Raw genomic sequence first — 57,232 nt, forward strand, 5'->3', positions numbered from 1 at the left:
CTGTGCGGCCTTGCCAGCACAGGCTGCTTGCTTGCCGTTGCAGGTGAGGTCTCATGTACCTGACCCACTTCGGCCTGCAGGAGGCACCGTTCAGCCTCACTCCCAATACCGGCTTCTACTACGGCTTGCCGCCTCACGAAGAGGCGCTGCAGGTGCTTAACTGGGCGCTGGCGCAGGGGGAGGGCTTTATCAAGGTGACCGGCGAGGTGGGTACCGGCAAGACCCTGCTCTGCCGCAAGTTGCTCAGCGAGCTGGGCTCGGAAGCGCGTCCGGTGCGGCTTGCCTGGTTACCCAATCCCCATCTCACTCCGGCCGAACTGCGCATCGCGCTGGCGCTGGAGCTGGGGTTGGCGGTACGGGATCAGAGCGAGCTGGATCTGACCGATCGTATCCATCGTCACCTGATCAGCCTGCACCAGCAGGGCAGCCGGGTGGTGGTGCTGCTCGACGAGGCGCAAGCGCTGCCGGACGAGACCCTTGAGGCGATCCGCCTGTTCGGCAATCTTGAGACCGAATCGAGCAAGCTGCTGCAGATCGTGCTGTTCGGCCAGCCGGAGCTGGATGCCAGACTGGCCAAGCCGCATCTGCGCCAACTGCGCCAGCGGATTGGCTTCTCCTACTGCCTGCGGCCGCTGCGTTTTGACGAGACTCGCGCCTATCTGGAGCACAGATTGCAGGTCTCCGGTTACCGCGGGGCACCGTTGTTTGCAGGTCGAGCCATGCGCCTGTTGTGGCGCGCATCGCGAGGGATCCCGAGACTTATCAATATCCTGGCGCAGAAGTGCCTGATGCTGGCCTATGGTCAGGGTGTGCGCCAGATCGATAGCCGTCTGGTACGGCTCGCCATTCGCGATACCGACGATGCCAGCCGCTTTGCGCCACGGCGCTGGTGGCCCCTGTTACTGTTGCTGGGGTGCGCCCTGGCTTATGGAGTCTGGCCATGAGTGTCATCAACCAGATGCTGAAAGATCTGGACCGGCGCCAGCAAGGATCCGAAGGTGCTGCCGTCTATATTGCCCCTGCGCGCCAGCAGGGATGGTGGATGTTGCTGCTGACCCTGATCTGCGGTCTGGCACTGGGGATCCTTGGTTGGCGAACCTGGATCTACTGGCAGCAGACCCATATCGTCTCGGCGGCCAGCGAAGTGCTAGCTCCCGATGCGGTAACTCCCGATGTGGTGGCAAGGGCCGCCGCGCCAGTCAGCCAGCCCGAGCCGGTCGAGGTGGCGGCCGCGCTGCCGCTGCCAAGTCAGGACGAGGTGAATGATGAGGTTGGGGAATATGACTCTGGCGACACGACCGACGGTGCGCCCTTTGATGCCTCCAGCGATGTTGACGAGACGGAGCCGACCGATGAAGAGCTGCAGCCCGAGCTTTACGCCGAACTGGCGGCAGAGCAACAGGCCGTCGCCAGCGCACCGCGCAAGCCGAGCGTATTGAAGATCGAGACGGTCGAGCTGTCGGCCAAGGAGCTGGCGGCGCTGGCTGAGCGCAAGGCGACCACCGCCATGGCCAAGGGAAGCCTGCGGGATGCGCAGGACAACTACTATCAGGTGCTGACCCACGATCCCTATAACCAGGGGGCGCGCGAGCAGCTGGCGGGGCTGCTCTACGGCGAGGGCCGCCTGACCGAGGCGCGTCAGTTGCTGGAAGAGGGGATCCGGCTCGATCCCCAACAGGCCGATTTTCGTTTGCTGCTGGCCCGCCTTGCCATCAGCGAGGGGCAGCAGCAGCAAGCGCTTGGCTGGCTGTCCGGCTATCAGCCGGATCTCGCCAGCAACATGGACTATTACGCGACCTGGGCCGGGCTGACTCAGGAGCTGGGCCAGAATGCCGATGCGGCGGCGCTCTATGTGAAGCTACTGCGTCAGCAGCCGGATCAGGGCCGCTGGTGGCTTGGCCTCGGCGTGGCCGAAGATGGTCAGGGGCATAGCCAGCGGGCGCTCGATGCCTATCGCAACGCCCTGCTGCACGGCAACCTCGGCGAGGCGTCGACCAACTGGTTGGAACAACGAATTGGCCAACTAACCCCTTGATAAACCGCAAGTTCGATTAGCGAAGCCTGATCGAATGCGGCAACGGGTGTGAAGCAACAGACATCGGAGCAAACATGGCACAACCCAGACTGAAAATGCGCCTCGGCGACCTGCTGGTACAAGAGCAGATCATCTCTGATGATCAGTTGCAGCTTGCCCTGCAGCAGCAGCGTCAGACCGGCCGCAAGCTGGGCACCACCCTGATCGACCTCGGCTTTATCAGCGAGGTACAACTGCTGCAGTTCCTCGCCCGCCAGCTGGATGTGCCCTTCTTCGATCTCAACAACCTCACCATCGACGCCGCCGCGGTGCCGCTGCTGCCCGAAGTGCAGGCGCGCCGATACCGCGCGCTGGCGGTCAACCTCACCGACAACAAGGTGACGGTGGCGATGTCGGATCCTGCGGATCTGAGCGCACTGGATGCCATCGCCGCCCTGCTCAGCCCGCGCATCATGGTGCTGGCGGTGGCGCGGGAAGGGCAACTGCTGGAGTATTTCGACCGCCTCTATCGCCGTACTCGCGAGATCGAGAGCTTCGCCGAACAGCTGCAGGAGGAGTATCAGGACTCCGGCTTCGAGCTGGGCTCCAGCAATCTGGGGGCCAATGACGAGGGGGAGGCAACGGTGGCCAAGCTGCTGCGCTCCCTGTTCGAGGATGCGGTGCAGGTGGGGGCATCGGATATCCACATCGAGCCGGACGAAAAGGTGCTGCGCATTCGTCAGCGGATCGACGGCATCCTGCACGAAAATATCCTGAACGAGGTGCGCATCGCCCAGGCGCTGGTACTGCGCCTCAAGCTGGTGGCTGGGCTCGATATCTCCGAGAAGCGCTTGCCGCAGGATGGTCGCTTCAATATGAAGGTGCGCGGCCGCGATGTGGATGTGCGGATGTCCACCATGCCGGTGCAATATGGCGAGTCGGTGGTGATGCGTCTGCTGGATCAATCCTCCGGCATCCTGTCACTGACCGAGACCGGCATGCCGCCGGAGATCCTGACCCGTTTCCGCCGTCAGCTCAAGCGCCCGCACGGCATGATCCTGGTGACCGGCCCGACCGGTAGCGGCAAGACCACCACCCTCTATGGCGCGCTTTCCGAGCTCAACCAGTCCAGCCACAAGATCATCACGGTAGAAGACCCGGTGGAGTATCGCTTGCCCCGCGTCAATCAGGTGCAGGTCAACCCCAAGATTGGTCTCACGTTTTCTCACGTGCTGCGTTCCACCCTGCGTCAGGATCCGGACATCCTGCTGGTGGGTGAGATGCGGGACAACGAGACGGTAGAGATCGGCCTGCGTGGCGCCATCACCGGTCACCTGGTGCTGACCACCCTGCACACCAACGATGCAGTGACCAGTGCCCTGCGTCTGATCGACATGGGGGCGCCCGGCTATCTGGTGGCGAGCGCCCTGCGGGCGGTGGTCGCCCAGCGGCTGGTGCGGCGGGTATGCGAGCACTGCGTCGAGGAGAAGGCGCCTGACGAAGGGCAGGCCACCTGGCTTACCGTGCTCTCCGGCGAGGCGCCCGGTCAGCACACTTATCACAAGGGACGGGGTTGCCAGAGCTGCAACTTTACCGGTTATTCCGGCCGGATCGGGGTTTACGAGCTGCTGGAGCTGGATCAGCCGATGATGGATGCCCTGCGCCGCAACGATGCGGAAGGGTTCGCCAAGGCGGCCCGTCAACACGAACACTACCGGCCGCTGGCCCTCACTGCCCTCGACTATGCCCGACAGGGGATCACCTCGGTGGACGAGGTGCTGAGACTGGCCGAGGATTTGGGGTAAGCGATGGCTAACTTTGCCTACAAGGGGCGTGACAGCCAGGGCAACGCCACCAGTGGCGTGGTCGAAGCGGCCAACGAGATGGCCGCCGCCGAGCAGCTGATGCGCCGCGGTGTGATGCCGACCGAGCTCAAACCGGGCAAGGCCAAATCCGCCGCCATCGACTGGTCGCTGTTGCTGGAAGGGGGCGTCAAGCTGGACGAGCTGGTGATCTTCAGCCGCCAGATGTATGCCCTGACCCGGGCCGGGATCCCGATCCTGCGCGCTATCGCCGGGTTGGAGGAGAGCACCCACAGCAAGCCGCTCAAACGGGCGCTTCATTCGCTGGGGGAAGATCTCGGCAACGGTCGCCCGCTCTCCAGCTCGATGCAGGCGCACCCCAAGGTATTCAGCAGCCTGTTTGTCGCCATTATCCATGTGGGTGAGAACACCGGTCAGCTGGAAGAGGCCTTTTTGCAGCTCGCCACCTATTTCGAGCTGGAGCTGGAGACCCGCAAGCGGATCAAGACCGCGATGCGCTACCCCAGCTTCGTGATGATCGCCATCGGTATCGCCATGGTGATCCTCAATATCATGGTGATCCCGGTGTTTGCCGGCATGTTCGCCAAATTCGGGGTGGAGTTGCCGCTGGCGACCCGCATTCTGCTCGCCACCTCGCACTTTTTCGTCCACTACTGGTGGCTGCTGCTCGCCATTCTGGCGGGGATGGTATTTGGCTGGCGTCGCTGGGTCGCTACACCCAAGGGCAAGCTGATCTGGCATCGTTGGCAACTCAAATTGCCGATCGTCGGCACCATCATAGAGCGCTCCCTGCTGGCCCGTTTTGCTCGCAGTTTTTCCATGATGCTCAAGGCGGGGGTGCCGCTCAATACGGCGCTGACCCTGGTGGCCGATGCGGTGGATAACGCCTATATGGCGGGGCGAGTGCGGGATATGCGCGCCGGTATCGAGCGCGGCGAGAGCCTGCTGCGCACCGCTGGCAGCAGCGGCCTGTTTACCCCGCTGGTGATGCAGATGATCGCCGTGGGGGAGGAGACCGGTCAGGTCGATGACCTCCTGCACGAAGCGGCCGAGTATTACGAGCGGGAGGTGGATTATGACCTCAAGAGTCTTACCGCCCGTATCGAGCCGATCCTGATCGGGATCGTGGCGGTGATGGTACTGATCCTGGCGCTCGGCATCTTCACGCCGATGTGGGACATGATGCGAGCCGTAAGAGGCAAGTAATCTTGCTGGAACTGGATATCTTCACGTCTGAGTGGTGGGACATGATGGGAGCCGTAAGAGGCAAGTAACCGCCTGATTGGCGGGGCACTATGAGCATCGTAAGAGGCAAGAGAGCGGTGGAGTCGAGGACGGGATGAGCAGACAGACGCAGCAGGATGATCGCTGGCTGACCGGATATCGGCGGATCGCTGTGATGATCCTGCTGATGGTGATCGTCGCCACCCTGGTGCGCAGCTATCAGGTCCATCGGGAAGAGGCGCAGCAACTGGCGCTCACTCTGCTGGGAGAGCAATTTGCCGAGCGGGCACAGCGTTTGCACGGCCTCTGGCTCGACGAGCGACGTCCCGACACCTTGCATAGTGCGGGTCAGGGTTGGCAATTTGATGAGCGTGGTTGGCCACTCGGGCTGGTGCCGCTGCAATCCCCTTCGGAAAATTGCCGCCAGTTGTGGCTGACACTGGTGGGTGAGACAGACGGCGGTATGCCTCCCCTGCAGGTTCTGGCTCGTCCCGATGGCAGTGGTTGCGAGATGGGGTGGGATGGTTATTGGCTGATTTATCAGTTTTCTGACGGGCGGGTGATGAAAAAGCCTTGAATGAAGCTAATCATACGACCCAACTACATGATTTTTTTGGGCCTGCATGAAATAATGCGGGGCATTACGGAGGGAGCATGACAATGAAACCAATAGCACCAACAATGCCGGAAAACGGGATGATGAGACGGGCCGCTGGCTTCTCCCTCATTGAGCTGGTGATCGTGATCGTGATCCTGGGGATCCTGGCGGTGACTGCGCTGCCACGCTTTCTCGATGTGACTGACGAAGCGAAAAAGGCCAGCGTGGAAGGGGTCTCTGGCGGTTTTGCTACCGGCGTGTCGCTGGTACGGGCGCAATGGGAGGCGGAAGGTCGCGCCAAACAGGACAGTCTCAATACCGTGCTCTATGACGGCAGCCGCTTCTATCTGACTACTCCGACTGACAGCCAGATCAGCAACGGCGAGCTGTCGCCCGGCTATCCCATGGATACCACTGCCAGCGGCAATCCTAATGTGGATCCGGCCAGTCTGACAGCCGAGCGTTGTCTCAATATTTGGGAGGGGCTGCTGCAAAACCCGCCCAAGGCTACGGCCACCTTCAATGAAGTGCGTGGTAGCGGGAATGACCTGAAATACTATGCCACCGTGAGCGGTAGCGGGCTTGATTCGGTCTGCCGCTACTATCTGGTCAATAGTTTGAGTAAGGGCAGTGATGGCAAGTATCAGGATCCGCAAGGCAAGACTGATGCATTTATGAGTTTCAGTTACCGTCCGGCATCCGGTCAGGTGACCACCAATATTAATTAACAGAGGAAAGTGAAATGAAAAAACAGGCGGGTTTTACCCTGATCGAACTGGTTATCGTGATCATCATTCTGGGTATTCTTGCGGTCACCGCTGCACCCAAGTTCCTGAATCTGCAGGATGATGCTAAGGCGGCTGCAGCACAGGGTGTACAAGCGGCTCTGCAAAGTGCATCAGGCTTGGTTTATAGCAAAGCAGCACTGGAAGGTGTTGAGGCATCAAGCACTGTGAAAAGCGTCTCTGTTGCTGGCGGTACAGTCACAACTCTGTTCGGTTATCCGACTGCAGACGCTAATGGTATTGTGAAAGCTGTTAACTTGGATGGCTGGGCGATCAGTGGTTCAGGTTCGACAACTGCTGGTGGTACAGCAAGTTTTTATCCTGCGAATGCAAAAGGTGATAGCTGCTTTGTCGTTTACACTTCAGCAACATCGACTGCAACTGCAACTGCTGTAGTTTCTGGCGCTTTGGCAACCTGTAAGTAATTTATGAATGAACGGGGCATTTAGAGATAGCCCCGTTCATTTTATAGGACACAAAATGCACAAGGGCTTCACCCTGATTGAGCTGATTATTGTGATCCTGTTACTCGGGATTCTGGCCGCCTTTGCCGTGCCCAAATGGCTGGGCAAAGGCGGCTTTGAAACTCAAACCGTGCGTGATGAGCTGCTGACCCGGCTGCGGTTGGTGCAGACCGTCAATATGCACGAACCGGCCAATCGTTGTACCTCACTGCGAGTTGACGCGGGCAAGTTTGGCCACAGCACGCTCTCCCCTTGTGGTGATCCTGCGGCCATATCGAGCTGGAACGCTAATCAGCTCACACGTGGTCGTCCGGTGATCCTGTCTGCCGGGATCACCCTCTCCTCGAACAAGGGGACACCTCCTTTTGTGATCCGCTTTGATCAGATGGGCCGCCCGCTCGGTAGCTGCGCCGGTGGCTGTGAGCTGCAAGTCACCGATGGCCGCGAGAGTGGCCGCATCAAGATTGAGTCAGAGGGGTTTATCCATGAGAGCCCCTGATCGCGGTTTTACCCTGATTGAGCTGATCGTTGGCATCGTGCTGCTGGCGGTGGCCTTGACCGGCATGTTGGGGTTACTCATCAATCAGGCGCCACAGGCGGTGGATCCGGTGCAGCAGGTGCGTGCCGCCCAGCTGGCCCAGCGGCTGGCCGGCGAGATCTTGCAAAAGTCGTTTGATGAAAACTCCGATCATAACGGTGGCCGTTATCGCTGTGGCGAGCAGGTGGCGGGGGTGACCATCTCCCCTTGTTCCAGCAGCTATGGTCCTGATGGCACCGGCGAGTCAGAGCCCTACACCTATAACGATGTGGATGATTTTGATACTGCGGGCAGTTGGCAGCAGGCCAGCCGGTTTACGCAAACCAGCTGGGTTGCGAATAATGATGATGAATATCGCAACTATCAGGTCAGGATTGCAGTAAGCGCCGCAGATTTTAGCGATGGCAGCTTCAAGAGTTGTGCCGCGCCCTGCTCTGTGGGCAAACGCATCGATCTGCAGATCAAGCTGCCAGATGAGAGCGTGCTCGACTTCTCCTTCTACCGGGGGAACTACTGATGGCTCGGCGCTGCGAGCGTCTCCGATTACGCCGACTGGCTAATCGAACCTACCGCCAACCTCGTGGTAACAGTGGTTTTACCTTGGTCGAGCTGGTGATGGTCATCCTGCTGCTCGGAATTATGGCGACTTTTACCAGCCAGTTTATTGGTATCGGCAGCCAGATCTATGGCGATGCCAGCAGTCGTGAGCAGCTGATGAGTGATGCCCGCTTCGCCATGGAGCGGCTTAACCGCGAGCTGCGCGATGCCGTGCCAGGATCGGAGCGGATAGAGACCACTGGCGGTGCATGGGTCGACTCGGGCGCCTGTTTGCGGTTCTGGCCTATCAGCACCTCCAGCCGCTATCTGGCGCTTAACCGCGCCATGTCGGGGAGCACGGCCACCCTTGAACTGGTGATGGCCACCCCGGCCTCTGCGGCCAATCCACTGGATGTGGATGCCACCGCCGTTAAAAAGGATGATCAGCTGATCGTCTTCCCCGTGCCGGACAAAAATGCCGGTTCGCTCACGGCAGGCTGCGATTATGGCCGTTGTGTGGCCAGGATTACCGATGTGCTGACTCCCGTTTCCGGGGCGCAAACCATCCGCTATACCAGCACCGAGAGTCTGGCTGGCCTCTCTCCAGGCAGCCGTGTCTACTTTGCCAACCAGCAGGTACGTTACTGTGTGGAAGGAAACACGCTGACCCGTGCCAGCGCGGCCATTGGTGCACCTTTACCCGCGCAAGGCGTGTTGATGGCCGATTCCCTTCGTATTGGCACCTTCTATCGGGAAGCCTCGGCGTTTAACGCCGAAGGGGAGTTTGGCATGCGCTTTGTCTTCGAGCGCAAGGGGGAGTCGGTCACCTTCAACCACAAGATAGAGGTGTTCAATGTGCCCTGATCCACATGCTTTCGGTCGGATGCGAGGCAGCGCCTTGATGATCGCCCTGTTTGTGATTGTGGTGATGGCGCTGCTGGCGGCTGCCATGGGCCGTTTTCTGGTCGACAGTGGCGAGAAAAATACGGTTGAGGTGCGCAGCGTGCGTGCCCTGCTGGCGGCCCAAAGCGGGCTTGAAGTAGCGTTGTACCAGCTTTTTCCCAACCGACCGACTCAGACCGCCCCTCTGGATCGCTGTGACTGGGTGCGCTCACCGCCCTCGTTTGCCGGAGTTGCCGGTTTGGCGCAGTGTCAGGTGGTCGTTCAGTGTTTTCAGATACCCGTGACCTACAATGGTGGCCAAGCTAATGGCTATCGTCTCGAGAGTGTCGGAACCTGTGGTAACTCGGACCCCAACAGTGCCAACCCCAACAGTGCCAACCCTGATTTTGTTGTAAGCAGAACCCTGATGGCTGAAGCTTATGATGGAGGAACTCCCTGATGCGCAAATTATTTTTTGTTATTTTCTTATGCATCATGGCTTCACCAGTTTGGGCTGCAATTGATTGCAACCGCATTTTCCCCGGACCAATTCAAAGCTATTCGAATACCGGTGAGCTTTATATGCAAAACAATGCAAAGGTCGAAAATTATAACAGTCTTGATGTGTGCTTTAAATCAGTAAGAGGATATGAGTGGGAAATGAATCCTCAGGCCTGTGGTACTGGTAAATGTGAAATAACAAAAACCCAAAGTTTATCAAGAGCACAACCGACCTTTCTTGTAAGCTCTGATGCAAAAACATATAAGGTAGCTCCTGAAACTGTGCCTGATGTAGTACTTGGGAATACTGTTGGCTATGGAAAGTCGGCAGGGTCAGGTCGGTGGGATCTAGGTAGTGTCACTCTTAATAAAGGTTCCATGAGTGTTTCAGATACATATTCAACCTATGTTATTAAAGGTATGACTTTATATGAGAACTCAACGGTAACATTAAAAGCTGGCAAGTCATACATTATAGACGGCGACCTCTATATAAATTCTGGCTCTGTTTTTATCGCTGGTGTAGAGGCAACTACGTTATACATTAATGGTAGTTTGACTATTGAAAATGCATCAATGTTGTCTGGGCTAACCTCTCTTGATGTATATGTAAAAAATGATATAACATTGAAGGGCGATGCCCAAGCACAAGGGAGCTATTATTCTGCAGGCAATGCTAAATTGCAAACTAATGCAATATTAACTGGTCGCGTAAGCGCCCAGAAAGTAGAAATGCAAAGTAGTAGCAAAGTTATATATGATGATGGCCAGCCAAAACTTGAATGCTTTAATGACGACTTCTCTAGAAGCGTTTTGGGAGAGAATTGGGTTGTCGCTCAGCGCAATAATAGTGAGTTACCATCTATTCAGAGCGGTCGTTTGCGGATGACCCGCAATATTGGTAATCAGGCCACCTCTGCTACTTATCAGCGTTTGTTTCCGGCCGCAAACAATTTGGTTGAAGTGACTTTTCGTTATTATGCATGGTCACCTACTTGGTTGAATACCGGGGGGGATGGATTAGCGGTTATTCTTTCTGATGCGACAGTAACTCCGCAGCCTGGAAGTTTTGGCGGAGCACTCGGTTATGCCCAGCGTGATAACGGAACTCCCGGTTTTGCCGGTGGTTGGCTTGGCGTCGGGCTTGATGAGTATGGCAACTTTTCCAATGGTAATGAGGGAAAGGTTGGTGGCCCGGGATTCCGTACGCAAGCGATTGCGATTCGGGGGGGCGTCGGTTCAAGCTACCGCTATTTGGCAGGTACGACAGCCAATCTTAATCCCAAGATTGATGTGAGTGGCACCAGTTCTGCCCAGCCCGGCCATCTCTATCGGTTAAGGATTGATTCACGTGTGGCTGGCCGATCCATGGTCTCGCTGGATAGAAACACCGGCTCTGGGTTTAGTACCTTGGTTGCGCCATTCGATGCGATGGCGACCGCTGGGCAGGAGCAGGTTCCTGCAGATTTTTTGCTGTCGCTTACAGGGTCAACCGGAGGCGCCAACAATAACCATGAGTTGGATGATATCCAGATCTGTGCTCTGCGCTCCAACCCGATCGGGGTGCAGATTGACCATTTCCAACTTGATTACTCCGGTCAGCCACTGACCTGCAATCCCGAAACAGTGACGGTCAATGCATGCGCCAATCCAGCTTGTAGCACACTTATCAAAGACCCGGTTACTGCGACCTTGAGTCTTACCCCTACTTCTGCCAGCAATGGTTGGATTGGTGGCAATACGGTGACCTTTAGCGGCGGTTCGACCACGGTGCAGTTGCGCAACAATACGCCGACCGCGGTAACCATCGGCGTTTCCGGCTCGACTCCGACGACCAAGCCATTCAGTTCCACATTGTGCAAGGCCGGCGCCGGTACGCCCAGTGCGGCAGCTTGCACCCTCAACTTTGCCGATAGCGGTTTCTTCTTCGATGTGCTGGATACCTATTCCAACCAGCCTCAGGATGTGACGATCAGTGCGGTTAAAAAAGACGACATTACCAAACAGTGTGTGCCCGGATTTACCGGGGTGAGGTCGGTTGGTTTTTGGGGAACCTATGCCAGTCCAAATACCAATAACTTTGGTAGTAAGATCTCCATTGATGGCAATGCCATTGCTACTTATGCCGCCAGTGTTGCTTCACCAACGCCAACCACCCTTAACCTGACTTTCGATAATCAGGGTAAGGCGACCTTGAAAAAAGTGACCTACCCGGATGCGGGTCAGATGCAGCTTTCAGCCAGTCATAATGGCAGTGGCGAGACGGCGGGTCTGGTGATGACGGGGTCCGACAAGTTTGTGGCGCGTCCGGTCGGTCTGTGCATTACGCCCCCGCAAGGGGTCTGTGCAGCAGGTGATAGCAGTTGCCCGGTATTCAAAAAAGCGGGGGAGACGTTTCAGGTAGATATCAAGGCGATGGCCTGGGAATCGGCCAATGATGGGGATATCTGCGTAGGGAATCAGACTACGCCCAACTTTGTGCTGAGTGGCATTGGTTTGGGGAGCACCTTGGTGGCACCAAGCCCGGGCACCAATGCCGCGCTGGGTATTACCACCTATAACCACGGTGCAGCGACCAACAGTGTCAATACCATTAGCCAGACGGTGAGCGAGGTGGGGGTGTTCCGGATGACGGCAACGCCACCGGAGGCAAAGTCGCCAGAAGGAAGCACTATATCTACGGGCTATTTCGGCTATACCATCCCTCCCGCCAGCAGCCTGCCGGTGGGACGTTTTGTCCCTTGGGATTTCAATTTGCTGAGCGGGGTGCTTACTCCTGCTTGCGGGCAGTTCAGCTATATGAGTCAGCCATTCGGGGTCAAGATGACGGTACAGGCTCGTAACAAGAGTGCCGGGGTGACCACAAACTATGGTGGCGAGTTCGCGAAGGGGCGGCTCTATCTGGTGGCAGGCAATAATCATGATGGGATTGATCGCACGGATCGAGTGGGGAGCATGATGGCCAGCTGGGCATCAGGCGAAGCCAATATTGACAGCCAGAGCCGCTTTGCCCGGCTTTCTGAGCGCGATCCCGGCCTGACTACTCCCGAAGAGCCCTTTAAGTTACTGCGTTTTGGCCTGCAAGTGCTTGATGAGGAGTCACCCTCAGTCACTTTCATGGCTGACGCTGACCTGAATCCTGGCATCAAGAATGGTTGTACCAAAGGGGTCAACTGCAATGCCAAGCAGTTGACGATTCCTACGCGGGTGAATAACACCATGACGGCTTATTATGGCCGCCTGCTGGCTGGCACGGCGGCGGGTCTTGCCTCTGCGCCGCTGGCCATTCCACTGCAGATGCAATATTACGAAGGGGGCAACTGGCTGCAAAACAAGGAAGATAAATGTACCCAGCTCTCTTTGGCCAATCAGGGGTTCACTTTCCTCAATCCGAGTCACACCTTTGATGCGGCGACTCGCGAGCTGAATCTGGGGGCGGGTCGCAAGATCAAGCTGGGGTTGGGCAGTTCTGCACCGGGTGGGGATGCTGCACTGGCGAAAGACGGGGAGATCCTGTTCCACTTTGCCAGGCCGGACATCTCGGTGCGCATTCCCTACAAGGTCGATTTGGCAAAACAGCCATTATCGCCGTTCTGGCTCTCTGACCCAGCCAGTGCCAATGATGGCAACCTGCAAGGTGAGGCCATTTTCGGCTCCAGCCGGGGTAATGACAGAATTATTTATCGGCGCGAAGTATTGCAGTAAATGATGTGTAAGGGGGGATGGCGCAACGGCATCCCCCTAAATCCTTGTTTATTAGCGTTTGCAAGCGTGTGCGAGTGAGTGATGACTCGCATTTTTGTCGCGCCTGATTGATTGGCGACAGTTTGAGCGCTTGCCCATTGGGGTGGGCATTGGTAAAGTTAGCCGGTTTTCTGCACCTCCAAATTCTTAGGATTTCCCGTAGCCATGTTCAAAAAGCTCAGAGGCGTCTTTTCCAACGATCTGTCGATCGATTTGGGAACTGCCAACACCCTGATCTATGTAAAAGATCAAGGGATTGTCCTTAACGAACCCTCAGTTGTCGCCATTCGCCAAGAGCGCGGGAACGCCAAATCGGTCGCTGCTGTCGGTCATGCCGCCAAGCAGATGCTGGGCCGTACCCCGGGCAACATCTCCGCGATCCGCCCGATGAAAGACGGCGTGATCGCCGATTTCTACGTGACCGAGAAGATGCTGCAGCACTTCATCAAGCAGGTTCACGACAACAACTATTTCCGCCCCAGCCCGCGTGTGCTGGTGTGTGTGCCGTGCGGCTCCACCCAGGTTGAGCGCCGCGCCATCAAGGAGTCCGCACTGGGCGCCGGTGCCCGTGAGGTCTACCTGATCGACGAGCCGATGGCTGCTGCCATCGGTGCCGGTCTGCCGGTTTCAGAAGCGACCGGTTCCATGGTTGTCGATATCGGTGGTGGTACCACCGAAGTGGCCATCATCTCCCTGAACGGTGTGGTCTACTCCCAGTCCGTCCGTATCGGTGGCGACAAGTTTGACGAAGCGATCATCAGCTACGTCCGTCGCAACTACGGCAGCCTGATCGGTGAAGCCACTGCCGAGCGCATCAAGCACGAGATCGGCTCCGCCTATCCGGGTGAAGAGGTGCGCGAGATTGAAGTGCGTGGCCGTAACCTGGCTGAAGGTGTACCGCGCAGCTTCACCCTCAACTCCAACGAGATCCTGGAAGCGCTGCAAGAGCCGCTGTCCGGTATCGTTGCGGCTGTCATGGTGGCGCTGGAGCAGTCTCCGCCGGAACTGGCTTCCGACATCTCCGAGCGCGGCATGGTGCTGACCGGTGGTGGCGCACTGCTGAAAGATATCGACCGTCTGCTGATGGAAGAGACCGGCATTCCTGTCGTCGTGGCCGAAGATCCCCTCACCTGTGTGGCCCGTGGCGGCGGCAAGGCGCTGGAGCTGATCGATATGCACGGTGGCGATCTGTTCCACTACGAATAAGACCCAAAGCCGGCCAGCGTGCCGGCTCTTTTTTGACGACCCATGAAACCCATTTTTGGTAGAGGCCCTTCGCTTCAGTTACGGTTGTTTCTCGCCGTCATCATCTCCATCGCTGCCATCGTCGCGGATTCCCGCTTCGGTGTGTTTACCCATGTCCGCGTCTACCTCAGTTCGTTAGTCAGTCCCCTGCAATACATGGCCAATGCGCCCGGTACCCTGCTCGACACCATGTCGACCCAGGTGCAGACCCGTGCCGATCTCATTGAGCAGACCAAGCAGCAGGAGCAACAGCTATTCACCCTGCGCTCTCGCCTGCTCAAGATGGATCATCTGGAGCACGAGAACCAGCGTCTGCGCGAGCTGCTGGGCTCGCCGGTGCACAAGGAGTCCCGCAAGATGGTGGCCGAGCTGCTGTCGGTGGATTCCGACCCCTTCAGCCATCAGGTACTGATCAACAAGGGGGCGCTGGATGGCGTCTACAACGGTCAGGCGGTGATCAACGATCAGGGGGTGATTGGTCAGGTGCTCCACGTGGGCTCCACCACCAGTCGCGTGCTGCTGATCACCGACTCCAGCCACGGCATTCCGGTGCGGGTACTGCGCAACGACTTGCGTGCCATCGCCTCCGGCAGTGGCGAGCTCGACAAGCTTGAGCTGCGCAACCTGCCGCGCAATACCGATATTCAGGTGGGTGATCTGCTGGTCACCTCCGGTCTGGGTGGCCGCTTCCCGGAGGGTTATCCGGTGGCGACCGTGACTCGCTCCGAGTATGTGGAGGGCAAGCCCTTCGCCCAGGTCGAGGCCAAGCCGCTGGTGGAGCTGGATCGACTGCGCTATCTGCTGCTGCTGTGGACCGACAAGAAGCCTGAAGTACATGATGAGGATGGCGAACAGGCAGCGCCCGCTGCGTCCGCCGCAGGAGCCACTCGCTGATGCTGCAACCCGCCAGCGGCAGGATCTGGATCTGGATCTCGATCCTGCTGGCCTTGAGCCTGTCGATCCTGCCGCTTCCTTTCGAATTTGACCCCTTCCGTCCGGACTGGCTGGCCATGGTGCTGATCTACTGGGCACTGGCCTTACCGCACCGGACCAACGTCGGCACCGCCTGGGTGGCGGGCCTGCTGCTGGATGTGCTGCTTGGCAGCACCCTCGGCGTGCGGGCGATGGCGATGGCCATCACCACCTATCTGGCCGCCTTCCAGTTCCAGAAGATCCGCAATTTCTCCCTCTGGCAGCAGGCACTGATCATCGGTGGCCTCTCGCTGGTGGGCAAGATGACGGTATTCTGGGCCGAGCACCTGTTCAGCCAGGCCAGCCTCAACTTCGCCTATTTTTGGTCGACGTTGACGACGATGTTAATATGGCCCTGGGTGTTTCTGGTGCTGCGCAAGGTGCGGCGCCGCTTCAACATTAGGTAAATATGAGCAAAAACAACGAACCACAACTCTATCTCGCCTCGGCTTCTCCCCGTCGCCGTGAACTGCTGACCCAGCTTGGCTACCGCTTCGAGGTGCTGAAACTGGATGTGCCCGAGCAGCGGGAAGAGGGTGAAAAGGCGCAGGATTACGTCTGCCGTCTCGCCCGTGACAAGGCGATGGCTGGCGTGGCGTGTGCGCCGACGGCGTTGCCGGTGCTGGGTGCCGACACCATAGTGGTGCTGGGCGACCGGGTACTGGAGAAACCGTCCGGTCTGCTCGATGCCAAAGATATGCTGGAGGCGCTCTCCGGCAAGGTGCATCAGGTGATGACGGCGGTGGCGCTGGCCAGCAAGGATCGTTGTGACGTGCGTCTGGTCACCACCAACGTGGCGTTTCGCAAGCTGGATGAGGCCGAAATCGAGGCCTACTGGCGGACCGGTGAGCCCTGTGACAAGGCCGGGGCGTATGGCATTCAAGGCATTGCCGGCAAATTTGTCAGCCGCATCGAAGGGAGCTATAGCGCCGTGGTCGGCTTGCCCCTGCTGGAGACAGACCTGCTGATCAAGCATCATCTGGAACAGCTCAAATAATTTCCCGTCAGCTGTGCTCTGCTGCGTTTCTCCCTTGCGCGCGTTGTACCGGATTGGCTCTATAGAATTCAAAACTGGAACAGGCAAGGTTACTTATGTCGGTAGAACTGCTGGTTAACGTTACCCCCTCCGAAACCCGGGTCGCTCTGGTCGAAAACGGTCTGCTGCAGGAAGTGCATGTCGAGCGTCAGGCCAAGCGCGGCATCGTGGGCAATATCTACAAAGGCAAGATCAGTCGGGTGCTGCCCGGTATGCAGGCGGCCTTCGTCGATATCGGCATGGACAAGGCGGCCTTCCTGCACGCCTCCGATATCGTGCCGCACACCGAGTGTGTGGCGGTGAAAGAGAAGGAGCAGTTCCAGGTCGGCAACATCGCCGAGCTGGTGCGGCAGGGGCAAGACATTATGGTGCAGGTGGTGAAAGATCCGCTGGGTACCAAGGGTGCCCGTCTCACCACCGATATCACCTTGCCCTCCCGCTATCTGGTGTTTATGCCGGGCAGCGCCCACGTTGGCGTCTCCCAGCGTATCGAGTCCGAAGCGGAGCGGGAGCGTCTCAAGCGCACCGTGGCCGGTTATGTGGACGAGCTGGGTGGCTACATCATCCGTACCGCCGCCGAAGGGGTGGGGGAGCTGGAGCTGGAGCAGGATGCCGCCTTCCTGAAACGCCTGTGGCGCAAGATCCTCGAGCGCAAGCAGAAGTACCCGCCCTGCAAGATCCTCTACGAGGATCCCAGCCTTGCCTTCCGGGTGGTGCGCGATTTCGTCGGCGCCGAGCTCGACAAGATCCGCGTTGACTCCCGTCAGAGCTTCGATCAGCTCAAGCGTTTCACCGGTGAGTATGTGCCGGAGCTGGCCAACAAGCTGGAGTACTACCCCGGCGAGTCGCCGATCTTCGATCTCTACGATGTGGAGAACGAGATCCAGCGCGCGCTGGAGCGCAAGGTGGAGCTGAAATCCGGCGGCTACCTCATCATCGACCAGACCGAAGCCATGACCACGGTGGATATCAACACCGGCGCCTTCGTCGGCCATCGCAATCTGGAAGAGACCATCTTCAACACCAACGTCGAGGCGACGGCGGCCATCGCCCGCCATCTGCGACTGCGCAACCTCGGCGGCATCATCATCATCGACTTCATCGACATGCAGTCGGAAGATCACCGTCGTCGGGTGCTGCACAGCCTGGAGCAGGCGCTCTCCAAGGACCGCGCCAAGACCAACGTCAACGGTTTCTCCCAACTAGGCTTGGTCGAGATGACCCGCAAGCGCACCCGCGAGAGCCTGGAGCATGTGCTCTGCTCGGAGTGCCCCGAGTGCAAGGGGCGTGGTCGGGTCAAGACGGTGGAGTCGGTCTGCTTCGAGATCCTGCGGGAGATCATCCGGGTCAATCGCGCCTACGATGCGGATCAGTTTACCGTTTATGCGGCTCCGGCCGTGGCCGACTACCTACATGGCGAGGAGTCCCACAGTCTGGCGGAGCTGGAGGTGTTCATCGGCAAACAGGTGCGGGTAGTGAGCGAGCCCCTCTGTGGTCAGGAGCAATTCGACGTGGTGATGATGTAATTGGTCTACCGCTGGCTGAGTCGGGGCTGGTTGGCCCTGGGGGTCCTGTTCGTACTGATGGCCATGCTGGTCACGCTGGTACGGGTTGGGGGCCCTTTGCTGAATCAATACCGGGAGAGTCTGATCCACACTCTGCTGGGGGATTCACAACTCAAGGTCAGCGTGGAGCAAGTGGGGCTGGACTGGACACAATCCGGCCCTGCCCTCGAATTGCAGCAACTCGCCATCGCCCCGGATTCGGGGCGTTTTACCGTACAGCTCGGCAAAGCCTGGGTGCATCTCGACTTCTGGCGCACCCTTAACGAGCTCAAGCCGGTGTTTGGTGAGCTGACCCTCAGCGATGGCGACATCACCCTCGATTTCAGCCAGCCCGCCAACAGCCGCGAGCCGCAAGGAGACCCCCAGCAGGGCGCCCTGCTGCGCTTTCTGCTGACCCAGCTATCCACCTTCGATGTGCACAACACCCGCCTCAGCGTCACCACTTCCCTCGGCGATCTGCGGGCGCTCGACATTGCCCAGCTGCGCTGGCAGAACCGCGGCAAGCGCCATCAGGGGGTCGGCAAGGCGTATCTGATCAACGGGGTGGGCGAGAGTACCATCGATCTGATTCTGGATATCGATGCCCCGACGGCGCGTCTCGACCGCCTCAAGGGGCAGCTCTATCTGGGGGCCCGCCAGCTCGATATCAGTCCCATTCTCGCCAAGATCCATGCCGGTGAGCCCAGTGTCGCCGGTCAGCTCGACTTCCAGCTCTGGAGCGAGTTTGACAGCGGCAAGCTGGGCAACACCCTGTTGGCCTTTGGCAACAACTACCTGATCTGGAAGGATCCCAAGGATCAGGGGCTCCATCGTCTCGGTCTCGATGGTGGCAAGGTTCAACTGCGCCGCGATGGTCAGGACTGGCAACTGGCCAGCCACGATGTGATCTTCAAACTGGACGAAAAACCCTGGCTGCACAGCCGGTTGCAGCTGGAGCGGATCGGCGAGCGGGTACAGGGCTATGTGCCGCAGATCGATCTCGACCAGCTTGCCCAGCTGAGCCAGCTGGTCTCGGCTATGTATCCCGCCCAGAGCGAGCTGCTCAAGCAGACCAAGCCCAAGGGCAAGCTGACAGACTTGACCCTGCTGGCGGATGCCGGCTGGCAGGATATCTCCTTCAGCGGCGAGATCGCCAATGTGAGCCTCAATGCCTGGCACGACGTGCCAGGTTGGCGGGATCTCAACGGCGAGTTCTGGCTCACCCCCAAGGGGGGCAGTGCCAGATTGGCGCTGGCGAACGACAAGGTGGATCCCGCCCGTCACTTCAAGGTGCCGATCCCGGTCGATCGCTTCTCGGCCCGCGTCGACTGGTGGCGCGAGGCGCAGGGCTGGGTGCTCTACGGGCAGGATATCGCGCTGGATAACCCTGACCTGACGCTGGCCAGCCGTTTCCGTCTCGATCTGTTCGAGCACCCCTTCCTGGCCCTGACCGGCCGCATCGATGTGAAGAACGCGGGCCATGCGGATCGCTACTTCCCGCTGCAGGTGATGGACAAGGGGCTGGTGGATTACCTGAGCGGCGCCATCAAGGGGGGCAAGGCCAAGGGGGCCGACCTGCTCTGGTATGGCGAGTTCCGGGATTTCCCTTATGAGAAAGGTGATGGCATTTTCCAGGTGGCGGTGCCGCTGGAGCAGGCTACCTATGAATTCTTCCCCGGTTGGCAACCGCTCACCGACCTGCAGATCGACCTGCTGTTCCAGAATGCCGGCCTCGATATGCGCAGCCGCGCCACCCGACTTGGCAAGGCGAGCTCCGACTCGGTGCATGCCTGGATCCCGGATCTCTCCCCAGGTGCCCACCTCTATGTGGATGCCAAGGTGCAGGGCGAGGGCAAGGCCATCAGCGACTACCTGCAGGACTCCCCGCTGGGCAGTTCGGTAGGTCAGGCGCTGCGGGAGATCGAGATCCGTGGCCCGATGGCCGGTTCGGTCAAGCTCGACATCCCTCTCGACGGCGAGAGCGAGGTGAAGGCGAGCGGCGATGCCACTTTCAGCAACAACAAGGTGCGGGTCGCCAGTCTGGATCTGCCGCTGGAGAAGGTGCGGGGTCGCCTCGAATATGACAACGAACAGACCCGTTTCAGCAATCTCAAGGCGAGCCTGTGGAACCAGCCGCTGACCCTCGACTATCAGGGGCGCCAGCATCCGGATCACTATCAGGTCGACCTCGATTTCAAGGGACAGTGGGATAGCCGACGCCAGCCTGCGGCCATCGCCTCGTACGGCATTCTCAACGGCCGCAGCAACTGGGGTGGCAAGCTTGGGCTGACCCTGTCCGAGAGCAAACCGTTCAGCTTCCAGCTGGCGCTCGACTCCAACCTGCAGGGGATGGGGCTGGATCTGCCGCTGCCGCTGGCCAAGAGCAGCACCAGCCGGCTGCCGCTCAAGGTGATCGCCCGTGGCCGGGATGGTAGCGCCGACATCCGCGCCGTACTGGGGGCGGATGTGGATATGCAGACCCGACTGGTCTACGGCGAAGGGGTACCCTATCTCAGTCGGGTGCGGGTCGATGTGGGCCAACCGGGTGCCCGGGTGCTGCGCGATGCCCCCATGCTGCTCGCCATCAACCAGCAGGAGGCCGACGTCGGCGGCTGGCTGGCGCGGCTCAAGCAGTGGTTGCCGGCGCAGAACCAGACTGGCAATGCGGTGGTCGGCCCCGCCTTCCTGCCGCAGGAGTGGTGGGTGGATGGCCAGCTGGCCCGCGCCTATATCGGCAGTGCCACCCTCAAGGCGGCTCGCTTCACCGTGGGACCGACCAGTCAGGCGACCGAGGTGATGATCGACAGCCCAGACGTGATGGGGGTGATCCGGCTGCCCGCAGTGGCCAATCGTCCGGTGGATGCCAAGTTTGCCCGCATCTACTGGTCCGGCAAGAGTTCGGATCTCAGCCCGGATCCCGATGCGCAGCAGGATAACGCCATCATGGCCTCCATTCCCTGGCTGACATTCAGCTGTGTTGACTGCCGCTTTGGCGAGCTGCCGCTCGGCGAAGTGAAAGGGGAGCTGGTGCCCGGCGCCAACAAGGTGACCCTCAAGGGGCTGGATGTGCGGCTGGCCGGCAGTCAGCTTACCGGCAGCATGGACTGGCTGGCCGATGGCAACCGGATGCAGACCCGCGCCCGTGGCAAGCTGACCAGCAGCAACAGCGAGTTGCTGCTCAAGCGGCTCGGTTACACCTCGCCCATCGGCGATGCTCCCGGCTCCCTCGCCTTTGATCTGAACTGGCAGGATGTGCCCTACCGGCCGAGTCTGCCGACCCTGGGGGGAAGTGCCAACTATCAGCTGGAGGGCGGCACCCTGCGGGAGGTCAACGACAAGGGGGCGCGACTGCTCTCCCTGCTCAGCCTCGACTCCCTGCTGCGCAAGCTGCGCCTCGATTTTCGCGATGTGTTCGACAAGGGCTTCTACTTCGAATCCATGTCCGCCTCCGCCACCATCAAGCAGGGTCAGCTCAAAAATGACGACTTCTATATGAAAGGGGCTGCTGGCAACCTGCGCGGTGAAGGGATCGCCGATCTGGTGCGCTGGCGGCTCGACTTCGATCTGAGCTTCTCCCCGAACCTGGGTGGCACCTTGCCGGTGGTGGCGGCCTTCTCCATCACGCCGGTGACCGGGCTCTATGTGCTGGCCCTCTCCAAATTGCTGGAACCGGTGGTGGATGTGGTGACCCGCATCGATTTCCGGGTCTCCGGCCCGCTCGATGATCCCAAGCTGATCGAGGCGGGACGCAATCGGGCTCGGATCAAGCTCAACCAGCAGCAGAAAGAGGCGGTCGATGCGGTGGTGCCCACCCTGCCAGCGGCCACCCCTTTCCTGCTCAATCCACAACCGGGCAGTCCGCGCCAGCCCTGATGCTGGCGCCAACCCTTGCCTCGACCTGCTCACGCTCAAGGAGAGAGCCATGATCCGACATATTCTGCTGATCACCTTCAAGCCCGACGCACACCCCGCCGATATTGCCGCCGTCAGGGCCGCCTTCCTCGCCATACCGGCCAAGGTCAGCGGCGTGACCGCCGTGGAGTGGGGGGAGAATGACAGCCCCGAGGGGAGGGATGACGGCTTTACCCACAGCGTGCTGATGACCTTCGCCGACGAAGCGGCCCGCCAGCGCTATCTACCCCATCCGGAGCACGATGCCCTCAAGGCCATCTTCCGTCCGGTGCTGGCGCGTATCATAGTGCTGGATTACACCCTGCAGGCAGGGGATGCTGTCACCGTCTGATGGTCCAATCTACAAGGCAAGCGACAAGGAGTGCGTCATGTGGTTAGCCGCAATACAGCTGGTATCTGGCCGTCACTGGCAGGATAACCGGGAGCAGATTGCCGCCGAGCTGGCGGCCTTGCCAACCGAGCGGCCGTTGCTGGTGCTGCTGCCGGAGAACTTTGCCCTGTTTGGCGAACGGCAGGGCTATCTGGATGGTGCCGAGGCAATCGGCCCCGACCCCAGCCCCGATCTGAGCGGTGCCGCGCCGATCCAGCAACAGTTGGCCGAATGGGCCCGCGACTTTGGCATCTGGCTGGTGGCGGGGGCTATGCCGACGACTATCGCCGGTTCCGACCATATCCATACCAGCTCGCTGGTGTTTGACCCAAGCGGTGAGCTCAAGGGTCACTACCACAAGATCCACCTGTTCGACGTGGATGTGGCGGACAATCACGGTCGCTACCGGGAGTCGGAAACCTTCAGCCCTGGTCAGGACTGCGTGCTGGTGGATTCCCCCTTTGGTCCCCTCGGCCTCTCGATCTGTTATGATTTGCGCTTTCCCGAGCTCTATCGCCAGCTGGCCCGTGCCGGTGCCCGCGTGCTGCTGGTGCCTGCCGCCTTTACCGCCGTGACCGGCGAGGCGCACTGGGAGCCGCTGCTGCGGGCCCGCGCCATTGAAAACCAGTGCTACGTAGTCGCTGCCAATCAGGGCGGCACTCACGAGACCGGGCGCCAGACCTGGGGCCACAGCATGGTGATCGATCCCTGGGGTCGGGTGCTGGCGAGCAAAGAGTCCGGGCGCGGCACCGTGCTGGCGAAGATGGAGCCCGGATTTATCGACGAATTGCATCGCACCATGCCAGTGCTGACCCATGCCCGTTTGTTGTGATGGTGTGGCTTGTTGCCAACCCGTCGGCAAGACGATTTAAAACATCTCGTTACGAGAGTGGAGAAGAAGATTGAGTCTATTGAGCCAGGTTAGTGCCTCCCTGTTGGCCCCGAACGACCTCGACGAAGGGCGCCTGCAGCAACTGCTCGGCAGCCTGATGAGCCATCAGGTTGAGTTCGGCGATCTCTATTTCCAGCGCAGCTGGCACGAGTCCTGGATGCTGGAAGATGGCATCGTCAAGGATGGCAGCTACAACATCGATCAGGGGGTCGGGGTGCGCGCCGTCAGCGGCGAGAAGACCGGCTTCGCCTACTCGGACGAGCTGAGCCTGCTGGCGCTGCAACAGTCGGTGACCGCCGCCCGTGGTATCGCCGCTGCCGGTGCGCACGGCAAGGTGAAGGCGTGGGCTCGCACCGAAGCGAACCTGCTCTATCCGGCCATGGATCCGCTGCAAACCCTCGACAAGCACCAGAAGATCGCCCTGCTGGAGCAGATGGACAAGTTCGCCAGAAGTCTGGACCCCGCCATCAATCAGGTGATGGCCTCCATCAGCGGTGTCTACGAAGAGGTGCTGGTGGCCGCTACCGATGGCACCCTGGCTGCCGATATTCGTCCGCTGGTGCGTTTGTCGGTGACCGTGATCGCCGAGAAGGGCGATCGCCGCGAACGTGGCAGTGCCGGTGGCGGTGGCCGCTTTGGTTACGACTGGTTCCTCGAACTGGACGGGCTGGAGAGCCGCGCCTTTGGCTATGTGCGCGAAGCGGTGCGTCAGGCGCTGGTCAACCTCGAAGCCATCGACGCGCCAGCCGGCACCATGCCGGTGGTGCTGGGCTCCGGTTGGCCCGGCGTGCTGCTGCACGAGGCGGTGGGCCACGGTCTGGAGGGGGACTTCAACCGCAAGGGATCTTCAGCGTTTGCTGGCCGCATTGGCGAGCAGGTGGCCTCCAAACACTGCACCATCGTCGATGATGGCACCCTGCAGGGTCGGCGCGGCTCCGTCAGCATAGATGACGAGGGGACGCCGGGCGGTTACAACGTGCTGATCGAGAACGGCATCCTCAAGGGGTATCTGCAGGACAAGCAGAATGCCTGTCTGATGGGCGTGCCGCTCACCGGCAACGGCCGCCGCGAATCCTACGCCGCCATGCCGATGCCGCGCATGACCAACACCTATATGCTGGCGGGTCAGTACGATCCGGCCGAAATCATCGCCTCGGTGAAGAAGGGTATCTATGCCCCCAACTTCGGCGGCGGTCAGGTGGACATCACCTCCGGCAAGTTCGTCTTCTCCGCCTCCGAGGCCTACCTCATCGAGGATGGCAAGATCACCGCCCCCATCAAGGGCGCGACCCTGATCGGTAACGGCCCGGAGGCGATGAGCCAGGTCTCCATGGTGGGCAGCGATCTTGCGCTGGATCGCGGGGTCGGCATCTGTGGCAAGGAGGGGCAGAGCGTGCCGGTCGGTGTCGGCCAGCCCACCCTCAAGCTGGATCAGCTCACCGTGGGTGGTACCCAGTAAGTCTTGCGGCAAACTGGTCACAGTGAAATCAAACCCCGGCTTTTGGCCGGGGTTTTGCTTTTCAGGGGATCGCAGATAACAAAAAGCCCCGGTCGGTGGGCCGGGGATGGCGAATTATTCGGTATCAGTTGACCGAGATAGCGCGGGCGTCGATGAAGTAACGGGCCTTGCCCTGTTTATCGATCTGGATCTTGGCGATCAGCCTCTCTTGCTGCTTGTGTTCCCACAACTGCTCTACTTTGGCAAGGGCTGGATTGACAATGCCGAGCACATTCAAGTACTCGTGAAACAGGCTATGACTACCAATTTCGGTCAGCATCTTGGTCATCTGGACACTCTTCTGGAACAAGGGGGGCGGATACAAGATAGCCATATCGAGCTGAATGATTGCTGTACAAAAAACAAACAGAAAATGGCTTGTCGTCATAGCAGAGATGAGGCCGGTCATTGAGTGCGGGATTGCGGACAACAAAAAGCCCCGGTCGGTGGAGCGGGGCTGGCGGATTATTCGGTATCAGTTGACGGATATGGCGCGGGCGTCGATGAAGTAGCGGGCGTTACCCTGTTTGTCGATCTGGATCTTGGCGACCAGCTGCTCTTGCGCTTTATATTCCCAGCGCTGTTCGATCTTGGCGAGGGATGGGCTCGCAATCCCAACCACATTCAGGTACTCGTGAAACAGGCTATGGCTCCCTATTTCGGTCAGCATCTTGTCCATCTGCATACTCTCCTGAAATTGAGTGGGTATTCATCAACAAACCTATCAGCATCCGTCTGAACAAAGTCTGTATGAAAAACAAACTAACTCATTTGTGTGTCAATAACATGATCAGGAACAAGATCAGTGCAGATCGTCAGGGACTTTTTGATACCGTTTTCAATCAGAGCTGGTGGGCTTTTGCGGCAAGTGATCAAAAGTGCCGGAAACCTGCGGTAGCGCCGGTGTGCTCTGTACGGCGCCCCCACCGTGGAATACCGGATCCTGTGCTACTTCCTTGATGCCATTGATGCAAAATTGCATACCCATGCAAACCAGCAGGAAGCCCATGATGCGGGTCATGGCGTCGATGCCGGTGTCGCCGAGGATCTTGCAGACCGGATCCGCCAGCTTCAATACTCCCCAGCTGATCAGGCTCATCAGGGCAAACGCCGTCACCATGCCGCCGTAGATGGTGAGCCGATTGTACTCGCTAGGCAGCTCGGCGATCTGGGCGGCACCGCTGATCACCAGTGCCATGGTGCCCGGCCCGCACATGCTGGGCATGGTAAGCGGCACGAACGCGATGCTCTGGTTGATGTCTACCCCGCTTGCCTGACTGGGGGCGGGAAACAGCATGCGAAAACCGATAAAGCCGATGATGAGGCCACCGGCCAGTCGCAAGCCCGGAATGGAGATCCCGAACAGATCCAGAACCGAGGATCCGATAAAGAAGGTGATGCAGAGGGTGCAGAACAGATAGATGGCGGCCAGGTTGACCTGGCGGCGCACGTGTTCGCGCGACATCCCCTTGCTCAGCCCCAGCAGCAGGGTGGCCGTGGTGGGCGGGTTGACCATGGGCAGCAGCGCCAGCAAGGCGATAAAGACGACCTGAAAGAACATATTGGGCCTCTGATAGCAGGAGTGAACAGGAACGCCATGAGGCAGGCTGTCACCTGACTCAAGAGGGAGGCTATCTTATGCTGGCCAAACTGAACACAAGCAGTACAAAAAAGCCCCGAATCAGATTCGGGGCTCGGGGTCAGGCGGGTTGGGGTTGCTGCTGCCGAATGGCGCGCTGCTGGAACCAGAGCCAGAAGCCGATGGCGAAACCCAGCACCGACAGACTTACCACATAGTGGGAGGGGGCCAGCATGTCGCTCTTCATCCAGAGGGTCACCGCCATCGGGGTGAGGCCGCCAAAGATGGCGTAGGCCACGTTGTAGGAGAACGACAGGCCGGAGAAGCGCACCACCGGCGGGAAGGCGTTGACCATCACGTAAGGCACGGCGCCGACAATCCCGACCGCAAAGCCCGCCAGCATGTAGAGCGGCACCAGCTGGCTCGTACCGGCCGCCAGGCCGTGATAGAAGGCGTAGCTGGAGCCTGCCAGCAGCAGGGAGCCAAACATGAAGGTGATACCGCTGCCCAGCAGGTCGATCAGCCGACCATAGACGATGCAGCCGAGGGTCAGGGCCACGATGGCCAGCGAGTTGGCGGTCAAGGCGTCAGCCGGGCTGATGCCATAGACCTTCTGCAGATAGGTGGGGGTCATCAGGATCACCACCACGATACCGGCGGAGAGCAGCCAGGTGAGCAGCATGGAGACCACCACGCTGCTCTTGTGGCTGCGCAGTACCGTCTTGAGGGGCAACTCGTCGGCCAGCGCCTTGTTGGCCTGCATTTCGGCGAAGACCGGGGTCTCGTGCAGCCAGCGGCGCAGGTACATGGCGACGATGCCGAAGATTCCGCCCAGCAGGAAGGGCACCCGCCAGCCCCACTCGCTCACTTCGGCCGGCGTCAGGCTCTTGTTGACCGCAGTGGCGATGAGGGAACCAAGCAGGATGCCAGCCGTCAGTCCCGCCGTGAGCGTGCCGCAGGCGACCCCGACCCGACGGGCAGGAACGTGCTCGGCGACAAACACCCAGGCGCCCGGCACTTCACCACCGATGGCGGCACCTTGCAGGATACGCAGTCCCAGCAGGGCGATGGGGGCGCCGATGCCGAGCACCGCATAGGTGGGCAGCAGACCGATCAGCAGGGTCGGCAGCGCCATCATGAGGATGCTGAGGGTGAACATCCGCTTGCGACCGATGAGATCGCCGAAGTGAGCCATGATGATGCCGCCGAGCGGACGGGCCAGATAACCGGCGGCGAAGATGCCGAAGGTCTGGAACTGGCGCAGCCACTCGGGAATATCGGCCGGGAAGAACAGCTCGCCGATGACGACGGCGAAGAAGACGAAAATGATGAAGTCGTAAAACTCGAGCGCACCGCCGAGGGCAGCCAGACTCAGGGTCTTGTAATCCTGTCGATTGTGGGGGCGGGCGTGATCGTGCTGTTGTGCGGTTGTGGTCATATCCGTATGTTTCCCATCGGTTTTTTTAGTTATTGTCGCCCCCGTAAGGGGGGCATATGCAGGTGATCGAGAGTATGCTGCCCGTCGCTTGTGTGTAAATCGCGCAATTCGCAACACTGTCTTGCATCTTTTTGGGGCAACCTTTTTGGGAAAACCAGCGCGTTTGGGAAACCAGAGCGCCCCGCTGGCGGAGGAATGATGGAAAAGAAACGGGTACTGCTCTCCTGGAGCAGCGGCAAGGATTGCGCATGGGCACTGCATCAGTTGCGGCAAGATCCCGCCATCGAGGTGGTGGGGCTGTTCACCACCCTTAATCAGGCATTCGAGCGGGTGGCAATGCACGGAGTGCGCAAGCAGCTGTTGACCGAGCAGGCAGCCTGTGTCGGGTTGCCCCTTATCACCATCGATCTGCCCTGGCCCTGCAGCAACGAGGATTACGCCCGCATCATGACCGGCTTTATCGCCGATGTGGTGGCGCAGGGGATCCGCCATATGGCGTTTGGTGATCTCTTCCTTGAGGATGTGCGCGCCTACCGTGAACAGCAGCTGGCAGGCACCGGCATCGAGCCGCTGTTCCCGCTGTGGGGCAGCAATACCCGTGAACTGGCGCCGCAGATGATGGCCGCTGGGTTGAAGGCGCGGATCAGTGCCCTCGACCCGAACAAGCTGGATGCCAGCCTGGGTGGCCACGATTTTGACCAGGCGCTGCTGGCGGCGCTGCCGGCGGGGGTCGACCCGTGCGGCGAGAACGGCGAGTTTCACACCCTGGCCTATGATGGCCCCATGTTCGCCCGTCCGCTCGGCATTCGGGTCGGCGAGACAGTGCTGCGCGACGGCTTTGTCTTTACCGATCTGCTGCCAATCGAAGATTAATTATCGGGCGTCAAATGCTCCCTTTTGCAGGAGCATTCACAGATTTGAAGGCGTGGATGGGGGCACTATTGGCCCCCTCTTTTGATTGACGATGACAACCTGCCTTATGAAACACCTCTCTCGTCCGGCGCTGCTTGCCTCCTTGCTGGCCGCCACCCTCTCTCTGCCCGCCTTGGCGGGTCAAGCCGCGACCGTTCAGCCGATCCCTGCCGGTGTCACCACCGTCACCCTGGCCCAGCAGGCGCCGATCCACTGGGTCTCGGTGGAGCAAATTGCCAAGAGTCTGGATGGCCTGCCGCCGATGGCGGTCGGTTTCGACATCGACGATACCCTGCTCTTCTCCAGCCCGGGCTTTTATCGCGGCAAACAGGAGTTCTCGCCCAACGACGAGAGCTATCTGAAGAACCCCGCCTTCTGGGAGAAGATGAACAACGGCTGGGATGCGTTCAGCATGCCGAAAGAGGTGGGCAAGGCGCTCATCGCCATGCACCTCAAGCGCGGTGACCATATCTATTTCGTCACCGGTCGCTCGGCCACCAAGACCGAAACCGTGAGCCAGACCCTGCAGCAGACCATGAGTATTCCGGCCGACCAGCTCAATCCGGTGATCTTCGCTGGCGATCAGCCAGGCCAGAACACCAAGGTGCAGTGGCTCAAGGAGAAGCAGATGAAGCTCTTCTACGGCGATGCCGACGGGGATATCAAGGCGGCGCAGGAGATCGGCATTCGCGGCATTCGTCTGCTGCGAGCTGCCAACTCCAGCTACCGGCCACTGCCGCTGGCAGGGGCGCTGGGGGAAGAGGTGATCATCAACTCCCAGTTCTGATCCAGAGAGGATCCATGCAACAAGGGCGGGGCCATTGGCACCCGCCCTTCTGTTTTTAATGAGTCATGCAAAGGCGTGGCGCCTTGGTCAGCTCCGGGTATCAGTCAGCCCACGGCATCTCGGGCAGGCTGTCGAGAAACTCGCCGTAACGGGTCAGATTGAAGGGGCCCTGATCGGCCTCCATCGCCATCAGCTCGGCCCCGAGGGCGCAGGCGATATATTGCAGCGCCTCTTCTCGTGGCGTGCCCTTCATCACCAACCGCATCAGGGTCGCCTTCACATGGGGCGGGTGACCATCGTTGAGCTGGTTCTCCACCATCTCCAGCAGCGTCTCTTCGTCAAAAAATTCCTGAGTGTCGTTCATGGGATATCCGCAACAGTGAATGTGGCGGCCAGTATAGCCTGAATGGGGCTAACACCTTGAACGGTCAGCGAATAAACAATCCGATACGGAAGTCATTTGTTACCCATAATTAGAGAAGTTTGCCAAGGCAGACAGGTTGGAACACAGATAACATGGATGGACACGCCTATGCCCACAATAGATTCCCTGCTGGCCGAGCCAAAGCTGCTGCCACAGATCCCCGAAGTAATGCGCGACTTGATTCAGACCTTCAATGAAAAGGATCCGGATCTGCTCAAGATCAGCAAGTTGATCAACAAGGACCCGGTCATCTCCGCCAAGTTGCTGCGGTTGGCCAACTCGGCCAAATTCGGCAGCAGTCGCCAGATCGGCACCGTCAATGAGGCCGCGGTGCGGCTGGGGTTGGCGATGGTGCGCAACATGGTGCTGGCCTGCGGGCTCACCGAATCGGTCAAGGCCGTACCCGGCATTGATCTCAGACATTTCTGGGGCTGCGTCTTCAACGTGGCCGAACTGGCTCGCCGTCTGGCGGTGAAGAAAGGGATGAAGGGGGAGGAGGTCTTTACCTGCGCCCTGCTATACGATCTCGGCCGCCTGGTGATGCACGTGGGCCTGCCGGAAAACACCGTCCATCACATCCACGATCTGGAGTTGCACAAGGGGCGGGCCAAGGCGGAAGAGCTGGTGGTCGGCTTCAACTATGCCCAGGTCGGGGCCGCCATGGCCCGCTACTGGAAGTTCCCCGAGACCATCAGCACTGCGGTGGAGTATCACTACAATCCTATGCTGGCCAAGGAGTTCTCCCCCGAGGCCGGATTGATCCATCTGGCCATCGTGCTGGCGGCTCAGTCCGATGTGGGGGAAGAGGCGCCGCCCGAGTGGCCCCACAAGGTGGCAGATGCGCTGGGGCTGAGCTGGGCTGATTGTGCCGCCCAGTTCATCGCGCTGCGGGAACAGGGTAACGGTTATGCCGGGTTGCTGGCGGCCTGAGGCCTTATCTTCCATCTCATCAGGGGTCGCCGCGCGGCCCCTTTTTCATGGCCGTTGGTGCCACAGGCTTGCCAGCCAGGGAGTGACGGGGCACTCTTTGCCCTTCACTTTCCGTCTGAGAGCCTTTGCCATGATTGCCTCCTCCCGCCTGATCCTGCGCGAAATGATCGCCACCGACGCCCCCTTCATTCTTGAGCTGCTCAATGACGGCGACTTCTATCGCTACATCGGCGATCGGGGCATTCGCACCCTGGAGCAGGCGCAGGAGTATATCCAGCAGGGGCCAGCTGTCAGCTATGCCCGTTATGGTCACGGGCTCTATCTGGTGGAGCGCAAGGAGGACGGGGCCAGCCTCGGTATCTGCGGCCTGATCAAGCGCGATACCCTGGAGCAGGTCGATATCGGCTACGCCTTCCTGCCGCAGTATCGCGGTCAGGGCTACGCCATCGAAGCGGCACAGGCTGCTCTGGCCGATGGAAAAAGTCGGCTGGGGATCGGGCAAGTGGTCGCCATCGTCACTCCGGGCAACGAGCGATCCATCGGCCTGCTGGCCAAGCTGGGGCTGGTACGCAGCCGTCTGGTCAAGCTGAGCGAAGATGCTGATGAATGCCTGCTGCTGGAGCAGTGATCGAGGTCAGAGAGCTGGAAAGCGAATAGAGAAGTGGCTGGTCAGGCTGAGCGACAAGCAAGGGGCTGGATCTGGATAGAGGGAGAGAAGAGTAAGCAAAGAGGCCGCCGTGAGTTGCGGCCTGTCTGCATCGGGCGCTGCCGGAGGGCAGGCAGGATCAGTTGAGGTCTTCGATGGAGAACTCGCCAGCGATACCATCACAGGAGATGGCGAAACCGCCGCTGAAGCGGGTGCTGAACTGGATCAGGAACGCATCGGAATCCTGCTCTTGCGGGGGCAGGTTGATGGGTTTGCTACGACGCAGGGGCTTGTGTGTTTGTACGGCTTTCATCATGGTATTTCTCTATATAAATTAGGTGTTTGCTCCTTGTATTGGCAAATGTCAGGTTAATGGGCGCGGTCGATTGGGTGAACGACAAGCGCGCAGGAATACCCAGCCCGGTTAAGGGGCGTCTGCACTTTTCAAGGAATATGCTGATGCATAAATCAAATTGGGTGGGCAGATCGGGTCTGCACCGTGAGAGCCGGGCAACGCAGGCAGACAGCCTGACGGTTCTCAAGGCGAGTAAATCAGAGGAAGGTTATGTGGGTTTTGGCAGGATTCATCTAACGTTGAAACATTGCGAACATAAACAGGGCTGATTAACTAGCCGGGGCGCATTCTCTCCTCGAAATGAATAAAAAGCAAACAATAATTTGGCGATGTTGAAGTCAGTGCGCTTTTCCTCTGTGTTATCAAGGTGCTATCAGTCGCAAATATTAGCCATAAAAAGAGGGCTCCTGACGGAGCCCTAGTTCATTCTGCAATCAGTACCGTCGGTCGACTCAGTAGTCGCCAGAGGCCTTCTTGGCGGCAGTGATCATCGGGGTGATGGTCATGCCCTGCACCACGATGGAGAACATCACCACCGAGTAGGTCATCACCAGGATCACTTCACGCAGGTCGACGCCATGATCCGGGATCATCATGACGCCGGAGGGGAGTGCCAGTGCCATCGCCATGGCCAGACCGCCGCGCAGACCGCCCCAGGTAAGGATCCGCACCGAGAAGGTGTTGTAGTTGCGGAATCTGCGGAAGGCCACATAGGGCAAAGATACGCTGATGAAGCGGGCAGCCAGACAGAGCGGTACCGCGATAACCAGCAGCACCCAGTCATGCCAGGAGAGTTCCAGCAGCACCAGTGCCAGACCGATCAGCAGGAACAGCAGGGCGTTGAGGAACTGATCCATCAACTCCCAGAAGTGATCCAGGTGATGACGGCTCTGTTCGGAGAAGCCGGATTGGCGGGTCCAGTTGCCGATCATGATGCCGGTGACCACCATGGCCAGCGCACCGGAGACGCCGATCATGTTGGCGAGAGCGAAGCCAGCGGTCGGGATGCACAGCGTCAGCAGCAGCTCCAGCGAGCCATCGTCGGTGGCGCTGATCATCACATGGGCGATGAGGCCCAGCACGGCACCGAACAGGATGCCGCCAAGGGCTTCGTGCAGGAACAGACCGGCCACGCTGCCGAAGGTCGGCTCAACCCCGCCAAAGGCGACGGCAAACACGGTGGCGAAGATGACGAGGCCGACGCCGTCGTTGAACAGCGACTCCCCTTCGATCTGGATGGCGATCTGGGGTGGCGCTTTCATCTTCTTGACGATGGCGAGTACGGCAATCGGGTCAGTGGGGGAGATCAGCGCCCCGAACAGCATGCAGTAGACCAGCGGCAGTTCCCAGCCCAGCAGCTTGGCGATAAACCAGAAGCCGTAACCGATGATAAAGGTGGAGAGCAGGGTGGCAATGATGGCCAGAATGGTGATCTCCCACTTCTGGCTACGCAACGCCTTGAGGTTGATGCCAAGACCACCGGCGAACAGCAGGAAGCCCAGAATCCCCTTCAGCAGGAAGTTCTGGAAGTCGATGCTCTCCATGGTTTTGACGGCAAGAGGTTCCAGGTTGAACCAGCCCAGTTTGCCAAACAGCACCATCAGCGCGGAGATCAGCATGGAGCCCGCAGTAATGGCGATGGTGGTCTGGATCTTCACAACATACTGGTTGGCAAAGGCGATAAAAATCGCCAACGCTGCCAGAAAACAGAGTGTGTAGTAGACGCTCATAGTTATTTTTTTCTCGTTGGTAGACAGCAAGCACGTATCCCTATACAGGACGGGCATAGGTTACTCTCGGGCCCTATGTTACTCATTACCCATAAATGAGTATATGGTGTTCTGTTTGGACTGATAGACGGCTAGATTTCCATTTTATTTGTTTGCTGTTAGGATGCTGTTTACGCAGTTGCATGGATGTAAGAGGAACACGCGGTGTCGAACGAAATGTCGAGCAGAGAGCCGAGCAAGCAGTCGGACGTAACAAAGAAGCTGGAAGCCTGTCTCAGGGAGCGGATCCTGATCATCGACGGGGCTATGGGCACCATGATCCAGGGTTACCGACTGGGCGAAGCCGATTATCGGGGTGAGCGGTTTGCCGACTGGCATACCGACATCAAGGGCAACAACGATCTGCTGGTGCTGACCCGTCCGGCGGTGATCCGCGAGATCCACGAGCAGTATTGCGCTGCCGGGGCCGACATTCTCGAGACCAACACCTTCAACGCCACTCGCATCGCCATGGCCGATTACGAGATGGAAGAATTCTCGGCCGAGATCAACCGGGAAGCCGCCCGTCTGGCCCGCGCCGTGGCCGACGAGTGGACGGCAAAAGATCCCGCCAAGCCGCGCTTCGTGGCAGGGGTATTGGGCCCCACCAACCGCACCGCCTCCATCTCGCCGGATGTGAACGATCCCGGCAAGCGCAACGTCACCTATGACCAGCTGGTGGCCGCCTACACCGAATCGACCCACGCCCTGATCGAGGGCGGCGCCGACATCATCCTGATCGAAACCATCTTCGATACCCTCAACGCCAAGGCCGCGGCTTTCGCGGTGGAAGGGGTGTTCGAGGCGCTGGGCTACAGCCTGCCGGTGATGATCTCCGGCACCATTACCGATGCCTCCGGCCGCACCCTCTCCGGCCAGACCACCGAAGCCTTCTACCACTCCCTGCGCCACGTTAAACCGGTCTCGTTCGGCCTCAACTGTGCGTTGGGGCCCGATGAGCTGCGCCAGTATGTGGAGGAGTTGTCTCGCATCAGCGAATCCTGCGTCAGCGCCCACCCCAACGCCGGTCTGCCCAATGCGTTCGGCGAGTACGACCTCGATGCCGTCGAGATGGCGGAGCATATCCGCGAGTGGGCCCAAAGCGGCTTCCTCAACATGGTCGGTGGCTGCTGTGGTACCACCCCGACCCATATCCGCGCCATGGCCGACGCCGTGGCGGGTATCAGGCCGCGCGTGTTGCCCGAGCTGCCGATAGCTTGCCGCCTGTCGGGCCTCGAGCCGCTGATCATTACCCCCGAATCCATGTTCGTGAACGTGGGGGAGCGCACCAACGTTACCGGTTCGGCCAAGTTCAAGCGGCTGATCAAGGAGGGGCTCTACGACGAGGCGCTCGATGTTGCCAAGCAGCAGGTAGAGAGCGGCGCCCAGATCATCGACATCAACATGGACGAGGGGATGCTGGACGCCGAAGCGGCCATGGTACGCTTCCTGAACCTTATCGCCGGTGAGCCGGATATCGCCCGGGTGCCTGTGATGATCGACTCCTCCAAGTGGGAGGTGCTGGAAGCTGGCCTCAAGTGCGTGCAGGGCAAGCCGGTGGTCAATTCCATCTCCATGAAAGAGGGGGAGGAGAAGTTCATCCAGCAGGCCAGATTGCTGCGCCGTTACGGTGCCGCCGTTATCGTGATGGCGTTCGATGAGATGGGTCAGGCCGACACCCGCGCCCGCAAGTTCGAGATCTGCCAGCGTGCCTACCGGATCCTGGTGGATCAGGTCGGTTTCCCGCCGGAAGACATCATCTTCGACCCCAATATCTTCGCGGTAGCGACCGGCATCGACGAGCACAACAACTACGCGGTGGATTTCATCGAGGCGGTGAAGGACATCAAAACGCACCTGCCTCACGCCATGATCTCCGGCGGCGTCTCCAACGTCTCGTTTTCGTTTCGCGGCAACGAACCGGTGCGGGAAGCCATTCACGCCGTCTTCCTCTACCACGCCATCAAGAACGGCATGGACATGGGGATCGTCAACGCCGGCCAGCTTGCCATCTACGAAGACATTCCGGCCGAGCTGAAAGAGAAGGTCGAGGCGGTGGTGCTCAACCTCAATGACAACGCCACCGAGGAGCTGCTGGCCATCGCCGAGAAGTATCGCGGTGCCGGAGCCCAGGCGGAGGATCCGCGTGATCAGGAGTGGCGCAGCTGGCCGGTGGGCAAGCGGCTGGAGCACGCGCTGGTCAAGGGGATCACCGACTTTATCGAAGAGGATACCGAAGAGGCGCGCGCCGGGGCCGAGAAGCCGCTGCACGTCATCGAAGGGCCGCTGATGGATGGCATGAACGTGGTCGGTGACCTGTTCGGCGCGGGCAAGATGTTCCTGCCGCAGGTGGTGAAATCGGCTCGGGTGATGAAGCGGGCGGTGGCCTATCTGCAGCCCTATATCGAGGCGGAAAAATCGGGTGGCTCCAGCAACGGCAAAATCGTGCTGGCCACCGTCAAAGGGGACGTGCACGACATCGGCAAGAACATCGTCGGGGTGGTGCTGCAGTGCAACAACTTCGAGATTGTCGACCTCGGGGTCATGGTCTCCTGCGAGACGATTCTCAAGACTGCGCGTGAGGTCGGCGCCGATATCATCGGGTTGTCGGGTCTCATCACCCCGTCGCTGGACGAGATGGTGCACGTGGCCAAGGAGATGGAGCGTCAGGGCTTCAAGCTGCCGCTGCTGATCGGCGGTGCCACCACCTCCAAGGCGCACACTGCGGTGAAGATCGAGCAGAACTACTCGGAGCCGGTGGTCTATGTCTCCAACGCCTCCCGTGCGGTGGGGGTGGCCCAGAGCCTGCTCAGCCCGGATCTCAAGGAGGCGTTTGTCGCCCGCATCGACAAGGAGTACGAGATTGCCCGGGATCAGCATGCCCGCAAGCAGCCGCGCTCCCGCCCGGTCAGTCTGGCCCATGCCCGCGCTAACCGGCAGCAGCTGGATTGGGTTGGCTACCAGCCACCCAAGCCCCGCGAGCTCGGGGTCCAGAAGTTCGAAAACGTGCCTATTTCGGTGCTGCGCCCCTACATCGACTGGACGCCGTTCTTCCTGAGCTGGGAGCTGGCGGGCAAGTATCCGCGCATCTTGGAAGACGAGATCATAGGCGAGGAGGCGACCAAGCTGTTTGCCGATGCCAACGCCATGCTGGACCAGCTGGAAAAGGATCAGAGCGTGCGCTGTGCCGGCATCATCGGCTTGTTCCCGGCCAACGCAGTGGGGGACAGCATCGAGGTTTACAGCGACGAGTCCCGCACCGAGGTCATCAAGGTGCTGCACCACCTGCGCCAGCAGAGCGAGAAGCAGGGCTTCCCCAACTACTGTCTGGCGGACTATGTGGCGCCGAAAGAGAGCGGCAAGCCCGACTGGATCGGCGCCTTCGCGGTGACCGGCGGTATCGGTGAGGAGGCCATCGCCAAGGCCTACAAGGCGCAGCACGACGACTACAACGCCATCCTCATTCAGGCGGTGTGCGACCGTTTGGCCGAAGCCTTTGCCGAGTACCTGCACGAGCAGGTGCGCAAGGTGCACTGGGGTTATGCCCCCGATGAAGCCCTCAGCAACGAGGAGCTTATTCGCGAGAACTATCAGGGCATCCGTCCGGCCCCCGGTTATCCGGCCTGCCCGGAGCACACCGAGAAGGGGAGCATCTGGGAGCTGCTGGATGTCGAGCAGGCCATCGGCATGCAGCTCACCGAATCCTACGCCATGTGGCCGGGGGCGGCGGTGTCCGGCTGGTACTTCTCCCACCCCGAGAGCAAATACTTCGCGGTGGCGCAGATCCAGCACGATCAGGTGGAAGATTACGCCGCCCGCAAGGGGATGACGCTGGCCGAGGCCGAGCGCTGGTTGGGGCCAAACCTGAACTGACTCCCGCGTGACACCGGTTGATCTTTAACGAGAAACGGCGGCATCCTTGCTCGGGTTGAACAACCTGCGCAGAGCCGCCGTTTAACCTGTTGGTCACAGTGACAGGGTAGCGTGCGGTCTGGCGTGGTTTGTCTTGTTGTCAGGAGAAACAATTGGCGTTGTCTTGGCGCTGTGGCACCTTATACTCTCCCGCCCCATCCTGCCCAGGCATAGCCTTCTAGCGGAATTGTCATGAAGATCGCCATTTTATCCCGTGAGCCGAAAAACTACTCCACCCGCCGTCTGGTCGAGGTGGCGCAGGCGCGCGGTCATCAGGTCGAGGTGCTCGACACCCTGCGCTGCTATATGAATATCGCTTCCCACAACCCCTCCATTCACTACGAGGGTGGGGAGCTGGGAAGTTATGACGCCGTGATCCCCCGGATCGGGGCCAGCATTACCGCCTATGGCACCGCCGTGCTGCGCCAGTTCGAGATGATGAACACCATGGCCCTCAACAGCTCGGTGGCCATCAGCCGCTCCCGCGACAAGCTGCGGGCGATGCAGCTGCTCTCCCGCCACGGCATCGGCCTGCCCATCACCGGCTATGCCCACAGCACCCACGACGTGCCTGACCTCATCACCATGGTGGGCGGGGCGCCGCTGGTGGTGAAGCTGCTGGAGGGAACCCAGGGGATTGGCGTGGTGCTGTGCGAGACCCAGAAGGCCGCCGAGAGCGTGATCGAGGCCTTTATCCAGACCAACAACAACATTCTGGTGCAGGAGTATATCCGCGAGGCCAATGGCGCCGACATCCGCTGTCTGGTGGTCAACGGCAAGGTGGTGGCAGCGATGCGCCGTCAGGCCCAGCCGGGGGAGTTTCGCTCCAACCTGCACCGTGGCGGCACCGCCGAGGCGATCAAGATCACCCCGGAAGAGCGCGCTACCGCGGTGCAGGCCGCCAAGATCATGGGGCTGGATGTGGCGGGGGTGGATATCCTGCGCAGCGCCCGCGGCCCGCTGGTGCTGGAGGTCAACTCCTCCCCCGGCTTGCAAGGGGTGGAAGCTGCCTCCGGCAAGGATGTGGCTGGCAAGATCATCGAGTTCCTCGAACTCAAGGCGAGCCGCAAGAACAAACCGGCGGAGTGAGCCTCGGGCTCGCATCCGTCAGATAAAAACAGGGCGCCCTCGGGCGCCTTGTTGCTATCTGGCTGGTGGGTAGCGGGCTTGCCGGTGTCTGTTGTCTTCCTTCTCCCACTATTTTGAATAGACGGGGAGAAGGGCCGGGGATGAGGGGGCTATGCCTTCGTGGGGTCGCTGGTGCTCATCGCCAGCCGGGCGCTGAATACGCCATCCTCCAGCCGGGTATCGATCTGCCAACCCAGCTTCTCGCAGATGCGTTGGATGATGGTGAGGCCACAGCCGTAGCCGAGGATCTGATCCGGCGCCGCCGCCGTCGGGTTGCTGATGGTGAGCACCGGGCCACACAGCTCGATGTCGATATGTCCTTCGGCATAGCTCAGGGCATTTTTCAGCAGGTTGCCGAGGGCAATGGCGAGCAGGGAGAGGGGGGCGTTTACTTCGCTGCTCTCGTCCAGATTAAGCCGGATATCGAGTGCCTCCCGCTGCAACAGCGGAGCGAGGCGGGCCAGTTCCTGACGGATCAGCGGGGTCACCTGCTGCAGCGGTCGCTCCACTGCCTCCTTGCGGCCCAGCAGCAGGAAGGTCTCGGTGAGCAGTGCCATCTCGTCGGCGGCGGCGCGGATGCGGGTGGTGGCGCGGGCGGCCGGTGCGGGCAGATCTGTCACCTTGCCAAGCAGCGCGGCCGAGCCCTGGATCACCATGTTGGGGGTGCGCAGCTCGTGGCTGGCGAAGCGGCTGAACTCCTGCTCGCGGGCGAACACAGCGCTCACCTCCTGCTTGCCGGCCAGCAGCGCCAGCTCGATATCCCGCAGCTCCTGCCAGGGGGCGTCTGGCTCGAAATCCGCCTGATCCGGGGTGAGGTGGGCGACCCTCTGTTGCAGCCGTTGCAGCGGCCCTGTGATATGGCGCACCAGCCAGATGCCGAAGCCGAGGCAGCCCAGCAGCAGGGTTACCCCGATCAGCCGGGTGGCCAGATGCAGCTTGTCTTCGTAGGGGTCGAGGTAGTCATCGGCGTCGTCGTTGAACACCAGATAGAGCAGTCCCTCGCCGGAGGGGTGACGGGCCACCAGAAAGTGTTTGTCCTCCTTGCCCAGCTGATGCTCGAAAAAGCCGGGGGTCCGGTAGGGCTTCAACCATTTCGGCAGGCGGCCCGCCTCGGTCCAGTAGCTGGAGAACTGTCTGGGGCTCGGGGCGGCCGCCGCCGGGCCGAGTCGCAGCCAGTCATCGCTGTAGCGGGTCACTTCCGCCTCCAGCCAGTGGCGCAGGCTCAGCTCCTCCATCTTGTCCTCGGCCACCAGCATCAGGCCGGAGAGCAGGATCAGCAGCACCACGCCAGCGCCGCCGAGCGCCATGATCAGGCGGCGACGCAGGCTCGGCAGGCTCATGCGCTCACCAGTCGGTAGCCCTGACCGTGCAGGGTCTCCAGCATGGGAGTGGGGAAGGGTTTGTCCAGCGCGTTGCGCAGGGCGTAGATGTGGCTGCGCAGGGCATCGGAGTCGGGCTCCTCATCCCCCCAGACGGTGTCGAGCACCTCCTGACGGCTGACGATGGCGGGGGCACGGCGAGCCAGCAAGGCGAGGATCCGGAACGGGATCTTGCCGAGCTTGAGGGGCTCACCGGCGCGGGTGGCACGGCCGCTGGCGACATCGACCGTCAGATCGCCAAAGCTGATGGCCCCCACATCGCCGCGCGGGCCGCGCAGACTGAGGGCTTGCAGCCGCACCTCCAGCTCCTCCATGGCGAACGGCTTGACCAGATAGTCATCCCCTCCCGCCTTGAAGCCTGCCAGCTTGTCCTCCAGGCTGTCGCGGGCGGTGAGAAACAGCACGGGAGTGGCAATCCCCTGCTCGCGCAGGCGAGCCACCGTGCTGAGGCCATCGAGGCGCGGCATCATCACATCCATGATGATGACGTCGAAACGCTGCTCCTCCAGCAGTTGCAGCGCCGCCTGACCGTGATAGGCACAATCGAGACGGTGACCGGCCAGCTCCAGATAATCCATGATGGTTTCCGCCACCTGAGGATTGTCTTCCACTACCAAAATCTTCATGCTTTGCTCTCCTGGTTGGCGAGCGTTTCACGCTCTTTTCACACCGGATACGGCATCCTGTTTGCCAGTGTAACCCCGAGGATCCCTGATGAAGAAGTCTCTCTGCGCCCTCCTGCTGCTGATCTTGTTGCCACTTGGCACCGCACAGGCGACCGAATTCAAGCTGACCGGCCGCACCACCTGGCAGCTTGGCCAGCTGATGGTCAACGGCATGCCGTTCGTGATCGACGACCAGACCCGCTTCAAGGATTGGCTCAACGAGGATGATCTCGGCGGCACCTGGGTCGAGATGAAGGGGGTGGTGGAGAACGGCGTGCGCTATGTGCGCAAGGTCGAAGCCCTCGACGAAGATGACAAGGACGAGATGGATCTGGAGGGGCCGGTCGAAGGGGGGCGGATCTGGGGCTACACCACCTCGGACAACAGTCTGGTGCCGTTCGAAGGGCGCTGGCTGGAGCTGGAGTGCAAGTTTGACGGCATGCGCCTGAGCCGTTGCCGCGAGGATGACTGATCCGATCTCTGCGTTCCGATTAGAAATGCTCCCGAATGAAGCCCATGCTTGTCCAGCATGGGCTTTTTGTTCAGGGACGAACGAAGATGGAACAATCGAGAAAGTGGTGTGCATGGATGCTGGGTGTGCCGCTCTGGGCGGTGCAGGCGGGAGCCGACGAGCTGTGGCTGGTTGAGCTGGAGCACAACGACGGCATCCGCCTGCAATTTCAGGGGGCCGAGGTGGAGCAGGGCAGTGCCGCCGTCTGGCGGCAGGGGGAGATGTGGCCGCAGCCACTCAAACCCGGCGACCAGCTCGCCCTGCTGGTGGCCGATGGCGTTGCCACCCGGATTGAGCTGCTGGCCGCCAGAGCCCCGTTGACCAATCAGCCCTGGCAACGGGCGCAAGATCGCCTGCAATCTTTCGATGACCGGCAACTCACACTGGCCACCCTGGGCACTGTGCCACTCAATCCACAGGTGCGCTGGGTTAACGGCTCGGCTGCCGATCTGCACACCGGGAGCGAGCTGGTGCTGAGCCGCGACGAACAGGGCCGCTTAAGCGAAATCCTTGTCGTCAATCCGGAGGAGTAGTTGACCCGTCTACAATAGGCGGGTTTATCCTCTGCCCGTTGGATGAAGGAACCCCTATGTTGACGATTACCCGGCTGGCCAGAGAACTGGGCCTGAGCCGTACCACTCTGCTCTATTACGAACGCCTCGGTCTGCTGCTTCCCGCCCTGCGCGGGGAGAACGGCTATCGCCGCTATGGCGAGGCCGAGCTGGAACGGGGGCGGCAGATCGCCAGCTTTCGCGCCATGGGGCTGCCGCTCGAAGAGATCGGCACCCTGCTGGCGGCACGGCAGGAGAGCCACTCCTGCCTCGATGGTCACCTGATGCGACTGGAGCAGGAGATCGCCGAGCTAAGGCGTCAACAGCGGGCCATCATCCTCTATCGCCAACAGACACACGAGGAGATCCCCATGGTAGACAAGGCACGCTGGGTTGCCATCATGCAGGCCGCAGGCATGACCGAAGAGATGATGCGCAACTGGCATATCCAGTTCGAGAAGATGGAGCCACAGGCCCATCAGGAATTCCTCGAATCCCTGCAGATCCCCGCCGCGGAGATTGCCGCGATCCGCACCTGGTCGCGCGGGGTGTAACCCGGTCCGACCACAGCACCGGCCGTTGACCCGGATTGTTAACGGCTTGTGCTTTAGATTTTCCCCCTTATACTGGCGCCATCTTGTCGGAGTGCTGACCGTCGAACGACGCGAAGCTGAGACCGTTAATTCGGGATCCGTGGAACCTGATCAGGTTAAAACCTGCGAAGGGAACAAGGGTAACTTGCGGGTTACCGCGCCGGAGGAGGAACAAGCCTCTTCCGCTCATCGAAGGGATCACCCTTGATGGGTCAGGGCGCACAGGAGGGAGTCTGTTCCGTCCGGTTGTCCAGCGCGTGGGGCGCCTTGCCCACAACGTGCAGAGAGCGGAAAGCGGCAGAACAGCAGAGCGGAGATCCATCCCGCGTGCACTCCCTCCTGATATAAACACCCCGCCGCAAGTTCATCTTCTCCTCGAACTCCAGACAAGCAAACACCCATAACTTCAACCAGTTAATGTGAGTTTTGCTATGTCTACCAATGTTTCTGATACCGCCAAATCCAGCCGCCGCGAGCAGCGATCCAGCGCCCAAACTTTTATCGACAACCTCAAGGGGATGGCTCACCCCAACTCCCGCCGCATCTTTATCGAAGGCTCCCGCGCCGATATCCGTGTCCCGCTGCGGGAGATCCAGCTGGCCGACACCTTTGTCGGCGGTACCAAAGAGGCCCCCCGGTTCGAGCCCAACGAGCCGATCCCGGTCTACGACACCTCGGGCCGTTACGGGGAGGAGGGGGTCGCCATCGACGTGCGCCGTGGCCTGCCGCGCCTGCGGGAAAACTGGGTGCTGGAGCGGGATGATACCGACGAGCTGCCGGGCCTCAGCTCCACCTTCACTCAGGAGCGTCTGGCCGATGAGGGGCTGGATCACCTGCGCTTCGAGCACTTGCCAAAGCCGCGCCGCGCCAAGCCGGGTCGCCGGGTCACCCAGCTCCACTACGCCCGTGCCGGTATCGTCACTCCCGAGATGGAATTTATCGCCATCCGCGAGAACATGGGCCGCGAGCGGGTACGATCCGAACTGCTGCGCACCCAGCATCCGGGCCGCGATTTCGGTGCCCGTTTGCCCCAGAACATCACCCCTGAATTTGTGCGCGATGAGGTGGCCGCCGGTCGCGCCATCATCCCCAGCAACATCAACCACCCGGAAGCGGAACCGATGATCATCGGCCGCAATTTTCTGGTGAAGATCAACGCCAACATCGGCAACTCGGCAGTCACCTCCAGCATCGAAGAGGAGGTGGAGAAGCTGGTCTGGTCGACCCGCTGGGGCGCCGACACCGTGATGGATCTCTCCACCGGCCGCTACATCCACGAAACCCGCGAGTGGATCCTGCGCAACAGCCCAGTGCCCATCGGTACCGTGCCCATCTATCAGGCGCTGGAGAAGACCAACGGCATCGCCGAAGAGCTCACCTGGGAGCTGTTCCGCGACACCCTGCTGGAGCAGGCCGAGCAGGGGGTGGACTACTTCACCATCCACGCCGGCGTCCTGCTGCGCTTCGTGCCGATGACCGCCAAGCGCCTCACCGGCATAGTCTCGCGCGGCGGCAGCATCATGGCCAAGTGGTGCCTCTCCCACCACAAGGAGAACTTCCTCTACCAGCACTTCCGCGAAATCTGCGAGATCTGCGCCGCCTATGACGTGGCCCTGTCGCTCGGTGACGGTCTGCGTCCGGGCTCCGTCTATGACGCCAATGACGAGGCCCAGTTCGCCGAGCTGCGCACCCTGGGCGAGCTGACCAAGATCGCGTGGGAGTACGACGTGCAGGTGATGATCGAAGGGCCGGGCCATGTGCCGATGCACATGATCGAGCGCAACATGACCGAGCAGCTGGAGCATTGCCACGAAGCACCGTTCTATACGCTGGGCCCGCTCACCACCGACATCGCCCCCGGCTACGATCACTTCACCTCCGGCATCGGCGCCGCGCTCATCGGCTGGTATGGCTGCGCCATGCTCTGCTACGTCACCCCCAAGGAGCATCTGGGGCTGCCCAACAAGGAGGATGTGAAGCAGGGGCTGATTACCTACAAGATCGCCGCCCACGCCGCCGATCTGGCCAAGGGTCACCCGGGCGCCCAGATCCGCGACAACGCCATGTCCAAGGCGCGTTTCGAGTTCCGCTGGGAGGATCAGTTCAATCTGGCCCTCGACCCCGACACCGCCCGTGCCTACCACGACGAGACCCTGCCGCAGGAGTCCGGCAAGGTGGCCCACTTCTGCTCCATGTGTGGGCCCAAGTTCTGCTCCATGAAGATCACTCAGGATGTGCGCGCCTACACCGCCGAACTGAATGCCGCCAAGCTGGAGGCCGTGGAGATCAAGCTGGTCGGTATGGACGGCCAGCAGGAGCAGGTGGTGGCTCAGGTCGAGAGCGGCATGGCCCGCATGGCTGAGACCTTCAAGGAGACTGGCGGCGAGATCTACCATCAGGCGGCGGCGCTGAAACAGGCCGCAGGGGAGGAGGCGTGAGCAGCGCAAGCGGGGCTGTCAGCCCCGCCGATCTGTTGCCCATGACGGACTCGCTGCCTGTGGTCTGGACCATCGCTGGTTCAGACTCCGGTGGCGGTGCCGGTATTCAGGCCGACTTGCACACCTTGCACGACCTCGGCGTGCACGGCTGCTCGGTCATCTCCGCCATCACCGCCCAGAACTCGGTGGCGGTGAAGATGGTCGACCCCGTGCTGATGCAGACCTTCACCGCCCAGATCGACGCCCTTAACGTCGATCTGCCGCCTGCCGCCATCAAGATCGGCCTGCTGCCGACCCGGCTCCATGTCGAGGTGCTGGCCCGCCGACTGGCAGCCACCCCGGCCCCCTTCGTGGTCTACGACCCAGTGGCCATCGCCAGCACTGGCACCCCGATGGCGGAGCCCAATATGCTGGAGGCGGTGCGCGAGCAGCTGTTGCCACGCCTGTCGCTCATCACCCCCAACGGCCCCGAGCTGGAAGCCCTGACCGGCTTGCCGGTCAGCAGCCCCGAACTGGTGCGCCTCGCCGCCCGCCGCCTGCGCGAACTCGGTGCCCGCGCCGTGCTGGTCAAGGGCGGTCATCTGGAGTGGAGCGGCGATCTCTGCCTCGATTACTACCAGGATGAGACCCGCGAGTTCTGGCTGGCGGCTCCGCGCCTCGATACCCGCCACGGTCACGGCACCGGCTGCTGCTACGCCAGCGCCATCGCCGCCGTGGTGGCGCAGGATTATCCGGTGGAAGACGCCATCACCCTGGCGCGTGCCTACCTGCAACAGGGGCTGGCGGCGGCGCAGGGGGTTGGCGCAGGCCCCGGCCCCATCGCCCATCTTGGCTGGCCAGCTGATCTTGCCCACTTCCCCCGCGCCGTGCTGGCGGGTTCAACCCTCGATCGCCGCTTCGGACTTTATGAGACAAGCAGCGCCCGCCTGCCGCAGGGCCCCTTCGCGCCGACCGAACACAACCTCGGTCTCTATCCGGTGGTCGATTCGGTCAAGTGGCTGCGCCGCCTGCTGGGGCAGGGGGTCAAGACCATCCAACTCAGGATCAAGAATCTGCCCGCCGCTCAGGTGGCACCGGCTATTCGCGATGCGGTTGAGCTTGGTCGCCGTCATGGGGCGCGGCTCTTTATCAACGACTACTGGCAGCAGGCCATCGAGGCGGGCGCCTGGGGCGTGCATCTGGGGCAGGAGGATATGGAGACGGCTGATCTCGCCGCCATTCAGGCGGCCGGACTGCGCCTTGGCATCTCCACCCACGGCTACTTCGAGCTGATGCGGGCCCGCGAGCTGGCCCCCTCCTATATCGCGTTGGGACATATCTTCCCGACCAACACCAAGGCGATGCCTTCGCGTCCGCAGGGGCTGGTGCGGTTGCACCGCTACCGCGCCCTGATGGCGGAGTGGCCGACGGTGGCCATCGGCGGCATCAGCGAGGAGCGGGTGGCGGCGGTCAAGGCGAGCGGGGTCGGCAGTATCGCGCTGGTCTCGGCCATCACTGCCAGCGACGACTGGCAGGGGGCGACCGAGCGGCTACTCGCTGCCGTGGGGGCGGGGGATGAGCCGCGCTCGGCCACCGTTATGCGGGAGGTGGAACATGCTCTCTGATACGGAATATTTGCGCGATTCAGTTCGCCAGCTGACCTCGCTGGCCGTATGGGGAGGCACTGATGTTGGCTGATGCTGAATACCTCAGATACGGCCGCCAGCTGATGCTGGCGGAAGTGGGTGAGGCGGGGCAGGCGCGGCTGAAAGATAAGTCCGTGCTGATCGTGGGCTTGGGCGGGCTCGGCTCGCCGCTGGCCCTCTATCTGGCCGGGGCCGGGGTGGGCACCTTGTGGCTGGCCGATGGCGATACGGTCGATTCCAGCAACTTGCCGCGCCAGATCCTGTTCGACTCCGAGGCGGTCAACCACTCCAAAGCGGAGCTGGCCCGCGAGCGCTTGGCCGCCCACAACCCGCTGGTGGAGCTGATCGCCATCAATCAGCGGCTCGATGCTGCCAGCCTGCCGGAGTTTGTGGCCGAGGTAGATCTGGTGATCGACTGCTGCGACAACCTCGCCACCCGTCATGCCATCAACGCCGCCTGCGTGGGGCAGGGCAAGCCCTGGATCTCCGCCGCCGCAGTGGGTTGGCAGGGGCAGCTGATGGCGCGCACCAGCAGCGATCACGCCTGCTACGCCTGCCTCTATCCGCTCGATACCAAGATCAAGGAGAGCTGCGAGACCAGCGGCGTCACCGGCCCGCTGGTCGGGGTGATGGGCTCTTTGCAGGCGCTGGAGGCGCTGAAACTGTTGCTCAGGATGCCGAGCCCGGTCGCTGGCACATTGCGCCGCTTCGATGGCCTGACCCATCAGTGGCAAACCCTCACTCTGGCCCCCGACCCCGATTGCCCGGTTTGCGGGCAGCGCCGATGCTCGACACACGATAAGGAGATCACCTCATGACCCTCACCATTCGACTCAACGATAAAGCCCAGCCGCTGGCGGCAGGGCAGAGCGTGGCCGACCTGCTGACGGCGCAAGACGTTAATCCACAGGGCGTAGCGGTGGCCCTTAACGGCGCCGTGCTGCCCCGTGGCCGCTGGGCCGAGACCCGTCTCAATGACGGAGATGAACTTCACCTCTTTACCGCCATTGCCGGAGGCTGACCCATGATGCTCGCAGTCCCATCTTCGCGTGTTCTGCCTTGCGGCGGAACCTCATCTCTTCTTATCGCAGTGGCCGGAGGCTGACATGCTGACAATTGCCGATCACACCTTCTCTTCGCGCCTCTTTACCGGCACCGGCAAGTTTGCCCGCCCGGATCTGATGGCCGCCGCCATCGAGGCGAGCGGCTCCCAGCTCGTCACCATGGCCATCAAGCGGCTCGAACCGGGCAAGGCCCACGACGATATCCTCAGCCCCTTGTTGCAACTCGGGGTCAAGCTGCTGCCCAACACCTCAGGCGCCAAGACCGCCGCCGAGGCGGTGTTTGCCGCCCACTTGGCCCGCGAGGCGCTGGGGACGAACTGGTTGAAGCTGGAGATCCACCCCGATCCGCGTTATCTGCTGCCCGACCCCATCGAGACGCTGAAAGCCGCCGAGCAGCTGGTGAAAGAGGGCTTTGTGGTGCTGCCCTACTGCGGCGCCGACCCCGTGCTCTGCAAGCGGCTGGAAGAGGTGGGCTGCGCCGCCGTGATGCCGCTTGGCGCGCCCATCGGCTCCAATCAGGGGCTGGTGACCCGGGAGTTTCTCTCCATCATCGTCGAGCAGGCCAATGTGCCTGTGGTGGTGGATGCAGGCATAGGTGCGCCGAGCCACGCCGCCGCCGCCTTTGAACTGGGCGCCGATGCCGTGCTGGTCAACACCGCCATCGCGGTGAGCGGCGACCCGGTCGCAATGGGCCGTGCCTTTGCACTGGCCTGCACCGCTGGTCGCAGCGCCTATGAGGCAGGCCTTGGCGCCCGCGCCCTGCAGGCACAAGCCTCCAGCCCGCTCACCGATTTTCTGGGGGCGTTATGAGTCATGACATAGGGGCGACCATGAACATCTCCCCCTTGCCCCAAGGGCAGCCAGAGGTTTGCCCCCCTCTCCCTCTGGGAGAGGGGGTGAGGGCGCCGGGGTTGAGGGCTAAGGAGCCTTCCTTTCTCGACCGCTGGCAGGAGCTGGAGTGGGACGATATCGGCATGCAGATCCGCGCCAAAACTGCCGCCGATGTAGCGCGAGCCCTGAGTGCCCCGCGCCGCACGCTGGCGGATTTTATGGCGCTGATCTCCCCAGCTGCCGAGGCATTTTTGCCGCAGATGGCGGCCGAGGCCGAGCGGCTGACTCGCCAGCGCTTTGGCAACACCATCGGCTTCTATGTGCCGCTCTATCTGTCGAACCTGTGCGCCAACGACTGCACCTACTGCGGCTTCTCCATGAGCAACCGCCTCAAGCGCAAGACCTTGAATGCAGAGGAGATAGAGCGCGAGTGTCTGGCCATCAAGGCGCGCGGTTTTGACAGCGTGCTGCTGGTGACCGGCGAGCACGAGCACAAGGTGGGGCTCGCCTATTTTCGGCAGGTGATGCCCATCATCCGCCGCCACTTCAGCACGGTAGGGATGGAGGTGCAGCCCCTCTCGCAGGCCGACTATGCCGAACTGAAGAGCCTCGGCCTCGACGCCGTCATGGTCTATCAGGAGACCTACCACGCCCCCACCTATGCCCGCCACCATCTGCGCGGCAACAAGCGGGACATCGCATGGCGCCTCGCCACGCCGGATCGGCTCGGCCGCGCCGGTATCGACAAAATCGGGTTGGGGGCGCTGATCGGTCTCTCCTCGGACTGGCGCGCCGACAGCTACTTTGTCGCCGAGCATCTGAGCTGGCTTGAGCGCCACCACTGGCAGAGCCGCTACTCGCTCTCCTTCCCGCGCCTGCGCCCCTGCACCGGCGGGCTGGAGCCTGCCGTGGTCATGTCGGATCGCCAGCTGGCCCAGCTTATCTGCGCCTGGCGCCTCTTCTCGCCCACGCTGGACTTGTCCCTCTCCACCCGCGAGTCGGCCACCTTTCGCAACGGCGCGGTGCGCCTTGGCATCACCCAGATGTCGGCCGAGTCGCGCACCCAGCCGGGTGGCTATGCCGAGGGGGATAAAGAGGAGCTGGAGCAGTTCGCCATCCACGACGATCGCCAGGTCGGTGAAGTCGCCGCCGCCGTGCGGCAGGCGGGGTTGCAGCCGGTGTTTAAGGATTGGGAGCCGTTTTTGGGCCGATAGGGGCGGCCATGCCCCCTTTGCCGGTGGCATCCGGCGTCCAGCCAGACTCCGTGCCTGTGGCAAGCAGGCACGGCTGCACCGTGCAATCGTAGGGTCGATTAGCCGGTAGGCGTAATCGTCCGTTTCGAGGTATGGCGTTGGCGGCAGGGGCCGTTGTGTGGTGGCACGGCTTCGCCGTGCAGGACGCGAGGCCGCTGGCCTCGAAGGGGTTTCGCCCGCCCTTCGGGCTTGGGCGAGTGACTTTTCTTTGCGTGGCCAAAGAAAAGTCACCAAAAGAAAGGCCACCCCTGCTTATTCGCCCGACTTACGTCGGGTGCCTTCGGCTCACCTGCTTGTCCGACGGCACGCGGCGACGGGCCATCCATGGCCCGGCGCCGCTCGCTCGACATCCTGTATCGCGGCCTGGACAAACGGGTTCGCCTCGGCGAATAAGAGGGGGAACCAAAACCGTGCCCACCATAACCTCAGGGGGAGTCGTATGGTGCAATTTACTTCGTCCATTGCACCTACGGTATAGCGGCACTATTTTGGTAAGCTTGATAAAACAGTTGTTATTAATTGATACATAGAATTACCAGCTACACCATAAAAAACATTTTCTGCTAGTGTTTTTAGTGTTATTGCTGTTTGGTCATCCGTTACATGTTTCTCGATTTCATTTTTTATGTTCTGGTAGGATTCCGTAGATATTTCATTGTTCATATTGTTACGTAACAATGAAAGTAGTTCTTGCGGTAGTTGACTATAACTCGACATCTGCATTGCAATGTTGTCTTGGTTTTTTGTTAAACTTTGGCATATGACCTGCTGAAGAGATTTCATCTGATTTTCGAGAGAATTTACTCTAGTTTTATAATCATCATTCTCTTCTTTGTATATCATTATTATTTGATTGCTGAATTTTAGCTCCATGGCGGCCATTTCCAGTTTCATTTTCATTTTTTCAACATGATGGCTAGATTCTAGAATATCATTAGGGGATTTTTCTCCAATGACGGCCAAGCCGAATTCAGATAAGGATTTCTCTATTTTCTCTACATTCCCAGAAGGAGTCTCAACGATTAAAAGAACTTTGTGCCCTAATTGTTCAATGCTGACTTTTGCTTCTACGCCAGAATATTTTTGATGAAGAAATTCATTGAAATATGACAGTATTGACAACCCTGCACTGGCTTGGTGAGGCTCGAAAGTGATTGATTTTGAAAGCTTAACTATGTCAAAGTCATCTTTTGCTATCGTTTTGTCAATGGGCAGTTCTGGCAAGCCAGTGACAATTATTGTGACACTCATCTTATCTGATAATTCAGGCTCTATAACCGTACCCATCACGATAGTAGCATTTTTATTTGCGAACTCTCTTATTACATTGCCAACAATTTCAAACTCTTCAATTGTCATATCCATGCCGGCAGTAATATTAACTAAAATCCCTTTGGCTTTTGAGATGTCATGACTCTGTAATGCAGGAGATTCTAATAGCTTTCTCACAGCTAATTCTGCGCGTTCTTCCCCATCTTGAAATGAATAACCGACAGTGCTTAAACCCATGTTCCTAATTATGGTTTTAACATCATCTAGATCAACATTTATCAACCCCGGACGGGTAACTAGATCTATCATTCCTTTTATCACTGCACGGAAATGGTTATTCGAGTCATAGAATAAATCACTTGTTTTACTTAATGAATTATTCTTTAAGTTGGATTCCAAAAATCTATCGTTTTCTATACAAACCAAAGAGTCTGTATGTTCTAATAATGATAAATATGCCTTTTGTGAATGTAGTATTTTACTCCTACCTTCAAAGCTAAATGGGAATGAAAATAATCCGATGCATAATATACCCAGCCTTTTGGCAATCTTAGCAATATATGGAGACACTTGGCTGCCAGTTTCTCCTCCTAAGCCAGATACTAAAAAAACAACATTGGAACCTTCTATTGCCTTCTCAATTTCCTCATCAATGAAATGAACGTGTTCTCTTATTAATATTGACTCACCCTGATTTTTGGTATGTCTGTTTATTATTTCCAATGATGAGTGAATATATATCTTTTTAATGTCTGCTTCTTCTAGATCGTTGGACTTGAATATGTCATCAACAATTTTGCATCCAACGCTTCCAATTCCTAAGACTACTGGGGATACATATTCTTCAGGGGCGTCTAAAAATTCAAACATATATTCATCCTAGAAATCAAACATTCGGGAATTATCGGGTGGATCTTATCTTCATACAAAAAATGGCTTAAATGAAGTCCAATAATAACTTCTGTAATGTATACTACAATACTTGCTGGGTAATACATTGAGTTAGTTCAAGTTTTATAGAGGTCGTGTTGCTTTATTGTGTTGCATTCATATTTATGATTATCCAGATTCGGCAATGTAGAAAAATTTGTAGATGCTGATCATTTTACCTCTCGATAGCGTGACCTATGGTGTGCCTAAATGAAGGCGTAATACAATTTTTCTTTATTTCAGGCTAGCCCTCAGAGCCGCATAGCTACAAGATTCAGTCTGCGGGAACAAGAGCATAGATATGCGCATCAAGGGGCTGGCCATGTAGGAAGATGCGATTTCTTGCCCTGCATTCAAAGGTTGCCCCTGCAGCGATGGCCACAGCTTCGCTGGCGCTGTTGCCGATTCCCATCACGATCTCCAGCCGAAATAGACCCAACTGCTGAAAGCCAAAGTCACGGAGCAGGGCGACCGCCTGTCGGGCGATGCCGCAGCCTTGGCGGGATTGCCGCACCCAATAGCCGATGTTGCCGTAGCGATGATGGGGTGACAGCTGGTTGATACCTGCGCCACCCAGCAGTTGGCCGGTGGTGGCGCAGAAGATGCCCATGTCAAAGGCGCGTCCCACCGCACAATCCTGCTCGCAGCTGGCAAACCACTCCAGCGCGCTCTCCCGAGTAAATGAACGGGAGCTCCAGCTCATCCATTTGCCGACCGTCTCGATGGATTCGTGGGCCGCGCGGACAAGCTCGTCGGCATCGCCCGGTTCGAACGGGCGGATCACGAGTTGAGCGTTGGCAAGGCGCTGGAATGTCATCACTTGTCCTGCTTTTTCAGAAAGTAACTGATATGCCCCGGCGGCATATCGGGCAGCTGGCCAAAGACTTCGTAGCCCTGCTTCTGATAGAAGGGGAGGGCCTGAAAACTGGTGGTTTCCAGATGGTAGTTGCTGATGCCCTTGCTTTGGGCGTACTGCTCCATGGCGCCGAGCAGGCGGCCGCCCCAGCCATCGCGGCGGATGCTTTCGTCGATCCAGAGCCAGTCGACATGCAGCCAGCCCCACTTGATGTCGGCGATGATGCCGCCGTGTACCTTGCCATCTTCATCCTTGATAAAGCTGGCGATCCGCTCGCGCAGATGGGTGCCGGCGTGACCCTTGTTGAAGCCCGAGAGACCAATGCGCAGCGCTTCGATCTCATCGTCCCGAGGCGGTTGGGGTGGGGTTAGTTGCATATGGGCTCCTGCGGTATGGGTTGTGGCGGCGTCAAAGGGTTAAAGCAATACCCGTTTGGGTTCACTTCGGTCAAGTTGTCTGGTCGGCCGCCGCCTGCGTACATGGCTGGCGGCCAGTCCATCTCCCTTGCGACTTGCATCACCCCCCTTGCATCACCCCATAGTGAGGCGCAGACTGTTTGGCCTTGTTTTTATGCGATTCGATTCAAGGCAACCATCATGACTCCTGCCATCAACCTGCTGAAGAAGCTCAAAATTCCCCACAAGCTCTACCCCTACGAGTGCGAAGCCCACGACGATTTCGGCAAGCATGCCGCGACCCAGCTCGGGCTGCCGGAGGCGCAGGTGTTCAAGACCCTGGTCGCCCATCACGACAAGCAGGCGGTGGTGGCCATCGTTCCCTCATCCGGCATGTGCAGCCTGAAGCAGCTGGCCAAGGCGACCGGCCTCAAGAAGGTGGAGATGATGAAACCGGCGGAAGCGGAGAAGCTGACCGGCTACAAGGTGGGTGGCATCAGCCCGCTGGCCCAGAAGAAGCTGCTGCCTACCGTGCTGGACGAGTCGGCCCTGCAGTTTGACGAGATCCTGGTGAGTGGCGGCAAGCGTGGCCTCTCGGTCGGGGTGGCGCCGCAGGATATGCTGACGCTGATGAAGTGGATCGCCGCGCCCATCGGCGAAGAGTAGTGCCGGGCACGGCGTGATCCCGCGCTCCGGGCCAGTGTCGGCCCGGACTTCCCCGCCGGTGATCGGGCGCGCAAGCCGCAACTGGCCCGCCCTCAACGGGGGGAGAGCCAGTCTATACTGGGTGAACCCCGTTGTATGAGTTCAGCCATGATCTATCGACTTCTGTTGCTCTGCCTCTGTTTATCCTTCCCCTCTGCCTTGCTGGCTGCGACCCGTTTTACCCTGCTCAGTCCTGAAAACAGTCAGGATATGCGGATGCGTTATTACCGTGAGGTGATGCAGCTGGCGCTGGAGAAGACCCGCCCCGAATATGGTGACTACGAGTTGCTGGACTCCCTGCCGATGAACAAGGCGCGGATGCGGATCGAGGTGCAGGAGCAGGGCCAAAACGCCCTGTTTATTGTCGACAGCTGGCCCTATCAGGGGGAGGCGGTTGCGGATCAGGTGGCATCGATCCCGTTCCCGATCGATATGGGGATCCTCGGCTACCGGGTCTGTTTCGTCGGCTCGGATCGCGCTGCCGAGCTGGCGCGGGTGAACACTCTGGATCAGTTGCGCCACTTCACTCAGGGGGCGGGCACCGGCTGGCAGGATGCGGTGATACTGCGCCACGGCGGGCTGACCGTGCATGAGGTGGATAACTACGAGTCGCTGTTTCGCATGGTGGCGCGCGGGCGCATCGACCTCTTCTGCCGCGGGGCCAACGAGATCCTGCCGGAGTGGCAATCTCATCAGGGCAAGGTGGCCGGGTTGACGGTCGATCGCCATCTGGCCCTCTTCTATCCGCTGATCCATGTGTTCTACAGCAATGCCCACTATGTTCAGGAGCGCGAGCGTCTTGCGCGCGGTCTGCAACTGGCCTGGCAGGATGGTTCCCTCAAGCGGCTCTGGCGTCACCACTTCCAGTCCTCGCTGGTGTTTGCCAATCTGGGGGCTCGCCAGATCTTCCGGCTCGGCAACCCGCTGCTACTCAGGGCGGGTTTTGACTATCGCCCCTACCTTTACAATCCGCAGGCGGATGATTTCGGTTCACTGCCCTGAGCCGGGTTATCAGGTGCACAGGCTCTGATAGAGTAAGGGAGAGATCGTTGCCGCCAAGGAGATGGCCCATGCGCGTATCTGCCCGCATCCTGCTCTTCATCGCGTTGCTGCTGCCCGCCACCGGCAGCGCGGCCCCGGCCTTTACGCTGCGTACCTGCCTCGAAAACAGTGACTCCTACCCCTGGCTGCTGCAATCGGGAGAGGGGATTGTCCAGTATCACCTCAAGGTGGTTGCCACCGCCCTCAGTGCCGAGATCGTGCTGACGCCGCTGCCGTGGAAGCGCTGCCTCTCTCAGGTGAGCAGTGGCCAGATGGATGCGGCCATCAAGATGAGTTACAGCGTCGAGCGGGCGACCAAGGTGGGGGTCTATCCCATGCGCGAGGGCAAACCCGACCCCGCCAAGCGGCTGCTGACCGAGAGCTACAGCCTTTATCAGCTCAAGGGGGGCAAGAGCCAGTGGGATGGCACCACCCTCAGGGTCAAGGGCATGGTGGCGGCCCAGTCGGGATTTTCCATCGTCGACTTGTTGCTGGCGGCGGGGGCCGAGGTGGATGACTCCAGCCGTGACCCGCTGATTATTTTGAAAAAGCTGGTGATGGATCGGGCGCAGGCGACGGCCATCCAGACCGAGGTGGCAGACAGCATTCTGGCGGCTCATCCCGAGCTGCAGGCCCGTATCGAACGGTTGTCACCGGTACTGGTGGAGAAGCCCTACTATCTGGTCTTCTCTCACCACTTCTATCAGGCCCATCCCCAACAAAGCCGGCAGGTGTGGGATGCCATCGAGCAGGTGCGCGATTCTGCTGCCTATCAACGTTACGCCGCGTCGCTCAGAAGCACGCCTCCGGCGGGGGAGTAGGCTGATGGATGCAACTGACCAAAAAGGGGAAGAGACCATGGGGTGGTGGCTGGGGCGGGCGCCCACGCTCGAGGGCTACACTGAAAGTACCCCTTCAGCCAAGGCCCGGTTTATGTCCTCCCTGCATCTGCTGGCCGCCGCGCTGCTCTGTATGTTGTCGCTGACCGGGCAGGCGGCCACCCGGTTTACCTACATCAGCCCGGAGAGCGAGCGGGATCCGCGCACCACCTATGATCGGGAGTTGCTGCGGCTCGCCCTTGAGAAGACCCGCGACCAGTTTGGCGACTATGAGCTGGTCCCCGCACCGCCCATGACCAAGGCGCGCGAGCGGCTCAGCATGCAGCTTGACAGCTACCCCAACCTCTTTGTGATGGACAGCTACAGCAGCACCCGCGAGGGGCTGGGGCTCACCTATGTCCGTTTTCCCATCCATCTGGGCATCGTCAGCTACCGCATCTGTTTCGTCAGCCCACAGCAAAAAGCGGCGGTGAGCAGAGTGACCGACCTCAAGGGGCTGCGCCAGTTCACCTTTGGTCAGGGCAAGGGGTGGCTGGATGTGGATATCCTGCGCTACGCCGGGATGGAGGTAGTGGAGGTGGAGGGGTACGAGAAACTGTTCAAGATGGTAGCGCGGGGTCGCTTCGATCTCTTCTGCCGCGGGGCGAGCGAGCTGCGCAGCGAGCAGCTCACCCACAAGGAGATAGCGGATCTGCTGGTGGATGAGGCGCTGTTGATCTACTACCCGCTGCCCCGGGTCTTCTACACCAACCCCAATAATCGCGAGGCGCTGCAACGGGTCGAGCAGGGGTTGCAACTGGCATGGCAGGATGGCTCGCTACAGGCGCTGTGGCGCAAGAGTTTTGGCCCGGCCATCGCCTTTGCCAAGTTTTCCCAGCGCCGACTGCTGCGGCTGGATAACCCCTTCCTCGAGGGGATTAGCTTCGATTACCGCCCCTACTTCTACAATCCGCAGACCGATCGCTTCGGCGATTATTGAGGCGCCTGCCGCGTGCGACAGAGGGCCAGCCAGGCCTCGGCGGTGCGCGACAGATAGCGCTCGCTCGGCCAGATCACCCCGAGTCTCCAGCTCAGTTCGGGCTCCAGCGGCCGCAGCACCAACCCATCGGGCGTCAGCCGGTTGCAGACCGGCTCCGGCAAGAAGGCGACCCCCATGCCGCTGCGTACCATGGCGGTGAGAAAATCCCACTGGCTGCTGCGCGCCGCCACCTGCGGCACAAAGCCCGCCTCCTGACACGCCTGCTCCAGCCGCTCGCTCAGGGTAAACGCTTGGGTATAGAGCAGGAAGGGCTCCTCCTGCAGGGACTCCAGCCGCAGCGGCGCATCGCCGCGCCAGCGCGGTTGATCCGGCAGCACCACCCTAATCGGGTATTGATCCAGCTCGAGCGCGCTGAGGGCGCCCCCCTCTTTGGTCGGCAGCATGGTGATGGCGAGATCCAGCTCCCCCTCCAGCACCGCCTGTTCGATGCGGCGACCGCCATACTCCACCAGCGTCAGCTCCACTTTGGGATAGCGGGTGCGGTAGGCGCGGATCAGATTCGCATAGACGTGACCCACCATGGGGGGAATGCCGAGGGTGAGGCGACCGTGTTGCAGGCTCTGCAGATCCGCCAGTTCGGCCTCCAGCTGCTGCATCTCCGCCAGGATGGTCTGGGCCCGGTTGAACAGCACCTGGCCGCTGTCGGTCAGGGTGAAGCGGCGCCCCTCCCGGTTGAGCAGGGGTTGGCCCAGCTCCTCTTCGATATTGCGGATCATCTTGCTGATGGTGGGCTGGGTGACGAACAGCTTTTCGGAGGCGCGGGTGAAGCTTTTTTCCCGCACCAGT

The 57,232-nt window shown here is 60.2% G+C and carries 53 protein-coding genes and 1 riboswitch (1 of these 54 cut by a window edge); of the genes, 40 read left to right on the plus strand and 13 right to left on the minus strand.

From position 1 onward, the window contains the following. The first annotated feature begins 53 nt into the window (after positions 1-53). The 21 genes from mshM to tldD all read left to right on the plus strand — a co-directional run bounded on the left by mshM (position 54) and on the right by tldD (position 24,540). A complete protein-coding gene (gene mshM, locus I6G90_RS17755) occupies positions 54-944 on the plus strand; it encodes an MSHA fimbrial biogenesis protein MshM (protein ID WP_197928523.1) in 891 nt (296 codons plus the stop codon). Next, a complete protein-coding gene (locus I6G90_RS17760; RefSeq protein ID WP_197928524.1) occupies positions 941-2,035 on the plus strand; it encodes a tetratricopeptide repeat protein in 1,095 nt (364 codons plus the stop codon). The genes mshM and I6G90_RS17760 overlap by 4 nt, the downstream gene beginning before the upstream one ends. A 74-nt stretch (positions 2,036-2,109) precedes the next feature. Further along, positions 2,110-3,819, plus strand: a complete 1,710-nt coding sequence (mshE, locus tag I6G90_RS17765; RefSeq protein ID WP_042057133.1) for an MSHA fimbrial ATPase MshE — start codon at positions 2,110-2,112, stop codon at positions 3,817-3,819. Positions 3,820-3,822: 3 nt separating this feature from the next. Beyond that, positions 3,823-5,043: a type II secretion system F family protein gene (locus I6G90_RS17770; RefSeq protein ID WP_197928525.1), complete on the plus strand. Its 1,221-nt coding sequence runs from the start codon at positions 3,823-3,825 to the stop codon at positions 5,041-5,043. Positions 5,044-5,176: 133 nt separating this feature from the next. After that, positions 5,177-5,638, plus strand: coding sequence for a hypothetical protein (locus I6G90_RS17775; RefSeq protein WP_197928526.1), 462 nt, complete (start codon positions 5,177-5,179; stop codon positions 5,636-5,638). Positions 5,639-5,715: 77 nt separating this feature from the next. Continuing rightward, a complete protein-coding gene (locus I6G90_RS17780) occupies positions 5,716-6,387 on the plus strand; it encodes a prepilin-type N-terminal cleavage/methylation domain-containing protein (protein WP_197928527.1) in 672 nt (223 codons plus the stop codon). 14 nt (positions 6,388-6,401) lie between these two features. Beyond that, positions 6,402-6,869, plus strand: a complete 468-nt coding sequence (locus I6G90_RS21440; protein WP_197928528.1) for a prepilin-type N-terminal cleavage/methylation domain-containing protein — start codon at positions 6,402-6,404, stop codon at positions 6,867-6,869. A 55-nt stretch (positions 6,870-6,924) separates the two neighbouring features. Further along, a complete protein-coding gene (locus I6G90_RS17790) occupies positions 6,925-7,407 on the plus strand; it encodes a prepilin-type N-terminal cleavage/methylation domain-containing protein (protein WP_197928529.1) in 483 nt (160 codons plus the stop codon). Continuing rightward, entirely contained in the window at positions 7,394-7,963 is a 570-nt protein-coding gene (locus I6G90_RS17795; RefSeq protein ID WP_058054202.1) for a type IV pilus modification PilV family protein, read from the plus strand. The genes I6G90_RS17790 and I6G90_RS17795 overlap by 14 nt, the downstream gene beginning before the upstream one ends. After that, the gene (locus tag I6G90_RS17800) at positions 7,963-8,847 is read left to right on the plus strand and encodes a PilW family protein (RefSeq protein WP_197928530.1); all 885 of its coding nucleotides are present in this window, start codon (positions 7,963-7,965) and stop codon (positions 8,845-8,847) included. Before I6G90_RS17795 ends, I6G90_RS17800 begins: the two co-directional genes overlap by 1 nt. After that, complete coding sequence (locus I6G90_RS17805; protein ID WP_408628286.1) at positions 8,837-9,325, plus strand: MSHA biogenesis protein MshP; 489 nt, start codon at positions 8,837-8,839, stop codon at positions 9,323-9,325. Before I6G90_RS17800 ends, I6G90_RS17805 begins: the two co-directional genes overlap by 11 nt. Then, on the plus strand, positions 9,325-13,071 hold the full coding sequence (locus I6G90_RS17810) for a DUF6701 domain-containing protein (RefSeq protein ID WP_269668386.1): 3,747 nt from the start codon (positions 9,325-9,327) through the stop codon (positions 13,069-13,071). The genes I6G90_RS17805 and I6G90_RS17810 overlap by 1 nt, the downstream gene beginning before the upstream one ends. Positions 13,072-13,275: 204 nt before the next feature. Further along, positions 13,276-14,316, plus strand: a complete 1,041-nt coding sequence (locus tag I6G90_RS17815) for a rod shape-determining protein (RefSeq protein ID WP_005340051.1) — start codon at positions 13,276-13,278, stop codon at positions 14,314-14,316. A 42-nt stretch (positions 14,317-14,358) separates the two neighbouring features. Next, a complete protein-coding gene (gene mreC / locus I6G90_RS17820) occupies positions 14,359-15,249 on the plus strand; it encodes a rod shape-determining protein MreC (RefSeq protein WP_042057160.1) in 891 nt (296 codons plus the stop codon). Next, complete coding sequence (mreD, locus tag I6G90_RS17825) at positions 15,249-15,734, plus strand: rod shape-determining protein MreD (protein ID WP_042057163.1); 486 nt, start codon at positions 15,249-15,251, stop codon at positions 15,732-15,734. Before mreC ends, mreD begins: the two co-directional genes overlap by 1 nt. A gap of 2 nt (positions 15,735-15,736) precedes the next feature. Further along, a complete protein-coding gene (locus I6G90_RS17830) occupies positions 15,737-16,324 on the plus strand; it encodes a Maf family protein (protein ID WP_197928532.1) in 588 nt (195 codons plus the stop codon). Positions 16,325-16,419: 95 nt separating this feature from the next. After that, positions 16,420-17,889, plus strand: coding sequence for a ribonuclease G (gene rng, locus I6G90_RS17835; protein WP_005348639.1), 1,470 nt, complete (start codon positions 16,420-16,422; stop codon positions 17,887-17,889). After that, entirely contained in the window at positions 17,890-21,780 is a 3,891-nt protein-coding gene (locus I6G90_RS17840) for a YhdP family protein (RefSeq protein WP_197928534.1), read from the plus strand. Between the two features lie 49 nt (positions 21,781-21,829). Beyond that, positions 21,830-22,150 (plus strand): Dabb family protein, encoded by a 321-nt coding sequence (locus tag I6G90_RS17845; protein WP_075112775.1) that lies wholly within the window; start codon positions 21,830-21,832, stop codon positions 22,148-22,150. 37 nt (positions 22,151-22,187) lie between these two features. After that, a complete protein-coding gene (locus I6G90_RS17850) occupies positions 22,188-23,021 on the plus strand; it encodes a carbon-nitrogen hydrolase family protein (protein WP_197928536.1) in 834 nt (277 codons plus the stop codon). Between the two features lie 70 nt (positions 23,022-23,091). Then, positions 23,092-24,540: a metalloprotease TldD gene (tldD, locus tag I6G90_RS17855; RefSeq protein ID WP_197928538.1), complete on the plus strand. Its 1,449-nt coding sequence runs from the start codon at positions 23,092-23,094 to the stop codon at positions 24,538-24,540. A 124-nt stretch (positions 24,541-24,664) separates the two neighbouring features. On the opposite strand, the gene I6G90_RS17860 is transcribed toward tldD, so the two are convergent. The 4 genes from I6G90_RS17860 to I6G90_RS17875 form a co-directional block, all read right to left on the minus strand. Then, positions 24,665-24,868, minus strand: coding sequence for a hypothetical protein (locus tag I6G90_RS17860; RefSeq protein WP_042057178.1), 204 nt, complete (start codon positions 24,866-24,868; stop codon positions 24,665-24,667). A gap of 186 nt (positions 24,869-25,054) precedes the next feature. Further along, positions 25,055-25,258 (minus strand): hypothetical protein, encoded by a 204-nt coding sequence (locus I6G90_RS17865; protein WP_042057225.1) that lies wholly within the window; start codon positions 25,256-25,258, stop codon positions 25,055-25,057. A 159-nt stretch (positions 25,259-25,417) separates the two neighbouring features. Continuing rightward, the gene (locus I6G90_RS17870; protein ID WP_042658112.1) at positions 25,418-26,140 is read right to left on the minus strand and encodes a MarC family NAAT transporter; all 723 of its coding nucleotides are present in this window, start codon (positions 26,138-26,140) and stop codon (positions 25,418-25,420) included. A 139-nt stretch (positions 26,141-26,279) separates the two neighbouring features. After that, positions 26,280-27,596, minus strand: coding sequence for an MFS transporter (locus tag I6G90_RS17875; protein ID WP_197928539.1), 1,317 nt, complete (start codon positions 27,594-27,596; stop codon positions 26,280-26,282). Between the two features lie 198 nt (positions 27,597-27,794). Between I6G90_RS17875 and I6G90_RS17880 the strand changes: the two genes are divergently transcribed. Both I6G90_RS17880 and aphA read left to right on the plus strand, forming a co-directional pair. Next, on the plus strand, positions 27,795-28,469 hold the full coding sequence (locus tag I6G90_RS17880; protein WP_197928541.1) for an adenine nucleotide alpha hydrolase: 675 nt from the start codon (positions 27,795-27,797) through the stop codon (positions 28,467-28,469). Positions 28,470-28,575: 106 nt separating this feature from the next. Further along, complete coding sequence (gene aphA / locus I6G90_RS17885) at positions 28,576-29,295, plus strand: acid phosphatase AphA (RefSeq protein WP_197928543.1); 720 nt, start codon at positions 28,576-28,578, stop codon at positions 29,293-29,295. Positions 29,296-29,395: 100 nt separating this feature from the next. On the opposite strand, the gene I6G90_RS17890 is transcribed toward aphA, so the two are convergent. Beyond that, a complete protein-coding gene (locus tag I6G90_RS17890) occupies positions 29,396-29,659 on the minus strand; it encodes a hypothetical protein (RefSeq protein WP_042658108.1) in 264 nt (87 codons plus the stop codon). Positions 29,660-29,827: 168 nt separating this feature from the next. On the opposite strand from I6G90_RS17890, the gene I6G90_RS17895 reads away from it, so the two are divergent. Both I6G90_RS17895 and I6G90_RS17900 read left to right on the plus strand, forming a co-directional pair. Further along, positions 29,828-30,649, plus strand: coding sequence for an HDOD domain-containing protein (locus tag I6G90_RS17895; RefSeq protein ID WP_197928545.1), 822 nt, complete (start codon positions 29,828-29,830; stop codon positions 30,647-30,649). A gap of 130 nt (positions 30,650-30,779) precedes the next feature. Then, on the plus strand, positions 30,780-31,277 hold the full coding sequence (locus tag I6G90_RS17900) for a GNAT family N-acetyltransferase (protein ID WP_069529746.1): 498 nt from the start codon (positions 30,780-30,782) through the stop codon (positions 31,275-31,277). A gap of 157 nt (positions 31,278-31,434) precedes the next feature. On the opposite strand, the gene I6G90_RS17905 is transcribed toward I6G90_RS17900, so the two are convergent. Together I6G90_RS17905 and I6G90_RS17910 are read right to left on the minus strand one after the other, a co-directional pair. Beyond that, on the minus strand, positions 31,435-31,611 hold the full coding sequence (locus I6G90_RS17905; RefSeq protein WP_005342935.1) for a hypothetical protein: 177 nt from the start codon (positions 31,609-31,611) through the stop codon (positions 31,435-31,437). A 491-nt stretch (positions 31,612-32,102) separates the two neighbouring features. Next, positions 32,103-33,380, minus strand: coding sequence for a cation:proton antiporter (locus I6G90_RS17910; RefSeq protein ID WP_197928547.1), 1,278 nt, complete (start codon positions 33,378-33,380; stop codon positions 32,103-32,105). Positions 33,381-33,596: 216 nt separating this feature from the next. Between I6G90_RS17910 and metH the strand changes: the two genes are divergently transcribed. After that, the gene (gene metH, locus I6G90_RS17915) at positions 33,597-37,292 is read left to right on the plus strand and encodes a methionine synthase (protein ID WP_197931218.1); all 3,696 of its coding nucleotides are present in this window, start codon (positions 33,597-33,599) and stop codon (positions 37,290-37,292) included. 231 nt (positions 37,293-37,523) lie between these two features. Then, the gene (gene rimK, locus I6G90_RS17920) at positions 37,524-38,420 is read left to right on the plus strand and encodes a 30S ribosomal protein S6--L-glutamate ligase (protein WP_005340088.1); all 897 of its coding nucleotides are present in this window, start codon (positions 37,524-37,526) and stop codon (positions 38,418-38,420) included. 149 nt (positions 38,421-38,569) lie between these two features. Here the strand turns inward: rimK and I6G90_RS17925 are convergent, their stop codons facing one another. Both I6G90_RS17925 and I6G90_RS17930 read right to left on the minus strand, forming a co-directional pair. Continuing rightward, positions 38,570-39,799, minus strand: coding sequence for a sensor histidine kinase (locus I6G90_RS17925; protein WP_197928549.1), 1,230 nt, complete (start codon positions 39,797-39,799; stop codon positions 38,570-38,572). After that, positions 39,796-40,464, minus strand: a complete 669-nt coding sequence (locus I6G90_RS17930) for a response regulator transcription factor (protein ID WP_005340090.1) — start codon at positions 40,462-40,464, stop codon at positions 39,796-39,798. Before I6G90_RS17930 ends, I6G90_RS17925 begins: the two co-directional genes overlap by 4 nt. A gap of 88 nt (positions 40,465-40,552) precedes the next feature. Here I6G90_RS17930 and I6G90_RS17935 point away from each other — a divergent pair, with 88 nt between their 5' ends. The 9 genes from I6G90_RS17935 to thiH all read left to right on the plus strand — a co-directional run bounded on the left by I6G90_RS17935 (position 40,553) and on the right by thiH (position 49,330). Then, complete coding sequence (locus tag I6G90_RS17935) at positions 40,553-40,975, plus strand: hypothetical protein (protein WP_100654676.1); 423 nt, start codon at positions 40,553-40,555, stop codon at positions 40,973-40,975. Positions 40,976-41,061: 86 nt separating this feature from the next. Next, a complete protein-coding gene (locus tag I6G90_RS17940) occupies positions 41,062-41,547 on the plus strand; it encodes a hypothetical protein (protein WP_197928551.1) in 486 nt (161 codons plus the stop codon). 56 nt (positions 41,548-41,603) lie between these two features. Continuing rightward, complete coding sequence (locus tag I6G90_RS17945) at positions 41,604-42,119, plus strand: MerR family transcriptional regulator (RefSeq protein WP_197928553.1); 516 nt, start codon at positions 41,604-41,606, stop codon at positions 42,117-42,119. A gap of 77 nt (positions 42,120-42,196) precedes the next feature. Then, a riboswitch (TPP riboswitch) is annotated at positions 42,197-42,309 on the plus strand. A 280-nt stretch (positions 42,310-42,589) separates the two neighbouring features. Further along, the gene (gene thiC, locus I6G90_RS17950) at positions 42,590-44,596 is read left to right on the plus strand and encodes a phosphomethylpyrimidine synthase ThiC (protein ID WP_197928555.1); all 2,007 of its coding nucleotides are present in this window, start codon (positions 42,590-42,592) and stop codon (positions 44,594-44,596) included. Then, positions 44,593-46,200: a thiamine phosphate synthase gene (thiE, locus tag I6G90_RS17955; protein WP_197928557.1), complete on the plus strand. Its 1,608-nt coding sequence runs from the start codon at positions 44,593-44,595 to the stop codon at positions 46,198-46,200. The genes thiC and thiE overlap by 4 nt, the downstream gene beginning before the upstream one ends. Before the next feature lie 62 nt (positions 46,201-46,262). Beyond that, complete coding sequence (locus I6G90_RS17960; RefSeq protein WP_197928559.1) at positions 46,263-47,039, plus strand: HesA/MoeB/ThiF family protein; 777 nt, start codon at positions 46,263-46,265, stop codon at positions 47,037-47,039. Beyond that, the gene (gene thiS / locus I6G90_RS17965; RefSeq protein ID WP_197928561.1) at positions 47,036-47,242 is read left to right on the plus strand and encodes a sulfur carrier protein ThiS; all 207 of its coding nucleotides are present in this window, start codon (positions 47,036-47,038) and stop codon (positions 47,240-47,242) included. Before I6G90_RS17960 ends, thiS begins: the two co-directional genes overlap by 4 nt. A gap of 85 nt (positions 47,243-47,327) precedes the next feature. Then, positions 47,328-48,095 carry a thiazole synthase gene (locus I6G90_RS17970; protein ID WP_005357775.1) on the plus strand — a complete coding sequence of 256 codons (768 nt, stop codon included), beginning with the start codon at positions 47,328-47,330 and terminating at the stop codon, positions 48,093-48,095. A gap of 20 nt (positions 48,096-48,115) precedes the next feature. After that, positions 48,116-49,330 (plus strand): 2-iminoacetate synthase ThiH, encoded by a 1,215-nt coding sequence (gene thiH / locus I6G90_RS17975; protein WP_197931219.1) that lies wholly within the window; start codon positions 48,116-48,118, stop codon positions 49,328-49,330. Between the two features lie 522 nt (positions 49,331-49,852). Here the strand turns inward: thiH and I6G90_RS17980 are convergent. The 3 genes from I6G90_RS17980 to I6G90_RS17990 form a co-directional block, all read right to left on the minus strand. Then, entirely contained in the window at positions 49,853-51,511 is a 1,659-nt protein-coding gene (locus I6G90_RS17980) for a cell division protein FtsZ (protein WP_197928563.1), read from the minus strand. 334 nt (positions 51,512-51,845) lie between these two features. Then, positions 51,846-52,388 (minus strand): GNAT family N-acetyltransferase, encoded by a 543-nt coding sequence (locus I6G90_RS17985; RefSeq protein WP_197928565.1) that lies wholly within the window; start codon positions 52,386-52,388, stop codon positions 51,846-51,848. Further along, on the minus strand, positions 52,388-52,804 hold the full coding sequence (locus tag I6G90_RS17990) for a GNAT family N-acetyltransferase (protein ID WP_197928567.1): 417 nt from the start codon (positions 52,802-52,804) through the stop codon (positions 52,388-52,390). Before I6G90_RS17990 ends, I6G90_RS17985 begins: the two co-directional genes overlap by 1 nt. 219 nt (positions 52,805-53,023) lie before the next feature. Between I6G90_RS17990 and ybaK the strand changes: the two genes are divergently transcribed. From ybaK to I6G90_RS18010, 4 genes are all read left to right on the plus strand, one after another. Then, on the plus strand, positions 53,024-53,488 hold the full coding sequence (gene ybaK, locus I6G90_RS17995) for a Cys-tRNA(Pro) deacylase (protein ID WP_005336092.1): 465 nt from the start codon (positions 53,024-53,026) through the stop codon (positions 53,486-53,488). Positions 53,489-53,635: 147 nt separating this feature from the next. Beyond that, the gene (locus tag I6G90_RS18000) at positions 53,636-54,529 is read left to right on the plus strand and encodes a hypothetical protein (RefSeq protein WP_197928569.1); all 894 of its coding nucleotides are present in this window, start codon (positions 53,636-53,638) and stop codon (positions 54,527-54,529) included. Positions 54,530-54,597: 68 nt separating this feature from the next. After that, entirely contained in the window at positions 54,598-55,389 is a 792-nt protein-coding gene (locus I6G90_RS18005) for a hypothetical protein (protein WP_197928571.1), read from the plus strand. Positions 55,390-55,501: 112 nt separating this feature from the next. After that, positions 55,502-56,386 (plus strand): type 2 periplasmic-binding domain-containing protein, encoded by an 885-nt coding sequence (locus tag I6G90_RS18010; protein WP_139709818.1) that lies wholly within the window; start codon positions 55,502-55,504, stop codon positions 56,384-56,386. On the opposite strand, the gene I6G90_RS18015 is transcribed toward I6G90_RS18010, so the two are convergent. Then, a protein-coding gene (locus I6G90_RS18015; protein ID WP_197928573.1) for a LysR family transcriptional regulator crosses the window boundary here: on the minus strand, positions 56,380-57,232 show its 3' portion. Its footprint extends 32 nt past the window's final position; the window shows 853 of its 885 coding nt (coding positions 33-885); its start codon lies beyond the right edge, outside the window — the gene reads right to left on this strand; its stop codon occupies positions 56,380-56,382. The genes I6G90_RS18010 and I6G90_RS18015 overlap by 7 nt on opposite strands.

Source organism: Aeromonas allosaccharophila, assembly GCF_016026615.1.
Lineage (GTDB): Bacteria > Pseudomonadota > Gammaproteobacteria > Enterobacterales > Aeromonadaceae > Aeromonas > Aeromonas allosaccharophila.

Coding starts and splice junctions, on each gene's coding strand:
- mshM (WP_197928523.1), top strand. CDS start 54: ATGTACCTGACCCACTTCGGCCTGCAGGAGGCACCGTTCAGCCTCACT.
- I6G90_RS17760 (WP_197928524.1), top strand. CDS start 941: ATGAGTGTCATCAACCAGATGCTGAAAGATCTGGACCGGCGCCAGCAA.
- mshE (WP_042057133.1), top strand. CDS start 2,110: ATGGCACAACCCAGACTGAAAATGCGCCTCGGCGACCTGCTGGTACAA.
- I6G90_RS17770 (WP_197928525.1), top strand. CDS start 3,823: ATGGCTAACTTTGCCTACAAGGGGCGTGACAGCCAGGGCAACGCCACC.
- I6G90_RS17775 (WP_197928526.1), top strand. CDS start 5,177: ATGAGCAGACAGACGCAGCAGGATGATCGCTGGCTGACCGGATATCGG.
- I6G90_RS17780 (WP_197928527.1), top strand. CDS start 5,716: ATGACAATGAAACCAATAGCACCAACAATGCCGGAAAACGGGATGATG.
- I6G90_RS21440 (WP_197928528.1), top strand. CDS start 6,402: ATGAAAAAACAGGCGGGTTTTACCCTGATCGAACTGGTTATCGTGATC.
- I6G90_RS17790 (WP_197928529.1), top strand. CDS start 6,925: ATGCACAAGGGCTTCACCCTGATTGAGCTGATTATTGTGATCCTGTTA.
- I6G90_RS17795 (WP_058054202.1), top strand. CDS start 7,394: ATGAGAGCCCCTGATCGCGGTTTTACCCTGATTGAGCTGATCGTTGGC.
- I6G90_RS17800 (WP_197928530.1), top strand. CDS start 7,963: ATGGCTCGGCGCTGCGAGCGTCTCCGATTACGCCGACTGGCTAATCGA.
- I6G90_RS17805 (WP_408628286.1), top strand. CDS start 8,837: ATGTGCCCTGATCCACATGCTTTCGGTCGGATGCGAGGCAGCGCCTTG.
- I6G90_RS17810 (WP_269668386.1), top strand. CDS start 9,325: ATGCGCAAATTATTTTTTGTTATTTTCTTATGCATCATGGCTTCACCA.
- I6G90_RS17815 (WP_005340051.1), top strand. CDS start 13,276: ATGTTCAAAAAGCTCAGAGGCGTCTTTTCCAACGATCTGTCGATCGAT.
- mreC (WP_042057160.1), top strand. CDS start 14,359: ATGAAACCCATTTTTGGTAGAGGCCCTTCGCTTCAGTTACGGTTGTTT.
- mreD (WP_042057163.1), top strand. CDS start 15,249: ATGCTGCAACCCGCCAGCGGCAGGATCTGGATCTGGATCTCGATCCTG.
- I6G90_RS17830 (WP_197928532.1), top strand. CDS start 15,737: ATGAGCAAAAACAACGAACCACAACTCTATCTCGCCTCGGCTTCTCCC.
- rng (WP_005348639.1), top strand. CDS start 16,420: ATGTCGGTAGAACTGCTGGTTAACGTTACCCCCTCCGAAACCCGGGTC.
- I6G90_RS17845 (WP_075112775.1), top strand. CDS start 21,830: ATGATCCGACATATTCTGCTGATCACCTTCAAGCCCGACGCACACCCC.
- I6G90_RS17850 (WP_197928536.1), top strand. CDS start 22,188: ATGTGGTTAGCCGCAATACAGCTGGTATCTGGCCGTCACTGGCAGGAT.
- I6G90_RS17860 (WP_042057178.1), bottom strand. CDS start 24,868: ATGACCAAGATGCTGACCGAAATTGGTAGTCATAGCCTGTTTCACGAG.
- I6G90_RS17865 (WP_042057225.1), bottom strand. CDS start 25,258: ATGGACAAGATGCTGACCGAAATAGGGAGCCATAGCCTGTTTCACGAG.
- I6G90_RS17870 (WP_042658112.1), bottom strand. CDS start 26,140: ATGTTCTTTCAGGTCGTCTTTATCGCCTTGCTGGCGCTGCTGCCCATG.
- I6G90_RS17875 (WP_197928539.1), bottom strand. CDS start 27,596: ATGACCACAACCGCACAACAGCACGATCACGCCCGCCCCCACAATCGA.
- I6G90_RS17880 (WP_197928541.1), top strand. CDS start 27,795: ATGGAAAAGAAACGGGTACTGCTCTCCTGGAGCAGCGGCAAGGATTGC.
- aphA (WP_197928543.1), top strand. CDS start 28,576: ATGAAACACCTCTCTCGTCCGGCGCTGCTTGCCTCCTTGCTGGCCGCC.
- I6G90_RS17890 (WP_042658108.1), bottom strand. CDS start 29,659: ATGAACGACACTCAGGAATTTTTTGACGAAGAGACGCTGCTGGAGATG.
- I6G90_RS17895 (WP_197928545.1), top strand. CDS start 29,828: ATGCCCACAATAGATTCCCTGCTGGCCGAGCCAAAGCTGCTGCCACAG.
- I6G90_RS17900 (WP_069529746.1), top strand. CDS start 30,780: ATGATTGCCTCCTCCCGCCTGATCCTGCGCGAAATGATCGCCACCGAC.
- I6G90_RS17905 (WP_005342935.1), bottom strand. CDS start 31,611: ATGATGAAAGCCGTACAAACACACAAGCCCCTGCGTCGTAGCAAACCC.
- I6G90_RS17910 (WP_197928547.1), bottom strand. CDS start 33,380: ATGAGCGTCTACTACACACTCTGTTTTCTGGCAGCGTTGGCGATTTTT.
- metH (WP_197931218.1), top strand. CDS start 33,597: ATGTCGAGCAGAGAGCCGAGCAAGCAGTCGGACGTAACAAAGAAGCTG.
- rimK (WP_005340088.1), top strand. CDS start 37,524: ATGAAGATCGCCATTTTATCCCGTGAGCCGAAAAACTACTCCACCCGC.
- I6G90_RS17925 (WP_197928549.1), bottom strand. CDS start 39,799: ATGAGCCTGCCGAGCCTGCGTCGCCGCCTGATCATGGCGCTCGGCGGC.
- I6G90_RS17930 (WP_005340090.1), bottom strand. CDS start 40,464: ATGAAGATTTTGGTAGTGGAAGACAATCCTCAGGTGGCGGAAACCATC.
- I6G90_RS17935 (WP_100654676.1), top strand. CDS start 40,553: ATGAAGAAGTCTCTCTGCGCCCTCCTGCTGCTGATCTTGTTGCCACTT.
- I6G90_RS17940 (WP_197928551.1), top strand. CDS start 41,062: ATGGAACAATCGAGAAAGTGGTGTGCATGGATGCTGGGTGTGCCGCTC.
- I6G90_RS17945 (WP_197928553.1), top strand. CDS start 41,604: ATGTTGACGATTACCCGGCTGGCCAGAGAACTGGGCCTGAGCCGTACC.
- thiC (WP_197928555.1), top strand. CDS start 42,590: ATGTCTACCAATGTTTCTGATACCGCCAAATCCAGCCGCCGCGAGCAG.
- I6G90_RS17960 (WP_197928559.1), top strand. CDS start 46,263: ATGTTGGCTGATGCTGAATACCTCAGATACGGCCGCCAGCTGATGCTG.
- thiS (WP_197928561.1), top strand. CDS start 47,036: ATGACCCTCACCATTCGACTCAACGATAAAGCCCAGCCGCTGGCGGCA.
- I6G90_RS17970 (WP_005357775.1), top strand. CDS start 47,328: ATGCTGACAATTGCCGATCACACCTTCTCTTCGCGCCTCTTTACCGGC.
- thiH (WP_197931219.1), top strand. CDS start 48,116: ATGAACATCTCCCCCTTGCCCCAAGGGCAGCCAGAGGTTTGCCCCCCT.
- I6G90_RS17980 (WP_197928563.1), bottom strand. CDS start 51,511: ATGTTTGAATTTTTAGACGCCCCTGAAGAATATGTATCCCCAGTAGTC.
- I6G90_RS17985 (WP_197928565.1), bottom strand. CDS start 52,388: ATGACATTCCAGCGCCTTGCCAACGCTCAACTCGTGATCCGCCCGTTC.
- I6G90_RS17990 (WP_197928567.1), bottom strand. CDS start 52,804: ATGCAACTAACCCCACCCCAACCGCCTCGGGACGATGAGATCGAAGCG.
- ybaK (WP_005336092.1), top strand. CDS start 53,024: ATGACTCCTGCCATCAACCTGCTGAAGAAGCTCAAAATTCCCCACAAG.
- I6G90_RS18000 (WP_197928569.1), top strand. CDS start 53,636: ATGATCTATCGACTTCTGTTGCTCTGCCTCTGTTTATCCTTCCCCTCT.
- I6G90_RS18005 (WP_197928571.1), top strand. CDS start 54,598: ATGCGCGTATCTGCCCGCATCCTGCTCTTCATCGCGTTGCTGCTGCCC.
- I6G90_RS18010 (WP_139709818.1), top strand. CDS start 55,502: ATGTCCTCCCTGCATCTGCTGGCCGCCGCGCTGCTCTGTATGTTGTCG.